The organism is Halolamina rubra, assembly GCF_000739555.1.
Classification (GTDB): domain Archaea; phylum Halobacteriota; class Halobacteria; order Halobacteriales; family Haloferacaceae; genus Halolamina; species Halolamina rubra.
The window spans coordinates 1-41,462 of the sequence record NZ_BBJN01000016.1 but is presented as its reverse complement, the minus strand read 5'-3'; the positions used below and the strand labels follow the sequence as shown (position 1 = coordinate 41,462).

Below are 41,462 nucleotides of genomic sequence, written 5' to 3'. Positions count from 1 at the left end.
TCGCGGGCGACGGGACCTCGCCCTTGAACCCCGCGCTGTACGCGATTCGCCGTGGAGCTTCTACACGACGCTGAACTTCGCGCTCTGGCCCGACCTCTCGACGCCCGAGACGGTCGGGACCCACTCGGCGATCGGCATCGGCGTCGCCGGCTGGCTCGCCACGTTCTCGAGCACCGCGCTCGCGCTGTACTTCCAGGCGGCCGAGCTCACGCTCCTCTCGCACCTGAACGTGGTTCAGGCGCTGTCGCTGCTGCTCCTGTTCGGGCTCGGGGTCGGCCTGTACGCCAGGCGGATGGTCGAACTCGCCCGCGAGAACGGGGGTGTGCGCGCGTGAGCCCGACGGAAGCGATCCCGCTGCTCGTCGTCGTCCTCCTGCTGGTCTCGATCGGCGGCGGCGACGTTGGCGAGATGTCGATCACGTTCGAGGGTGAGACCGAGGCCGACACGCTCGCGGACGTGCGCGTCGTCGCCGGCGGGACCACCACGGTCCCGAGCGACGCGACCGTCGAGGGCGACGTGTACGTGATCGGCGGCACCGCGGTCGTCGACGGCGCGGTCGACGGCGACGTGACGCTGCTGAACGGCAACCTCTCGGTCGGCGACGGCGCGACCGTCACCGGGACGGTCCAGACGTACTCTGGCGACGCCGCCGTCAGCCCCGAGGCCACGGTCGGGCGCGTGTCGGGGTTCGAGCCGCCGACCCCCTCGAGTTCGCCCGCCCAGCGGGTCGGCGGGTTGCTCCTCCAGTTCCTCGTGCTGGGTGCCTTCGGCTGGTGGCTCGTCGAGCGCCACCCCCGGGTCGTCGAGAACGTCGGCGCGGCCATCACCGAGCACGCACTCGTCAGCGGCGTCGTCGGGGGCCTGGGGGCGACGAGCCTGCTCGTCCTCTTCGTCTACATGGCGTTCACCCTGATCCTGCTTCCGCTGGCGATCGTCGGCCTGCTCGCCGAGTTCCTGGTGATCCTCTACGGGCAGACCGTGTTCGGGTATCTCCTGGGAACGCGGCTCCCCATCGAGCGCGACGGCGTCGCGACCGTCGCCGGGATCGCGGGGTTCCTGCTCGCGCTGGAACTCCTCGGCGCCGTCCCGTACCTCGGTGGCCTCGCCCAACTCGCCGTCGCCGTCGTCGGCTTCGGCGCGGTGCTGAACACCTACTTCGGGCTCCAGCGGTTCGAGCCCGTCACGATCCCGGGCGGCTCGTAGGCAGCTATTTGTCAACAGCGAACACGTTTCGGACGTATGGCCCCGCAACCCCGGACCGGACCGGTCGGTGGACTCTCGGCGCGAGTCGGGCGGTACGTCAACCACGAGGACGCGTTCGTCCGGTTCGGCGCCCTCTGGCTCGTCGTCGCGAGCGTGTTCACGGCGGCGTGGCTGCTCAGCTATCTGTTCCTCCCGCAGGGGCTGCTGCGCGGCGGGAACCCCATCGCGCCCGAAGCGTACGCGGGGAGTGTGTGGCGGGAGTTCCTGACGCTGTTCGGCTGGAACGTGGCCGTCTCGCTGATTGCCGTCGCCGCCAACACGTTCCGGTCGGTGAACACGCCGCTGGGGTACGTGGTGCAGGTCGTGCAGGCGCCGCGCTACGGCGCAGTCTGGGGGACGGGCTCACTCGCGATCGGGACGGGCGAGCGAATCGCGCCGTCGCTGGCGGTGCTCGTCGAACGCAGCGGGCCGACGGAGATCACCGCGATGGTCGCGATCGTGGTCGCGACGCGGGGGGTGATGCTCTGGCACCAGGCGTCCGGGCCGCGCTGGAAGGAGGAGTTCGAACGCGTCCGCTCACCGAGGGACTGGTCGCTGACGCGCCGGGAGTGGGCGCTGCTCGTCGGCGGCTACCTGCTGCTGGCGGTCGCCTGCTACCGCGAGGCGGTCGCGATCTCTGGCGTCGCCGGCTGAGGTGGCGGGAACCGGGCCGTCGACGCTACGACTCGTCGGCGAGCTGGATCCCCCGCGCGATGACGTAGATCAGCACGATCCCGGTGCCGAGGGCGAGAATGAACTGCGAGAGGATGGTGAACAGGCCAGCGAACACCGGGCTCCCGCCGACCAGCAGGCCGAGCAGGAACACGAGCACCGCGGCCGCCCCGAACAGCACGACGAGCGCGGCGAGCGGGAACAGCTCCGCCCGGATCTGGTCGAGGTCCAACTCGCCGGATTCGCGGTCGATGAACGGCGGTGACGACATACTCGTAGTTTGCTGACACGCCGTATATAGGCAGGGGGCGAAAAGGGAGCGCGGACGCGGGATCGCTAGCTCAGGTCGGCACGACTGAACCCGACATAGCCGACGGCGAGCGGCACCACGGCCCACGCGACGAGGATACCGAGGAACACCACGGGATCGAGGTAGGCCGGTTCGGGCCCGCCGAGGCGCGCTTCGACGGCCGTGCCGCCGCCGAGCAACAGCCGCTGGACGAGCGCGTTGTACGCCCCGGTCGGACTGAGCCCTTGGAGGAGCAGGAACCAGCCCGGTACGACCTGCCCGGGCATCTCGCCGGTAACCAGCAGGTGGACCGCGTTGGGTGCTAGGTCCCAGAGCAGCGTCAGTCCCAGGTAGGCGGTGATCGCGAGCGTCATCGCCGGGGCCCGCGTTCTCGTGACGGCGGAGATTCCGATGGCGATGCCGACGAACGAGACGCCGAGGAGGACGGTCAACAGGGTCGTCCCGACGAACGCGCCCACGGGGAGGCCGCCGTACAGCGCCGTCGTGACGACGCCGGAGACGACGAACCCCAGGGTGAGACCGATCGCGACCACGCCGCACCGGCCGAGAAACTTCCCGAGGAGCACTTCACCACGGGACGGCGGAAGCCCGAGAATCACCTTCAGGCTTCCCGACTCCCGCTCGCCGGCGATCGCGAGGTAGGCGGCGATCAGCGCCATGATCGGGACGAGCAGCCCCGCGAACTGCGAGGCGCCGCCGATCGCCATCTCGGCGCCGCCCTCGACGTCGGGGACCAGCAGCGAGATGCTCGCCGACAGCGAGGTCATCACGGCGATGACCGCGACGATTCCCCAGATCATACGCGACCGGAGGGCGTCGGCGAACTCCTTGCGGGCGATCGTCAGCCAGACTGCCGTCATCGGTCCCCCGCCGAAGCGTCAGCCCCTCGTGGCGCGTCGCCGGTGTAGGCGCTGAACAGGTCCTCGAGCGACGACTCCTCGATCGCCACGTCGAGCAGCGCTGCGCCGTCCTCCCGAACCTGGTCGATCACGTCGACTTTCGCCGACGCCTCGTCGACGCGGACCCGAACCGTTCGACCGTCGACGGCCACCTCCGAGACGCCCACGATATCCGCCAGCGTCAGCGACTCCGGGACCGCGTCGACGGTGAGCGTCACCGTCGATCCCGTGCCGAGCGCGTCGCGGAGCCCGTCGATCGTGTCGACGGCGACGAGTCGGCCGCGGTTGAGGATCGCGACGCGGTCACAGACCGCCTCGACCTGGCTGAGGATGTGGCTGGAGAAGAACACCGTCTTCCCCCGATCGGCGTGGTCGCGGGCGATCTCGCGGACGAGTCGAACTCCGTTCGGGTCGAGCCCGGAGGACGGCTCGTCGAGGATGAGGAGCTCCGGATCGCCGACGAGGGCGATCGCGAGCGCCAGTCGCTGGGTCATCCCCTTCGAGTAGCCGCCGACGACGCGTTCGGCGGCCGCCGTGTCGAGCCCGACTCGGTCGAGGAGCTCGTCCACGTCGTCGTCGGCCCGTTTCAACGAGATCGCGTACTCGAGATGTTTCCGCCCGGAGAGACGGTCGTAGAGACCGTACCCGTCCGGAAGGATCCCCACGCGCTCGTGGATGGCGCGGGTTTCGGTTTGGGCGTCGAACCCGAGCACCGTCGCGCTCCCGGCCGTGGGCCGGACGTAGTCCATGATCACGTCGATCGTCGTCGACTTGCCGGCGCCGTTGGGGCCGAGGAAGCCGAATATCTCGCCTTCGTACACCGTCAGGTCGAGGTCGTCGACGGCCAGTACGTCGTCGCCGTAGCGTTTCGTCAACCCCGTCGTCCGGATGGCCGCCGACTCGTCGTCGGCCGACACCCCGGCGTCGGATACTGCACGGGAACCCGTATCCATATTGTCCGTACGTGTAGATCCCCGAAAATACCACAGGATGAGTTCCACATGCTGAGAGGACTGAAACCATGAACAGCCCTGTGTAGGGGGACGCCGCGAACTTGCGTCCCCACCCGAGGGGAACTATCAAGGTACCGACCCGAGTGCTTCCGGGTATGCCGGTGTCGGGCGTGACCGTCGTGTTCCTGCTCATCCTCGTCGTGCTGGTGGCGTTCGTCACCGAGGTGGTGCCGAACGACGTCACCGCGATCAGCGTCGTCGCCGCGCTCGTCGTGCTCGAACCGTGGACCGGTGTCGGCACCCGGGCCGCGATCTCGGGGTTCGCCAACCCCGCGACGGTGACCCTCATCGCGATGTACATGCTCAGCGCGGGCGTCCAGAACACGGGGATCGTCGAGCGGATCGGCGTCCACCTCGCGGCGTTCACCGCCGGCCGGGAGTTCCGCGCACTCGTCGCGACCGTCTGCACGACCGGGCCCCTCGCCGGGTTCGTGAACAACACGCCCATCGTCGCCGTGTTCATCCCGATGGTCACCGACCTCGCCGAGAACGCGGGACTGAGCCCGTCGAAGCTGCTCATGCCGCTGTCCTACGCCGCCATCCTCGGCGGGACGCTCACCCTCGTCGGCACGGCGACGAACATCCTCGCCAGCGACTTCGCCCGCCTGCTCGTCGACGGCCGCGACGGCATCGGGATGTTCGAGTTCACCGGGCTCGGCGTCGTCCTGCTCGCGGTCGGACTCGCGTACCTGCTCACCGTGGGCTGGCGGCTCACGCCGGCTCGCGTCCCCGTCGACAGCGACCCCGTCACCGAGTTCGATCTCGACAACTACCTCACGTTCATGTCCGTCCGGTCGGAGTCCGCCGCCGTCGGCCAGACGGTCGAGGCGTTCGACGCCGCCCACCCGGAGATCCGGGTCCTGCAGGCCCGGCGCGACGGCGAGGCGTACGCCGGCCCGCACTCCGACCGCGTCCTTGAGGCGGGCGACGTGGTGGTCGTCCACGGCTCCGTCCAGGCGGTCAACCGGTTCCGGGAGGCCGCCGCGCTCGGCCATCGAGCCCGGGAGGCGGTGACCGAGGACACGTTCGACGCGGCGGCGACCGACGGCACGCTCGCGAAGGCGGTCGTCCCCGACCACTCGTCGTTCGTGGGGAAGACCGTCGCCCAGACCGGGCTCCACGACTACCACGAGACGAGCGTGCTCGCCCTCCGCCGCGGCGGCGAGCTGATCCGGACGGAGCTCGCCGACCGCACGCTCCAGACGGGGGACCTGCTCCTGGTCCGGACGACGCCGGCGTCGATCCGGTACTTCACGGACACCGGCGATCTCGTCGTCGCCGACGAGCGGGCGCTCGATCACCTGGTCGACGGGAGTGCCGACGAGATCGCCCCGCTCTCGCCGAAGATGCCGCTGGCCGTCGGGATCCTCGGCGGCGTCGTCGGCCTCGCGGCGCTGGACGTGCTGTCCATCGTGATCGCGGCGCTCGCGGGCGTCGTCGCGATGGTCGTCACGGGCTGTCTCACGACCGCCGACGCCTACGACGCCGTCTCGTGGAACGTCATCTTCCTGCTGGCGGGCGTCATCCCGCTGGGGATCGCGCTGGAGTCGACCGGCGGCGCGGCGCTGGTCGCGGCGTCGCTCGTCGCGGCCGGCGAGGTCCTCCCGCTGCTCGGCGTCATGTTCGTCCTGTACCTCGTGGCCAACCTGCTGGCGAGCGTCATCACGCCGGTCGCGACCGCGGTCCTGATGATCCCGGTCGGCGTCGACGCGGCCGCCCGGCTCGGCGCCAACGAGTTCGCGTTCCTGCTGGCGGTGATGTTCGCGTCGGCCACCTCGTTCATGACGCCGGTGGGCTACCAGACGAACCTCATGGTGTACGGCCCGGGCGGCTACGAGTTCACCGACTTCCTCCGGGTCGGCGGGCCGCTACAGCTCATCCTCGCCGTCGTCGCGACCGCCGGGATCGGCGTCATCTGGGGGGTCTGACACCCGCATCGACCGTACTGGGTCGTCACAGGTACTCGACGAACGCGTCCATGAGCTTGTTGACCGCGCGTCGGAGGTGCTCCTCCGTCGTTCGCCGACCGATCCCCAGGTCGTCGCCGATCGCCTCGAGCGTGACGCCGCGCGGGATCTCGAAGTAGCCGTTCCGGTGGGCCGCGAGCAGCACCTCCCGCTGGCGGGCGGTTAGCGTCGGGAGGGCGTCGACGAGCGAGACGAACGGCACCGACCCGCCAAGGCTGGTCAGCTCGCGTTTCGCCTCGACGGTAACGTCGTAGTCGGCCGCGAGGTCGACGTAGAGCTGCGTGAGGTTCGCCGGGTCGAGGGCGAGCACGCGACCGATCTTCAGCCCGTTCTCGTAGCGGATCGGCGAGAGGAGCAGGCTGTCGGTCTCGTCGAGGTAGCGTTCGATCGCGGGCTCGTCGATCGGCTGCAGGCACCGCTCGGTGATCACGACCAGCTCCTCCGGACCGCGGAGGGAGTCCCGAACGGGCACGCGGTCCCGGACCCGTTCGAGCATGGCGTCCGGATCGGCGCCGCGGACGACGAGGAGGTCGCTGTGGTCGGAGCAGTACAGCTCCAGGTAGGCGTCGGTGCCCTCGGTCACCGCCGCGAACGGCGCCGTGCTCTCGATCCGGAGGATCGCCTCGTACATACACCGCTCGCTCGGCCCAGTGTACTTAAAGACACCTCCGAACGGAGATAGTGGGCCCATTGTGCCGGCGACCCATACTGTTGGTAATCATGGACGACTCCGCCGACAGGGAGAGCCGAATCGGCGACCCGAGCGACCAGTGGCGGCAGTACCAGGGCGCCCCGACCGGCACCGACCTCGAGTGTCAGGGGTGGCGTCAGGAAGCGGCGTTCCGACTGCTGAACAACAACCTCGACCCCGAGGTCGCCGAGGACCCGGAGAACCTCGTCGTTTACGGCGGCACGGGTCGGGCAGCGCGATCCTGGGACGCGTACGACGCCATCCTCGACGAACTCCGCGATCTCGGCGACGAGGAGACGCTGCTCGTCCAGTCGGGCAAACCCGTCGGCCGGTTCGAGACCCACGAGCGCGCGCCGCGGGTCCTGATCGCGAACTCGAACTTGGTCGGGAAGTGGGACAACTGGGAGCACTTCCACGAGCTCGAAGCCGAGGGGAAGATCATGTACGGCCAGATGACCGCCGGCTCCTGGGCGTACATCGGGACCCAGGGGATCATCCAGGGGACCTACGAGACGCTGGCCGCCGCGGGACGGGAGCACTTCGACGGTTCGCTCGAGGGCTCCATCGTCGTCACGGGCGGTCTCGGGGGCATGGGCGGGGCCCAGCCGCTGGCCGTGACGATGAACCACGGCGTCTGTATCGCCGCCGAGGTCGACGAGGCCCGCATCGACCGCCGGCTCGAGACCGGCTACGTCCAGGAGAAGACCGACGACCTCGACGCGGCCATCGACGCCGCGGTCGACGCCGCCGAGCGCGGCGACGCGTACAGCGTCGGGGTCCACATGAACGCCGCAGACATGCTCGAGGGGATGCTCGACCGCGGGTTCGACCCCGACATCGTCACCGACCAGACCTCCGCCCACGACGAACTCGAGGGGTACTACCCGTCTGGCTACAGCGTCGACGAGGCCGACGACCTCCGCGCGAGCGACCCCGAGACGTACGTCGAGGAGAGCGTGGACACGATGGCTCGCCACGTCGCCGCCATCCTGGAACTCCAGGAGCGCGGCGCCGTCGCGTTCGAGTACGGCAACAACATCCGCGGGCAGGTCGCGGACCACCGCGGCTCGGTGACCACGTCGACGGGTACCGACCACGACCCGTTCGACTTCCCCGGATTCGTCCCGGAGTACATCCGCCCGCTGTTCTGCCGGGGGAAGGGGCCGTTCCGCTGGCTCGCGCTCTCGGGCGAGGAGGACGACATCTACCGCACGGACGAGGCGGTGAAGGAGCTGTTCCCGGAGAAGGATGCGCTCCACCGCTGGATCGACCTGGCACAGGAGCAGGTCCAGTTCCAGGGGCTCCCGAGCCGGGTCTGCTGGCTCGGCTACGAGACGGGCGAGACACCGGCGGCGTCTCGAGAGGGTGGCGGTGAAACCGCCGGCGACGACGGGCTGACCGAGCGGGCCCGGTTCGCGCTCCGCATCAACGAGCTGGTGCGCGAGGGCGAGATCGCGGGCCCGATCGTCGTGACCCGTGACCACCTCGACGCAGGCAGCGTCGCGAGCCCCAACCGGGAGACTGAGGCGATGCGGGACGGCACCGACGCCGTCGCCGACTGGCCGATCCTCAACGCCCTGCTGAACACGGCCGCGGGCGCCGACATCGTCAGCGTCCACGACGGCGGCGGCGTCGGCATCGGCAACGCGATCCACGCCAACAACCACGTCGTGCTGGACGGGACCGACCTCGCCGCCGAGACGGCCGAGCGCGTGTTCACGACGGATCCGGGGATGGGCGTCGTCCGCCACGCCGACGCCGGGTACGAGGAGGCGATCGACGAGGCCGAGCGCTCGAACGTCCACGTCCCCCTCGAGGACCATGAGTGAGTTCACCGCCCCCGACCCGTGGCAGGCTCCCTCGTCGGATCCGAACGACGAGCAGTTCGGCGACGTCGTTCGAGAGACGAGGTCGACGACGCCGGCGCGTACGACACAGTCCTCGTCGGCGAGCCGTACGACGGCGCCGTCATCGGCCGGAAGGGAGCTCGTGAGGGGCCGGCGGCGATCCGCGACGCCCTCGCCGAGACGAAGAGCCACCACTTCGCGGCCGGCCCCCTCGACGCGATCGGCGACGTAGGGGACGTCGACGCCGACTGGACCAGCTCCGTATCGGCGGTGCAAGACACGGTCGAGACGGCGGTCGAACCGCTGCACGACGCCGACGCGCTGCCGGTGTTCCTCGGCGGCGACAACTCGCTGACGGTGCCCAACGTCGCGCCGCTCCTCTCGGACGGCTCGGTCGGCGTCGTCAGTCTCGACGCCCACCTCGACTGCCGGGAGGTCCGCGACGGCCCGACGAGCGGGACGCCGTACCGGCAGCTGTTCGACCGCGGGCTCGACTCGCTGGTCGTGCTCGGCGCGCGCCACTTCGAGACGAGTACGCGCTACCACGAGTTCCTCGACGAGCAGGGTGGGGCGATCCACCCGGCAGCGTCGGTCGGCGACGATCCGGCGGGCGCGGCGGCGTCGGCGCTGGCGGAGCTCTCGGCGGTCGACACCGTCTACGTGAGCCTGGACGTGGACGTGCTGGACGCGGCGGCGGCCCCGGGCGTGAGCGCGCCGACGCCCGGCGGGCTCACCACCAGAGAGCTGTTCGACCTCCTCGGCCGACTCGCCGCCGACGACCGCGTCGCCGGCTTCGAGGTCGTGGAGTGTGCCCCGCCGCTGGATCGCGACGGGCGGACGGTGACCGCGGCCGCTCGCGCGATCGCCCACTTCCTCGCCGGCCGGGGTGAGCGCCGATGACGGTCGACCTGCTTGTCCACGACGCGGGCGAGGTGCTCGTCGGCCCCGACGACCAGCTGCTCGAGGGGGCCAGTGTCGTCGTCGACGACGGCGAGATCGTGGCGACGGGGCCAGCGAGCGAGATCGAGCGGGAGTACCCCCGCGAGGAGGCGAACCGGACGATCGACGCCGCGGGGCAGGCGGTGATCCCGGGGTTCGTCGACTCCCACACCCACGCGCTGTTCGCCGGCGATCGCTCCGACGAGTTCGCGGCCAAGCTCCGGGGGAAGACGTACCAGGAGATCCTGGCCGAGGGGGGCGGCATTCACCGCACCGTCGACGCCGTGCGCGGGGCCTCCCGGGAGACGCTGCTCGACAACCTGCTGGCCGAACTCGACGTGCTGCTCGCCCACGGCACCACGACGGTCGAGGTGAAGTCCGGCTACGGGCTCGACCTCGAGACCGAGCTGCTGATGCTCGACGTGATCGGCGAGGCCGACGACCGCCACCCCGTCGAGGTGGTCCCGACGTTCATGGGCGCCCACGCGGTGCCGCGGGACGCCGACGCCGACGCGTACGTCGACCGCGTCGTCGACGAGTTCCTGCCGGCGGTCGCCGAGCAGGGGGTCGCGACGTTCAACGACGTGTTCTGTGACGAGGGCGCGTTCACCGTCGAGCAGTCCCGTCGCGTGCTCGAAGCCGGGAAGGAGCACGGGCTGACGCCGAAGATCCACGCCGAGGAGCTGGCCCGGACCGGCGCCGCCCAGCTCGCCGCGGAGGTGGGAGCGGCGAGCGCGGACCACCTGCTGCTGGCGACCCGCGAGGACGCCGAGGCGCTGTTCGAAGCGGGCGTGACGCCAACCCTCCTCCCCGGGACGGCGTTCGGCCTGGACACCGAGTACGCCGACGTGGAGCTGTTCCGCGACGTCGCCGCCGAGATGGGCGTCGACGCCCCCGCGGTCGCGATCGCGTCGGACCTCAACCCGAACTGCTACGCTCAGAGCATGGGCTTCGCGAGTACGCTCGCCTGCGTCGGGATGAAGCTGCCGCCGACGGACGCGCTGCTCGCCGCGACCGCCGGCGGGGCCCGCGCGCTGAACCGGTCGGACGGGCTCGGGACGCTCCGGCCGGGCGCGCCCGCCGACCTCGCGGTCGTCGACGCGCCGACGGCGGTCCACGTCCCGTACAACTTCGGCGTGAACACCGTCGAGACGGTGGTCAAGGGCGGTCGCGTGGTGGCTAACGGGGGTCGAGTCGTCCATGAGTGACGTAATCCTCGACGGCGAGTCGCTGACGCCGGCGGCGGTGGAGGCGGTCGCTCGGGGCGGCGAGACGGTACGCGTCGCGGAGTCGGCCCGCGAGTGCCTCCGCGAGTCTCGGACTCGGGTGGAGGACGTGATGGCGACCGACGAGGCGGTGTACGGGCTGAACACCGGCTTCGGCTCGCTCGTCAACGAGCGCATCCCCGAGGCGGACATCCGGGCGCTGCAGACGAACCTCCTCCGGAGTCACGCCTCCGGCGCCGGCCGCTACCTGTCGGCCGAGGAGGTCCGCGCGATGATGGTGACGCGCGTGAACTCGCTGGTGAAGGGGTACTCCGGGGTCCGCGAGGTCGTCGTCGACAGCCTGGTGACGATGCTGAACGAGGGCGTCCACCCCGCCGTCCGCTCGCGGGGGAGCCTCGGCGCCAGCGGCGACCTCGCACCGCTCGCCCACATGTCGCTCGTCCTCCTCGGGGAGGGCGAGGTGCTCGAAGACGGCGACCGCGTCGACGCTGCGGCGGCGCTGGCAGCGGCCGGGATCGAACCGCTCGAACTCGAGCCGAAGGAGGGGCTGGCGCTCATCAACGGCACCCAGCTGACGACCGGGCTCGCGGCGCTGGTCGTCGTCGACGCCGAGCGCGCCCTCCAGGCGGCCGACGCCGCGGGCGCGCTGACGACGGAGGTGACGATGGGGACGACCGCGAGCTGCGACGCCGCGATCCAGGCGGTTCGGCCCCACGAGGGCCAGCAGGCGACGGCCGAGCGGATCAAGCGCCTGACGGCCAGCTCCGAGATCGTCGAGTCCCACCGCAACTGCGACCGCGTGCAGGACGCCTACTCCGTGCGGTGCATCCCGCAGGTCCACGGCGCCGTCCGCGACGCGCTCGACCATCTGCGCTCGGCCGTCGAGACGGAACTGAACAGCGCGACGGACAACCCACTCGTGTTCGACGCCGACCGCGTCGACAGCCGGTCGAGCGGCGGCGAATCGGCGGCGATCCTCTCGGGCGGCAACTTCCACGGCGAACCGCTCGCGCTGCGGCTCGACTACGCCGTGAACGCGCTCACGGAGTTGGCCGCCATCTCGGAGCGCCGGACGAACCGGATGCTCGACCCCAACCTGCAGGAGGAGCACCTGACGCCGTACCTGACGAACGACCCCGGCCAGGAGTCGGGGTTCATGATCGCCCAGTACACCGCCGCGGCGCTCGTCAACGAGCTCCGGGCGATGGGGACGCCGTCGACGGACAACACCCCCGTCAGCGGGGGGCAGGAGGACCACGTGAGCATGAGCGGGCAGAGCGCGCTCCTCGCGAGGACGGCGGTGGAGAACGTGGCCTCGGTCGTCGCGGTCGAACTGCTCGCCGGCAACCGGGCGAGCGCGTTCGTCGACGACTCGCTGGCCCACGGGGTCGGGACGGGCGTCGTCCGGGACCTGCTCAGTTCGGCAGTGCGGCCGTGGGAGGAGGACCGCCCGCTGGACGACGATATCGAGCTGGTCGCCGATCTGGTTCGCTTCGGCGACCTCGGCGAACGGCTGGCCCAGGCGGTCTCCGAACGGCAACGCGAGTAGTCTGAACCGGCGGGCGGTTCGTCGTCGGCAGCGACGCCCCGCGGACCCGTTGACGCCCCGATACGTTACTTAAGTACGCGACTCCATCGGCGCGTTCTTGGGGGTGCTGTCGGGACAAGCCTGTTGTCACCGTATGGAACTGGATTTCACCCCGAAAACGTACGACGAGATACCGGAAGACCGGCAGCCCTCACTGATCGAGGCGATCGTCCCCGTCGCCGGAATGTTGCTGTTCCTCGCGGTGGGGATCGTCTGGCTGGAGCTCGACCCGCAGATGCCGCTGCTGTGGGGCGTCGTCTTCTCCGGTCTGTTCGCCCGCTACCACCTCGGCTACTCGTGGGCCGACCTGTACGGCGGCGTCAGCCGGAGCATCCTCACCGGACTGCAGGCCATCCTCATCCTGTTCGTGATCTACATGGTGATCGCGTCGTGGATCGACGCCGGCACGATCCCGACGATCATGTACTACGGGTTGGAGTTCCTCTTCCCGGCGATATTCCTCCCGTTCACGCTGCTGCTCGCCGCCGTCGCCTCCTTCGCTATCGGCTCGTCTTGGACGACGGCCGGCACGCTGGGCGTCGCGATGGTCGGTATCGGCTCCGGGCTCGGGATTCCGGCACCGATGACCGCCGGCGCCGTGCTCTCCGGCGCCTACACCGGCGACAAGAACTCACCGCTGTCGGACACGACCAACCTCGCCGCGGCCGTGACGAACACGGAGCTGATGGACCACATCCGGGCGATGCGGCCCGGCACGCTCATCGCGTTCACGGTGTCGCTCGTGCTGTTCGTCGCGCTCGGGCTGAACGCCAGCGGCTCGATCCCGGTCGACCGCGTCGCGGAGATCCAGGCCGGGCTCTCGAGCGTCTACGTGATCTCGCCGATCACGCTGCTCCCCATCGTTATCACGTTCGCGCTGGCGATCTACGGCTACCCGGCGCTCCCCTCGCTCGGCGCCGGGATCTTCGCGGCCGTCGGCGTCAGCCTCACGCTGCAGGGGGTCGGCTTCGCGGCCGCGTGGTCGACGGTCCACTACGGCACCAGCCCTGAGACGGGCGTCGCGCTCACGAACGACCTGCTGGCGAGCGGCGGGCTCGCCGGGTCGATCTGGGTCATCTCCATCGTCGTCGCCGCGCTCTCGCTCGGCGGGATCCTGCAGGAGTCCGGCGTGCTCGCGGCCATCGCCTACTACACGGGGAAGGCAGTCAGCAGCGTCGCCGGCCTCACAGCCGGGACGGCGGTCGGCACGTTCATGATCAACGTGCTCGCCGCCGAGCAGTACATGGCGCTCGTCGTGCCGGGGATGACGTTCCGGAACCTCTACGACGACTACGACCTCGAGAGTCGGAACCTCTCGCGGGCCATCGAGGCGTCCGGGACGACGACCTCCGCGCTCGTCCCGTGGAACTCCGGCGGCGTGTACATGTCCGCCGCGCTCGGGGTGCCCGTGCTCTCCTACGCGCCGTACTACTTCTTCGGCTTCCTCTCGCCGCTCGTGCTGGTGGTGATGGGCGCGACCGGCTGGAAGATCTTCTACAAGGAGGACGCCGACGACGCCGTCGACGACCACGGACCCGAGACCCCCTCGCCGGCAGAGTGACGTAGTCCGAAGCGGTCTCGGGTGAATTTTTCACGCTGGTGGCCCACGGGCTTCGTGACGATGGTCCCCACGACACGACGCAGCCTCCTCTCCGGAGTCGCCGGCGTCGCCGCCGCCCTCGCCGGGTGTGGCGGCGACGGCGCCGCCGGATCGACGCGAACAGTACCGGCCGACGGCGACGGCCCCTCGGGCCCGATGTCGGGATCGACGACCGACCCGGAGACACATCTCGTCCGAATCGACACCGATCGCCCGCCGGTCTGGCTCACCGAACCGGACGACGACGATCGGCCCACAGCCAGCCGCCGTGATCGCTGGCGTGACTCCATCATCGTCGACGACGCCGACCGCGCCGACCGGATCCGCCTCGCCGACGGGGTCGACGCCGAGCCGGTCGAGTCGTTCCTCGACGCGACGGAGTTCGACGCCGAGAGCGTGTTCGTCGAGATGGGCGACGTGCGGGAGTGCTTCCGGCTCGAGCTCTGTCACGTCGCGTGGTCGGCGACGGAGATCTCGACGGACTACAGCCGCCGGAGCCGGCCGTACACCGCCCACTGCGAGGTCGACGAGTGGGTGGTCGAGGCCCGCTTCATCCGGATCCCCGACCCGATCGACGCCGACGAGGTGACGACATACTCCTCCTCGATCGGGACGGGCACCTGCGATCGCAGCGAGACAGCGTCGACACCGTCGACGCACACAGCGACGCCGAGCGACGACGGGGGTGAGCAGTGATGGACGGGGAGTCGTCAACCTCCTCGACTGGGAGTCGGCTGAGTCGCCGCGGGCTGCTGGCCGTCGCCGGGACGGCCGCGCTCGCCGGCTGTACCAGCCTCGGCGAGTTCGGCGGCGAGTCGGAGCCGACGATCAATGCGTACGACCTCCCGGACACCGGTCGCCGTGACGACTGGGACCGGGAGCCAGTGGTGCCCGAGTCCGTGCCCGTCGGGATCGCCCCCGAGTACTTCGCCGCGACCCGCGAGCGGATCACGTCGCTGCTCGACGAGCTCCCGACGCCGCTCGGGCCCGCGGAGATCCCGAACGGCTACGTGCGCCAGCAGCTCGTTGACGCCGCGACGGACGCGGCCGACGGGCTCAGCGAGGCGCAGGGCGCCCCGACGGAGTTCGTCGCGCTCACAGCGCTCCGAGATGCCCGCGCGGCGGCCCGGTACGCCGCCGCCGGCTGGGCAGTCGTCGAGGAGGACCGCTCGGTCGACCCCCTCAGGGAGGAGTATCGGGGAACCGTCGCCGACGCGGAGTCCGCCAGGGAGAGCCACGAGTACGTCGGCGACGACCCCGTGCGAGCGGCGCTCGTCCACGGCCGGATCGAGGAGCAGTTGGCTCGCGTGATCGAGAGCGACGGGCCGCGACGCGTCGACAATCGGCTCCTCGCCGTCGCCGAGTGGGGCGAGACTGCCGAGTCGGCTCGCGCCCGTCTCGACGACGCCCGCCACCTCGACGAGCAGTTCACCGCCGCGCTGCCCGCAGAGGCCGGTACGGTCGAGGGGACGTTGCGGGCGGCCGCCGAGACGCTGTTCGCGGACGCTCAGTCCCGCGCCTCGGACGTGCCGCCGGAGTCGACCGCCGAGGACTGGGGACTTCAGGAGCTCGTGATCCACGAGCTCCGGCAGGATGTCAAGTACGGACCGACGGCGGTCGCGGACGCGGCCGGGCCGGCGAACGCCGTCGTCGACGCGAACCGCCAGCTCACGCGGTTCGAGGCGCTGGAGCGGCTACAGGCACGGATCGACGACGGCGACCTCTCCCGGCCGGAGAGTGCGGACGCCGTCGGGGAGCTCCGGTCGAGCGCGTACGACGCCCTCGAGGCGGCACTCGCCGAGAGCTCCGCCCCGGAGCTGACGCGGACCGCGATCACGAGTGCGGGCTGGCGCGTCTCACAGGCCGACTGGGAGCTGACGCGGTACGACGGGGAGATCCCCGCGTCGCGACTCGACCGTACGGTCGCCGAGTACGTCGTCGCGACGGCCGTGGGGCAGGCTGCGCCGGGCGTCGCCGAGGAGACGGTCGAGACGCTCGAGAGCGCGTGATCGGTCGCTTTCGGGGGCTCGGCTACTCTCGATCGAGCAGCCGAACGGGGTGGGCAGGCCGGCGCGTGAGCAGCGCGTCGAGCTGTTCGAGACAGGACGTGCCGCTGGCGACGACAGTGCGGTCGGCGTTCCCGTCCGCTTCGAACTGCTCGGCGAGCGTCTCGCCCACGTCGACGCTGAGGTCGTAGTACTCGGACTTGTAGCCGAAGCTGCCGGCCATCCCGCAGCACTCCACCTCGGAGGTCGCCACGTCGAAGCCGCAGTCCTCGAGGACGGCCACCGTGTACGGCTCGAGGTCGAGCGTGCGCTGCTGGCAGTGGCTGTGGTAAGCGACGCGTTCGCCGTCGCCGTCGGGGAGCGCGTCGACGCCGGCGCCGTTCTCGAGCAAGCCGTAGACGTACTCCATGAGCTCGTAGCTGCGGTCCCGGAGGGCGGTGTAGTCGTCCTCGGGCAGGAGGCGTTCGTACTCGCGGTGGAACATCGCGAGGTCCGAGGGCTCGATGACGACCACGTCGTGGTCGGCGGCGAGCGTCGGCGCGAGGGCGTCGAACACCGACTCGGCGTTCGACCGGGCGGTCGCCACCATCCCCTGGGAGAGCGGCGCGCGGCCGCTCTCGCCGGCGGCCGGCACGTCGACGCGCACGTCGAGCGCTTCGAGCACCCGAACGGCGGCCTTCCCGCGCTCGGTGCGGACGTAGTTCGTGTACGCGTCAGGGTAGAGCGCGACCTCCCGGCTCGCCGCCTCGCGGCTCACCCGGGGGCCGCGGCGCTCGAACCACGCGACGAGGGACTCGCGCTCGAACTCCGGGAGGTCGCGCCGACTGTCGACGCCGAGCGTTCGCTCCAGCAGCGCGCGGGCGGTGTCGGTTCGGCCGACCCAGTTCGACACCGGCGCGAACGTCGAGCCGAGCTTCGCGAGCGTGTCGAAGTTGCCGAACAGGCGTTTCTGCGGGTCGATGCCGCCGGGCTCGTCGTCCGGCGTGAGGCCCTCGACGAGGAAGTCGAGGTCCCCGTCGTTCCCGCGGTTGATGCGGTCGCGGACGACCGTGTTGATCCACGGGATGTCGATGTTCACCGGGCACTGGTTCACGCAGCGGCTACAGCCCGTGCAGAGGTCGTTGAACTCGGCGGCGCTCTCCTGACCGTGGACGCCGGCCTCCCAGCCCGTCGCGATCCCCCCGGAGTACGTCTCGCCGCCGAAGGCGTGGCCGCCGACGTGCTGGAAGTTCGCACAGGAGTTGGCACACGCCGAGCAGCGGATGCAGTACAGCGTCTCCCGGAGCTGGTCGTCCTCGCGCATCGCCATCCGCCCGTTGTCGATCAGCACGAGGTGGAACTCGCGGTCGTCGCCGGGCTCGAGCCCGTCGTCGCCGAACGTCGGCGAGTCGACCGGCGGCGTCAACAGCGAGACGTAGGAGGTGATGTCCTGACCGGTGCCCGACCGGCCGATGAGTTCGACGAACGGCTGGAGGTCCTCGACGGTCGGCACGAGCTTCTCGACGCCCGCGACCGCGACGTGGGTGTCCGTCGCCTGCACGCACTTCCGGGCGTTGCCCTCGCTCGTGACGAGCGCGAGCGTGCCCGAGTCGGCCGTAACGAAGTTCGCCCCCGTCATCCCGACCTCGGCGTCGAGGATCTTCTCGCCGAGGTACTCGCGGGCGAAGCGCGTGAGCTCCTCAGCGGTCTCGAGGGGTTCCTCGGGTTCGAACACCTCGTTGAACAGGGTCGCGATCTCCTCGCGGGACTTGTGGATCGCCGGCGCGACGATGTGGGAGGGCGCCTCGTCGGCGACCTGCAGGACGAACTCCGCGAGGTCGGTCTCCCAGACCTCGGCGCCGCTTCCCTCCAGCGACTCGTTCACGTCGATCTCCTCGCTGGTCATCGACTTCGACTTCACCACGCTCCGGCCGTCGACGACCTTCCGGACGTACCGGTTCGCGTCTTCGGCGTCGTCGGCGAGGTAGACGGTGCCGCCGTTGGCTTCGACGGCCGCGGTCACGTCGTCGATCAGTTCGGGGAGGCGCTCGATGGCGTCCTCCTTGATCGTCCGGGCCTCGGCTTTGAGTTCCTCGTAGTCGTCGAGGTCGCCGGTGGACTCGTAGCGGCCCTCGTTGAACACCTGGGTGTTCTCGTGGACGGCGTCGCCCTCGGTGTCGAGCAGGTGGCGGATGCGTTCGGCCTTCCGCCGTCGGTCGGCGCTCATCTACGCGCCCTCCAGCAGCACGACGGTCACGTCCATCGGGCCGTGGGCGCCCTGCACGAGCGCGCCCATGTCCGCGGTGGCGCTCGGGCCCGTGGCGACGATGGACTGTCTGGTGCCGCTTCGCACGTCCGCGGCGAGCCGGTCGAACGCCGCGTCCATGTCCGGGAGCACGTCGCTCGCGGCGACGACGGCGACGTGCTCGTCGGCGTAGAGGCTCACCGGCTCCGCGCCCTCGGCGCCGCCCTGGACGACCACCGAGCCGTAGTCGGCGATGCCGTAGCCGGCGGCGGTGACGCCGGTCGCCGCCGCGTCGAGTTCCGCGACCGTCGGGTCGGTCTCGACGGTTTCGGGCAGGGAGACGCCCTCGAACGGGAGCGGGGCGCCGACCGCTGGCGCGTCAAGGAGCGGTTCGAGCGTCGACGCGAACTCGTCGGCCGTGGTCCGGACGAGGTCGACGCCGAGGTCGTCGAGCGAGGACTCGAAAGTCGCGATTGGCTCGGCCGACATTGGTTGCGTCTTTCGGGAACAGGCTCTTGGGTGTTTTCCTCCCTGCAGGCGCCGTTGGGGGCTTATTGGTGAGACGGATCAGTGTTGTTGTGCTACGTTCGCTGGCTTCCCAAACCGGCAATCGACTTCCGCTCTCGATTGGCACGGACGGCTCACGTCTGTCACGGAGAACGCGCCACTGCTCGCGCCTATTCGGCGGCGTCGGTGCCTTCGAGTCGGCGACCGAGGGCCGCCAAAAGGTCGTCCGGTCGACTGTCTACGGGAAGCGACTTCGTCTCCCCGTCGACGAGCTCCAGCCGGAGCGTTCCGTCCCCATCCGTGACGGATCTGACGTCGTCGTACGGGATCCGCTCCGTCTGGTCCCCCACCGTCCAGGTCCTGCTGAGCATGTCCATCGAACCGTCGTGGTGAACTGTGAGCGCGGCCTCACCGAGGGTGACGACGGTGAGGTCGTAGCGCTTCGAACGGTCGAAGCCGACCACGGAGTCTGAACCGACCGCAAGCGGGTGAATAGTGGACGTATCGTCCAGATCGAGTTCGTCCGCCACGGCGCGACGGACGCTCCTCATACCGTCGGCGAACGCATCCCCGCCGTGTCGGTTCACGGCCCGCACCCCGGCGACAACGATTCCCAGACCGGCGACCAGCACGCCGATTCCCAGTACAGTCCGGTCGGCCGCGAAGAGGAAATTGCCGCCCAACATTGCCGCGAGAATGACGGCCCAGGGCCACTGCCAGCCAACGGACCACACCCGTGTACGGGCCCCGACGTCGATCGTTCCCTCCTCAGACACGGGTTCTGTCATTGAACGAGTCCTGCTACGCGTTGGAGTGATAAAACACTATTGCATAAAATTCACAATACTCCCGTTAGTCACCCGTTCCCCAAGAAACGGACAGACGGTACTACGTCCCGGGTCGCCCCGGACAGCTCGGTTCGACAGCGGCTGACGCCGCTCGAACACGGCCGACGAGGAGCTCCAGAAGCTCGTCGAGCGACGACTCGAATGTCGTGATGGGGGGTCCGACAGTAGTTGGCCGCCGAGTCACGTCGCGGGCACTGGCGCCCGGTTGGGGAACCCCCGCGACTGGCGGGGGGTTCGACCCCCATCCCGTCTCACTCCGCTTTCGGGAGCGTCACCGTGAACACCGCACCCTCCGGCTCGTTGTCGTCGACCCGGATGTCGCCGCCGTACTGGTCGACGAGTGTCCGCGCGAGATACAGGCCGATCCCGGTGCCGCTGCTGTCGAGGCCCATCTCCCCCTTCCCGAAGATCGTCTCCCGCTGTTCGGCGGGGACGCCGGGGCCGTTGTCCGCGACACTGATGCACACGTCGTCCGGACGCTCCTCGACGGCGACCTCGACGATCGGCTGATCCTTGTCGTTGTGCTGCACGGCGTTGTTGAGGAGGTTCCGGAACACCGAGGGGAGCATCTCGTTGGCGCAGACGTCGACGTCCGGGATCGGCTCGTCGACGCGGATCTCCGCCCCCGGATGCGCCTCCCGGCGGAGCGTCACCTCGTGGGAGAGCTGCTCACGTAACCCGGTCGGATCCACGTCGACCGCCTCGTCGCTCGTCAGCGTCTCGACGTAGTCGCGGGCGATCTCGGTGAGTTCGACGATATGCTCGCCGCTGCGGAGGATCTTCTCGAGGTGGTCTGCGCCGTCGTCGTCGACGTGGTCTTCGAGCAGTTCGCCCCAGCCGAGCATGACCGCCATGTCGTTGCGGATGTCGTGACGGACGACGCGGTTCAACACCTCGAGCTCCTCGTTGACTCGTTCCAGCTCCTCCTCGTAGCGCTGGCGCTCGGTCACGTCGCGGACCGACGCGAGGTCGGCCGGCGCTCCCTCGTACTGGACGGCGGCACCACTGACTTCGGCGACGCGCTCGCCCCCGTTTTTGGTCTCGAACGTGAGCCGGTAGCGCGACGGCGGCGGGTCCGCATCGGGGTCGAGCCGTCGTTCGTACCGTTCCTGGACGAGTTGGCGGTCCTCGGGGGCGATCACGTCGGTGAAGGACCTCCCCCGGAGTTCGTCGATCTCGTAGCCAGTGATCTCCGCCAACCGGGCGTTGGCGAACACGAACTCGCCCCCCTGGATGATGCCGACGCCGTCGTGGCTCTGCTCGACGAGCGTCGCGTACTTCTCCCGCTCCTCGGCGAGCTCCTGTTCGCGGCGTTTCCGGTCGGTGATGTCGACGAACGACGACATCAGGGCGATCGGTTCCCCCTCGTCGTCGGTCACGTAGCTCGCCGAACAGTACGCCTCGAAGGTGGTTCCGTCCTCTCGAACGGCCGTGAGCTCGCCCTCCCAGCTCCCGCTCGCTTCTAACGCCTGTACGACGCGTTCGGCGGCCTCCGGATCGGCCCAGAACTCCGCGACGGAGCGGTCGAGAACGGCCTCCTTGTCGTCGTACCCCCACATGTCGCAGAAGGCCGTGTTCACCGACCGCAACTTCCCCTCGAAGCTCGCGATCGCGATGCCGCTCAGCGCGGACTGGCAGGCGTACTCGTAGATCTGGAGCTGTTTTTCGTGCTTCCGGCGCTCAGTCACGTCGCGGTTGACTGCAACGTACCCCTCGATGGCCCCGCGCTCGGACTCGATCGGGGCGATCGTCTGGTCGAGGATGACCGCTTCGCCGTCCTTGCGCTGGTCGATCATCTCGCGTTTCCACTGGCGGCCCGCTCGGATCGTGTCCCAGAGCTCGTCGTAGAACTCGTCGTCGTACTCGCCGGAGCTGAGGATCGACGGCGTCTCACCGATGGCCTCGTCCGCGCTGTAGCCAGTCACCGTCTCGAACGCGGGGTTGACGTACTCGATCGTGCCGTCGGTGTCGGCGATGTAGATCGCGTGGCCGGCGTGCTCCACGGCGGCTTTGAACTTCTTGAGGTCGCGCTCACGCCCCTTGCGCTGGGTGATGTCCTGGAACACCCCCCTGACGAGTTCCGTCTCTCCCTGGTCGTCCGTGCTGACCTCGCCCCGCGCACGAACGTCCCGGACCTCCCCGTCGGGACGCACGATCCGCAGCTCCATGTCGTACGACTCCCCCGCTTCGATCGCGCGGCTGACGGCGTCGCCGATCTCGTCGCGATCGTCGGGGTGGTAGAAGTCGAGTGCCGCCTCGAGAGTGGGCTCGTACTCGTCGTCGACGCCGTGGATACGGCGGATCCCGTCCGACCAGACGATATTCTCGGTCCGTGGGTCGTACTCCCAGACGCCGATGTCGGCGACGTCCTGCACTCGACTGAACAGGAACTCCTGTCGTTCGAGCTCCCGTTTCCGGCCTCGCTCGTCGGTGATGTCGCGGAACATCCACAGCCGGCCGTAGCTGCTGCCGTCGTCGCCCTCGACCGGCGCGGTGTAGCGATCGAACACGCGGCCGTCCGTGAGCCGGATCTCGTCGCGGCTCGTCTCCTCGGGGCGGTCGTAGTGCCGTTCGACGAACGCCTCGAACGCCTCGGGGTCGGCGACCTTTTCGTCGACGACCCAGTCCAACAGTGGTTCTTCGGAGTTCGTCTCGACGATCTCGTCCGGGAGCTCCCACATCTCGACGAAGCGGTCGTTGTGCGCCACCACGTTGCGGTCCTCGTCGACGACGAGCAGCCCGTCGATCGTCGCCTCCATCTGGGCCTCGAGCAGCGAGGACTGGTACTCGAGCTGGCGCTCCGTCCGCACCCGGTCGACCGCGTTCTCGATGCGGTTCGCCAGGATCGTGAACTGGTCGCCGTCGACGCTCTTCTGGAGGTACTCCGTGACGCCGGCCGATATCGCCTCGCTCGCGACGTCCTCGTTCCCCTCGCCGGTGAACAGCACGAACGGCAGGTCCGGATACCGCTCGCGGACGCTCGCCAGCAGCTCCAGCCCGTCCATGTCGGCCATCTGGTAGTCGCTGACCACGCAGTCGACACGCTCCTCGTCAAGTCGACGGAGCGCCTCGTCGCCGCTGGTCGCCGTCGACACGTCGAACGACGGTCGCTCCGCTTCGAGCGATTCGGCGGCCATCCTGAGGAAATCCGACTGGTCGTCGACGTGGAGAACAGAAACCGCCGATCCGCCGGTCCCCGGCGGGTGAGAACTGTCGCCGCTCTCGAAGGCAGCCATGGGAGCACGTTATCACGGAAACGGACTAAGCTTGCGGGGTAGGTGTAGTAAGACCATCATACCCGCGGACCACGCAGTCTCTGTGCACGGTGGTCGTGACTCCGGAACCGTGAACGCCGGCGAGTGACGCTCAGAACAGGCCGTGGTTCGACTCGTCCTCGTCGACCCACTGTTCCTGGACGAAACTTGTGCCCAACCCAAGAGCTATCACACGAACGTTGATTGGATAAGCCAGAGATGGAGCGACCACTCCTCGTCACTGACTTTCTCGACCGCGCACGCAAGTACTACGGCGACGAGACCGGCGTCGTCGCCGCCACGGGCGAGCGCTACACGTACGACGAGTTCGGCGACCGGGTCGACCGCTTCTCCGCACTCCTCCAGCAGCGCGGCGTCGAGAAGGGCGACCGCGTCGCCGTCCTCGACCCGAACACGCACTACCACCTCGAAGCCGCCTACGGCGCGATGCAGCTCGGCGCCATCCACACCCCGCTCAACTACCGGCTCACCCCCGAGACTTCGCGTACATCCTGAACGACGCCGGCGTCACCGCCATCTACGCGGATTACGCGTACGCCGAGAAGATCGAGGCGGTGCGGGACGAGGTTCCCGTCGAGACGTTCATCACGAACGACGCGGACGCCGTCGAGGGTGACTGGGACGACGTCGACGCCCAGCTCGCGGACACGGACCCGACGTACGACCGGCCGGCGATGGACGAGAGCGACGTGATCACGATCAACTACACGTCGGGGACGACGGGCGATCCGAAGGGCGTCTGCCGCACGCACCGGAACGAGACGCTGCACTCCTACCTCGTCGCCTACCACCAGAACATCCGGGACACCGACACGTACCTCTGGACACTCCCGATGTTCCACGTCAACGGCTGGGGGCACATCTTCTCCATCACCGGCGCCGGCGCCGTCCACGTCTGCACGCGCGGCGTCGACGCCGCCGACATCTTCGAGACCATCCGGGCCGAGGACGTCTCCTACCTCTGTGCGGCGCCGACGGTCCTGAACATGCTCCAGGACTACCACGCGGACAACGACGTCGAAACCACCGGGGACGCTCCCGTCCGCGCCGCGACCGCCGGCAGCGCCCCGCCCGAGGCCACGATCCGCACCGTCGAGGACGAGTTCGGCTGGGACCTTGTGCACGTTTACGGCGCCACCGAGACCGGCCCCCTCATCACCACGTCGGAGGCCGGCCGGCTGCTCGACGACGAGAACCGCTACTCGCTGAAGAAACGGCAGGGGATCGGCTTCCTCGGCACCGACGTCCGGGTCGTCGACGAGAACGGCGAGGAGGTCCCCTGGGACGACGAGACGATCGGCGAGATCGTCGTCAGCGGGAATCAGGTGATGGAGGGCTACTGGAACAAGCCCGAGGCCACGGAGGAAGCCTTCACCGAGCGACTCGAGGGGTACTACCACATGGGGGACTTCGCGGTCGTCGACGAGAACGGGTTCCTCTCCATCCAGGACCGGAAGAAGGACATCATCATCTCCGGGGGCGAGAACATCTCCAGCATCGAACTCGAGGACACGCTGTTCGACCACCCCGAGGTGAGCGACGTCGCCGTCATCCCGTCGCCACACGACGAGTGGGGTGAGACGCCGAAGGCGTTCGTCGTCCCCGAGTCCGGGGACCCCGACAACCCGGGCGTCACCGAGGACGATCTCGTCGCGTTCACCCGCGAGCACCTCGCCACGTACAAAGCGATTCGGCGCGTCGAGTTCGTCGAGAGCCTCCCGACGACGGCGACCGGGAAAGTCCAGAAGTACGAGCTCCGTGAGGAGGAGTGGGCGGACGAGGACTCGATGGTCGGGCAGGGATAGGCCGGCCAACTGATACAGTAGTTAAATCTGCCCACGGATTCAGCCCTGGGTGGAAGCCATATCCGGACTCATCGGAATCCACCTGTCCTGTGTCGGATCAGCCAGACTGGTCGGGGATAACTTCGGCGTGCGGAGCGTGGACCGGGAAAAGAAGCAGTAACACATTGCCTCTACGGTGCGTTCTCTCTCATTCAGTATCTTCCGCAACCCGGGGTTTTTCTCTATAGGAGCCACGAAAGTCGGCCCATGTCAGAACTTACCAGGGAGGACGTTCTCAATCTGGAGTATCCTAGTACTCCCGAGTGGAGTGCCGATGGGAGATACGTTGCCACAACTGTCCACACAGACGGCGACACCGAATTACACATCGCTCCAGTCGAGCAGCCTACCAACCCGTGGCGAGTCACGCCCGATGAGGGATCCGTGGGGACGATAGCGTGGGGTCCTGAACCGACGCCGAGTCGGCTCGCGGTGCTCTCGAGCGACGATGAGTTGTTGCTCGTCGACGCGGAGGACGAAACGGTCGAATTGCTGACTAGCCATGCGGACAGCGACGATCTCGCCTGGACTAGCAACGGTCAGTATCTCGCCGTCTACCGGGACGGACGGCCGACGGTTTTGGATCTGGAAGGGAATATCGATCACCGGTACGATGTTCCTAAGCGGGGGACTTTCCTCGGGGAGAGCGAGATGCTCTCTTGGGGCCCTACCGACCGGTATCTGGCCTTTCGGTTCGTCGACTTCGACACGAAGCAAGTCGGCGTCATCGACACCGATGCAGACGAACTCGTATGGCGAAGCCGCGAGCAGGCGTACTCGACAAGCACGCCGCAGTGGCTCGAGGAGGATCGACTGCTCGTTGATCGCTCGGGGGAACAGGGAACTGTTCGAGAGGTTGTCGCCATCGACGTTGATGATGGGTCCGAACAAGTGCTTTACCGTGAGGAGAACCGCGAGTACGGTACCCTCTCACGCGGTGCGCCGGCCATCTCCCCCGACGGCGACCGTATCGCGCTCGCACTCCCGGAGGACGGCTGGGAGCACATCCACGTCGTCGACGTCACGTCAGGCGAGAAATCCCAACTGACCGAGGGGGCGTTCGAGGACAAAGGCGTCGCCGATTCCCGTCCACGGTGGCTTTCCGACTCGGAACTCGTCTTCGCGTCGAACCGCGAGAACCTCGGTCGCCGCGGCATCTACGCAGTAGATCTCGACGGTGAAACACGAATGCTCGTCGCACCCGAGGGAACCAGCGTCCATCCCCGGCCTGCACCTGACGGCGACCGGCTCGCGTTTCTCTACTCCGGGAGGGCAAAGAGTCCCGAACTCCGACTCCTTAACCTCTCGGACGGGGACATGCACCGTATCACCCGTTCGAAAGTGAGCGAGTGGCCGGTCGAGCCCATCGAACCTGAACGAGTCAGCTTCGACTCCGTGGGCGGACTCGACGTCGAGGCGTACCTGCTCGACCCACGGAACTCCGACGCGATCGCCGACGACGCTAACGACCTCCCGGCAGTCGTCTGGGTCCACGGCGGACCGATGCGCCAGATGCGAGACGGGTGGCACCCCTCGCGGTCGTACGGGCTCGCGTATACCTTCCACCAGTACCTTGCCCACCAGGGGTACGTCGGGCTGTTCATCAACTACCGCGGCGGCATCGGTTACGGCACTGACTTCCGCAGAGCACTGATGGGGAACCGCGGCGACCACGAGATGGAAGACATCGTCGCCGGCGCCGATTACCTCCGCAACCTCGACTACGTGGGCGATGCAGTCGGTATGTGGGGGCTCTCTTACGGGGGCTACGCGGCGCTACAACTGCTCGGAACCCACCCATATGCGTTCGACGTGGCCGTCAATATCGCCGGTCTCGCTGACCTCGAACTGTACCGAGACTGGGCCGAGGCAACGAAGTACCCGAGTACGACTTCTTCGATGGCGGTTCGACTCGGTGGAGAGCCCTGGGAGGCCGAGGAGAATTGGGACGAAGCCAGCCCTGCGACGCACTTCGGGAACTACGAAAACCCCCTCTACAGCTTCCATGGGACTGGTGATCGATACGTCAACTTCGAGCAGTTAGATCTCGTCGTCGACGAGCTCCTCGAGACAGACGCCGATCACGAGTGGGAGTACTACCCAGATGAAAACCACGTCTTCTCGGACCGGGGTACCTGGAAACGGGCGTTCTCGAGGATCGAGACCGCGTTCGAGGACCACCTGCGCTGAGGATCGACCTTGTCGATTCAAATGTTTTCCGGCGTGATACCGTGGCCTGGTCCGGAAATCTCGTGGACTGGCCCCTCCGTCTGCGTCACGACATCCTCAGCCAGCAGGTGCGTACTGTCGAGGTCAACGTAGGAAAATGCCCCCATTCCGGCCACGACGTGGCTTGCCGTGTGAGTCCCGATCGAACTCTCGAGCATGCAGCCGATCATACACTCGAGGTTGGCTGCCTGGGCGATCGCTGCGATCTCCGCAACAGCCAACGGCCCAGACTTCCCGAGTTTGGCATTGATGACGTCGGCTGCCCCTTCCTCGACGACCCGAACCGCGTCTGCGGGCGTGAACACCGTCTCGTCGGCGGCTATCGGGATGTCAACGTGACGGCGTACATCGGCCAGCCCACACACGTCGTCGGCAGCAACCGGCTGTTCGATGAGTTTGAGATCTACCTCATGGGCTGTAACAGCGTCGGCGAAGGAGCGAGTCTCTTTCGGCGTCCACCCCTGGTTCGCGTCGACCTTGAGTGTCGTATTCGGGGCAACCTCCCGAACGGCTACAACGCGCTCGATGTCATCCTCCACGTCGGTCCCGGTCTTGATTTTGAGATTGTTGAACCCCGATTCAACGGCAGCCTCGGCACGGCGAACGGTCTCCTCCACGGATCCAATGGGAATCGTCATATCGGTCTCGACCGGCCGGGGAGTTCCGCCGAACAGCACCGAGAGTGGGATCTCGCGCTCGCGACAGCATGCGTCAAGGATCGCCGTTTCGACTGCGAGATTGGCCGACACCGCCCCGGGAAATGTGGAGCGGATGTCGTCGACGAGGCGACGGTAATCGCCTACCTGACGTCCCTCGACAACAGTCGCCGCGTCACGTGCAGTTGCGAGTGCGGCGGCCTGCGTCTCTCCGGTGACCGGCGCGAGCGGCGAGCCTTCACCGTAGCCGACGACGCCATCCGCGGTTTCGACCCGCACGAGGACGTTAGCTGCCTCGCGTTGGACGCCGAGGGAGATCTCGAAGGGTTCCGTCAACTCGAGATCCAGCGGCTCGGCAATGAGGTCGACAATCTCGCTCATCACTCCCTCCCCGCCGCGTTCTCTCCCGCTTCGAGATGCTTCCCAACGGTCCTCAGTAGTTCCTCGGGACCGTTTTCGTCATAAACATTGACTGCGGGGAGGCCGTGACGGTCAGATTCGGTAGACGGGTCACCCCAGGTCGACAGCGCGGCGACTGATGCCGCCGATAACTCCTCGATCAGCGCCTTTTCGGTCGCAACCCCTTCGACGGGGAACTGTTCGAAGTGAGTCCGACGGGTTCGGTCGGGGTCGTCAACGAGGACCACCGCGTCGGGCCAAGCGCCGTGGAGTACGCCGAGTGTGACCCCCGAGTAGCCCCGGTGGGTCAAAGACGCCTGTCCCTCGACTAGGACGAGGTCGTGCGCCTCAGCGACCGAGAGCACGAGATCTTCGACGACGCCGGCGACGAAGTCTGCGGGCACGCGGTCGACAACGACACCCGCCTGTGCACCGACCATGATTCCGGTCTGCCCCGTCGCGACCCAGCCGGCGTCCAGCCCCGATTGCTTCGCGGCACGGTAGAGTTCGAACGTTGTCGTGCGCTTCCCGACCGCACAGTCCGTTCCGAGCGTCAGCACTACGTCCGCGTCGACATCGTCGACAGCTCCGTCACCAACCCGTAGGTCGTCCTCACCTGGCGGCTTCCGCACGTCGAAGATGCGGACCTGGTGTTCGTCGGCCAATGAGGACCAGTGTTCGTCCTCGCTGAGGAACGTGTGGAGCCCGGAGACCACGTCGCAGCCAGCAGCCATCGCCGCCTCGATGTCGCTAACCCACGCGTCCGGGAGCTCTCCGCCCGCGGGTGCGACGCCGATAACCAGTGCTTCCGCTTCGGGCGCCGCCTCGAGCGCGTCGGCGACTGACGGCACGATGGGTACGTCCGGTGCGTCTGCCCGCTCGAGCACGTCCGCCGGGTGCTCGCCTGCCGATTCCGAGTCGACGACCGCGCGGGCATCGAACACCTCGCTGTGCAGCAAAACTCCGTGGGCGGTCTTCCCGCCGGGGTCACCGAACTCCTCTTCCGCGAGCACGATAGTCGGCACCGGCGTGTCGAAGCCGTCGTGAAGATTCATATCGACTCTTCGCCACTCCCCACAAAAATCCCACAACCTTCCATAGAAGGTCGGAACCTAGCGCAAGGATCACACGTCTATAAGCAGGTATATTACCCGACCGGTGTAACACATCAGACGAAACCCCCTGGCATAACCTGCTTTTCCAGTACCCCAGACCAACTTCCATCAAACAAATCAATGTCCGGATCGCCTAACGACGGGCGGAAACGGTCCCCCATCCCGGTCGACCGTGAGTCTGACAATAAAGAGCAGAGCGGAGCGTGGTTCTCCCGGTTGGTGCCGCAGCGACTGGGTCTTGCCGCACTCACCGTCGAGGTGCACGCTCCTGAGACCATCCAACTCGGTGAGCCAACAGCTTTCCACGTCGTTATTAGAAACCGAATTCCGTTCCCGGTAGTGGTTTCGACGGCGACAAGCCGACTCTGGGGATGGGGAGTCGATGGCATCGACGAGGCGGACAACCGCACCTTTACACCACCGGCCACGCAGCGACAAGTCAGATTCGGAGGGCGTGAGCGAAAGGTGTTCAGAGGAACGTGGGACGGCCGAATTTGTGAGGAACGGAACAACGAACCAGTGTGGGTCGACGCGCCGGGAGAACATACACTCACCGGCTATCTCGCAGTCGGCGACGCCGAGAAACACGGCCTTTCAGCAGCGACCGAGGTTCTCGTCGTCACCGAGTAGCGTGCGTTGACTGACGCGTTCGGCTTCCGAGATTGGTTCGAACTCCGTCACCACGTATAGGGCTCGCGCTCGGCATCCGGGAGGTGGCACGCTGACGTATGGCGTGAGGCGTCGGCGACCTGTTCCAGGTCGGGGACCGCCGTTTCACAGACGGACTGGTGCGTGTCGAGTTCCGCTTTTGCTGCGTCCCAGTCACCGTCCTCGGCGAGTGTGAATGCCTTTTCGACGGTGGACTGTGCGAGTCGCGGTAGTGAGACATCAAAGTACGTGGCGGGGTCGTCTGTCGGATCGACCGATCGCTCATCGAACTCCGTCTTGAACGTCACGTACTCGATATACTCCTCCCGGGAGAATCCGTCAGGTGGGATGATCTTCGGACACCGTGTGTGGAACTTGCAGCCCGACGGTGGATCACTGGGGCTTGGGACGTCGCCATGAAGTTCCGCACTCAGATCGCGGGAGGCGGGATCGGGGTTGGGTACAGCGTCCAGTAGTGCCCGCGAGTAGGGATGGTGGGGTTCAGCGAATAGTTTCGATGTCGGCGCTTTTTCCACGAAGTCACCGACGTACATGACGGCGATCCGGTCGGCGACCTGGCGAATCACCGAGAGGTCGTGAGTGATAAAGAGGTAGGTGAGCCCGTACTCGTCTTGGAGGTCATCCATCAGCGTAAGGATCTGCGCCTGGACACTCATGTCGAGCCCGCTTACGGGTTCGTCGGCGATGACCAAATCCGGGTTGATCGAAAGCGCTCGGGCGAGGTTGATACGTTGGCGTTGGCCGCCAGAGAACTCGTGCGGGTAGCGGTTGTAGAAGTCCTCTTCGAGCCCGACATCTTCGAGCAGTTCGAGCACGCGGTCACGCCGCTTGTCTTTGTCCCAGCCCGCCGCTTCGAGCGGATCAGCGATGATGCTCCCGATCTTCCGACGCGGGTTGAGGCTCGACTGCGGATCTTGGAAGACGATCTGGGCGTTCTTTCGGAACTGCTGGAGGGACGACGAGTCGAAATCCGAGATGTCCTCGCCTTCGAACACGATCGTCCCGTCGGTTGGCTGTTCGAGCCCCACGAGCGTCCGGGCGAGGGTTGATTTCCCACAACCGGATTCGCCGACGACGCCGAACGTCTCTCCACTATGGAGGTCGAAGTTGACGCCGTCTACTGCACGGACCTTCGTGTCATCCAGAGTGAGAGGAAATCCACCGCTACGGTTCAGTTTGACCGAAGAAATGAAACCCGTGTTGACGGGGAAATGTTTTTTGAGACCCCGTACCCTGAGGAGGGGTTGGTCCTGTTCAACAGGACTCTCTCCACGGGATTCCCGCTCCGTTCCTGTCGTCGCATCGTGAAGGCTACTCATCGTATGCACCTCGGGAGCCGCTCGTCGAATCGGTCTCCGCTGCCCCGGAATCGAGATGGAGCGCGGGCTCCTCTCTCTCGAACTGTTCATCATGGAGTAGACAGGCGCTATCGTGGTTCTCCCCGACCTGAATGCGGGGCGGTTCATACCGCCCGCATTCGTCGAATTCGCGAGGACACCGTGTTCGGAACCGGCATCCTGACGGAGGGTCAACGGCACTCGGCATCGTCCCCTGGATCGGTTCCAGTTCCGATACGTCTCTATCGGGCGTAACGACGGAGCGCATCAGCATCTGCGTGTAGGGGTGATGTGGATCCTGGTAGAGCTCGTCGTACGGCGCCGATTCGACGATCTTGCCGAGATACATTACGGCGACCCGATCACACACCTCCCGAACGACCCCGAGGTCGTGGGTGACGTAGACGATCGCAGTACCGTACTTCTCTTGAATCTCTTCGAACAGTTCGATGATCTGTGCCTGGATCGTGACGTCCAGTGCCGTCGTTGGTTCGTCGGCGATGATGAGCTTTGGGTCACACGACAGCGCCATCGCGATGAGGACGCGTTGACGCATCCCGCCGGAGAACTCGTGGGGATACTGGTCCGCACGTTGTTCAGCGTCCGGAATTCCAACGTCGTCCAATAGCGTAACAGCACGCTCCCATGCTTCCGCCTCCGTTCGGTCGGTGTGGTACTCGACGACCTCGGCGATCTGACTCCCGACCGTGTGCACGGGATTGAGCGCCGACATCGGGTCCTGGAAGACGAACGAGATATCGGACCCGCGAACGTTCTGTCGAAGCTCTTGCTCTGACATCTCGTGCAGCGCTTGACCGTCGAAGTAGATCTCCCCGTCGACGACCTTCCCCGGGACGTCGATGAGCCCGAGAAGGCTTTTGACGGTCACGCTCTTGCCGGCCCCGCTTTCTCCAACGAGACCCAGGGACTCGCCGGCCTCGACCTCGAAGTCGACGCCGTCGACGGCGCGGACGATCCCGGCCTCCGTGTAGAAGTACGTCCGGAGATCCGAGACTTCGAGGAGGCTCACTGGCGTTCACCCCCGTCAGTTGCGTCGTTCCGGGCATCCTTCCCGGACAATGCCGTGCCCGCGAGCCAGTCGTCAGATCCGACCGGGTCGGCCTTCGTCGGGTCTGCGACGCGGTCGGCGTACTCCTCAAGTGCCTCCATCTTCGGCGACCGAAGGCTCGTTCGCGGGTCCATCGCATCACGGAGGCCGTCGCCGAGCATATTGAATCCCATCACGGTAATGAAAATCATCAGGCCCGGGAAGATGGCGACCCAGGGGGCGATCAACAGCGCCGACTGGGCGGTGTTGAGCATCCGTCCCCACGATGCAGTCGGGGGTTGGACACCGAACCCCAGGAAGGACAGTGCCGCGGCGCCGATGATGACGCTCCCCATGGAGAGGGTTGCCTGGACCAGTACTGCTGAGAGCCCGTTCGGGATGATCTCTCGGAAGAGGATCTTGTAGTTCGATAGTCCGGCAGCCTTTGCTGCGTCGATGTACTCCTCCTCACGAATCGAGAGCACTTCCGACCGGATAACGCGGGCGTATGCGGGGATACCGATGATCCCGTAGGCGAAAAAGAGGTTGTAGATGCTCGGTCCCAGAATCGCCATCATCGTCATCGCCAGGACCAGCCCGGGAATCGAGTAGAGCGTCTCGAGTGCCCGCATGATGATGTCGTCGACGTAGCCACCCTTGTAGGCGGAAAACGCTCCGAGGGTGACGCCCCCGAAGAACCCGATGCCTACCGCGATGATTCCGATCGCAAGCGCAACCCGACTGCCGTAGATGATGCGAGCCAGGACGTCCCGGCCGTACTGGTCAGTGCCCATCGGATGCTCCATCGACGGCGGGGCATAGATCTGGAGCGTGTTCATCTCGTGTGGGTCCGCAAACAACGACTTGATGATCGCCTTGTCTAACAGGACGATATCGACCGTCGAGACGATTGCCATGACGAGCAACAGGCTGACGATCAGGAGCCCGCCCATTGCCGTCCCGCTGTGGCGTAGCTCCTTGATCGTCGCCAGAATGCCACTCTCCGTCTCGAACTCCTTGTTCTGAATGTTGGTGGATGTATCCGTACTCATATCAATCGTATCGGATCCGCGGATCGATGTACGCGTACGCCAAGTCAGTGATCAATACGCCGATCAGGAACAAAATCGCGAAGAAAATGTTTAACCCGATAATGACTCCGTAATCCTGCTGCAGGAGGCCGTTGTATCCGAGTCGTCCCATCCCGGGGATGGCGAAAATTTGCTCAATGACGACACTCCCGTCCAACAGGAACGACAGTTGAAGTCCAATGATCGTCACGAGCGGGAGCAATGCATTCCGGAAGGCGTGTTTCAGAAGGATTCTGCGTTCGGGGAGCCCGTATGCGCGGGCCGTCTGAACGTAATCCTTCGAAAGCTCTTCGACCATGCTCGATCGGGTCATCCGCATGAGTGTCGCGGTCTGTGCGGTCGCGAGCGTGATTACGGGTAGAATGAGATGTTTGATTGAGGCAACCGGATCCTGTGTGAAAGGGACATACCCTGATGCCGGGAGGACGTCGAACTGATACGCCATGATGAAGATGAGCATCAGTCCGAGCCAGAAATTCGGCGTGGAGAGCCCTGCCAACCCGAAGAACCGGGAGACGTGATCCCCCAGTTCGTTGTGCGTCGCTGCCGCGTACACACCGAGGAGTAACGCGCTGGGTAGCGCGATGGCATACGAGAGCCCCATAAGCGTCACTGTCGGCCCCAGTCGCGCCAGCATCAGTTCCGATACCGGTTCCTTTCGCACGAACGACTCGCCGATGTTTCCGTGGAGCAGTCGCCACAGGTAATCCAGGTACTGCTTCCAGAGTGGTTGATTGAAGCCATACTCCGCTAACAACTCCTGCTCAAGGGATTGACTCGGATTCAACCCTAGGTAGATGCGTACCGGATTTCCTGGAAGCGCATGAACCATGACGAACGTCAGTGAGAACACTCCCAGGAGGACCGGAATGATCTGCAGGATCCGTCGTGCCGAATATCTGTATATACTCATTGGGGGCTCGTTGTCTGGTTGAACGTGGAGTGGAGGGCTGTCTTACCCGTCAGAGAGGTACGCGTTGTTCCACTGGTTGATAAGTGGTTGTTCCAGGAAGGCAGTCGGTTCGTAGTTTTCAACGCTATTTCTCCACGCGAGCATCGACTGCTCCGAGTACACCGGGATGTGCGGGTACTGGCCCTGCCAGAATTCGGCGAGATCAATGTATAGTTCTCGGCGCTCCTCCCGGTCTTGGATCCGCCTCGCCCGTCGGATCTTCTCGTCGACCTCCTGCATTCGGGAGTCACTGACCTCGTCGTTCTGATAGAGGAACGAGGCGGAGGCATTGCCTGCAATCCCTTCCGAGAGGCCTCCCTCGTCATTCCGGAGGTCACGGAACAGGTAGTAGAAGAATCCGTCCGGGTCCTGTCCGCCAGCCCAACCGTAGATCGTGACGTCGAACTCGCCCGTATCGAGGTCGTTGAGCCACTGGCCGATCGTCACCTCCTGCACTTCGGAGTCGATGCCGATGTTGTTGAGTTCGTTCTGTAACATCACCGCCATATTCTTGAACTGTGCCGACGCCAGCGAGGACATGTGGATGGTCTTGTCGAACCCGTCACCGTAGCCAGCTTCTTCAAGAAGCTCCTGGGCTCGCTCAGGGTCCCGTTCGGGGTAGTATTGGTCGTCCCACTCCTCCCAAGGGAGATCCCATCCCTCGTTGACCGATTTGGGCATGAAGCCGTAGGACCGGCTCCCGAGTTCGCCCTTCGTCGTTTGGAGCATATCGTCGTAGTCGACGAGGTACTGCATCGCCTCCCGGACCTTCCGGTTGTTGAAGGGCTCCCGCATCGCGTTGAACATGAGCCCGTTGTAGTCAAGCTGTGAGATGGTCTTCGTGGTGATATTGGACTCGTCCCGTGCCTTCTGAATCAAGTTCTTGGGGACGCTTGCCTCGTGAAGCTCCCCTGTCGCCAGCTCGACGAACTGCACTTGGGGTTCCGGGACGATCCGCATTCGGTACTCCTCGATGTTTGGCGCTTCGAGGAAGTAGTCCGTATACCGCTCCAACAGAACGTGAGACGCCGACTCGTGCTCGGCGAATTGGAAGGGCCCTGTCCCAATGGGGTTATTGCCGAACTCTTCGGGCCCCATTTCCTCGGCCGCCCCTTGCGGGACGATTGCCGCGTTCATTCCGGCGAGCGTGAGCTTGAACAACGCGTACGGATACTTCAGGTTGAACCGGACCGTGTAGGTGTCCGTCGCCTCCACGGAGTCAATGAACGACACGGCGGCCCGGTTTGGCGAGGCATTGTCAGGGTTCAGGACCCAATTGAACGAGTACGCAACGTCCTCCGCGGTCAGCTCCGTACCGTTATGGAACATGACGCCCTCTCGGAGCTTGAAGTCGAACGTCGTCTCGTCAACTTCCGTGGGTTCGGATTCTGCCAGGTGTGGGACGATCTCACCCCCATCGGGGCTGACAGTCATCAGCGTGTCGAACACGTAGTGAAGGAACGAGTTGGCCCAGGCCAGCTCGTTCATCCGTGGGTCGAGCGTTGGTGCGTCCTCGCTAGTTGCCCCAACGAAGGTCCCGCCCACCCGGGAGTTTGGACTCTCTGTTGAGTCAGTGCCGTCACCGGTGCCTGGGTTTGGTGACGGTTCGGGGGTTCCATCGTCCGCCGTGTTCTGCCCTCCGCAACCTGCCAGGAATGCGATACCACCTGTCGCCCCAGTCATACTGAGGAATTTCCGTCGGTTGAAGTTATCGTCGGTCATTGTGGGTAATCACATGGGGGAACCATGCGGTACTGTCCCAATGGTTCCTAACAGAATCAATGAAGGTAGTGGCTAGCATACTAGGGAGCGTCAACCGACGACTGATTGCACTTACTCATACTAGGATCGCCATTTACAACGACTCCAACTATTCACAGCCTGTGACGACTACCCATTCGCTCACCCAGCGGGCAACTATGATCGCGTACCGATTTTGGCCAGTCGCTCGATACACCGAGTTGAGGCGGAGGAATGCAGCATGACGGACGTCCCCTCCGCAGTCAGCGATCTGCAACTCCCCGGAGCGTCACTATCTGTCCTCGCAGTCGAACGGTCATCCGGTGACCGGCTCGTTCAGAACACGCCGGATCGTGCCCTCGCACCCGCTTCGAACACGAAACTCGTCACAGCCGGGCTAGCCTTAGAGTACCTCGGCCCAGACTGGCAGTTTGAGACACAGGTGCTCGGACCGGAACCCGAGAACGGTGACGTCGATGGCGATATCGTGCTCGTCGGAGACGGTGCCCCCGATCTGGATCAGTCGGTGCTTTCGAACCTCGCTGCGGACGTTACTCGGCAGATATCCCGAGTTACAGGAGACATCGTCATTGACGGAACCATGTTCCCGGACGGGGAGGTCGGACCAGGGTGGACGTGGGGTGATACTCGGTACTACTACGGCGCTCGAAGCAGTGCAGTCGCACTCAATCGGAACCAAGTCACCGTTACTGTAACCTCGAACGCGGGTGATCCATCGATTTCTGTCCAGCCGGAAACACCGACGATCGAGATAGCTGCCACCGTGACAGTCGATGGAACAGCTGTCGAGGACGATCTACAGATATTCACTGATTCGGATACAGGAACGATAACCGTCAAAGGAGCAGTTCCACCTGAAGCCACACCGATCGAAGAATCTGTTCCCGTTCCTTCCCCGGAACGACACACCGGGCTAGCCTTTCAAGAAGCACTTGACGAAGCCGGCGTCGAAATCGAGGGGAAAGTCCGGGTACGCGATAGGGCTGACGATAGGCAAGCAGCTAGCGATCCATCCGTTTTCGCACGGGTGGATTCCTCTCCATTGCGAGAACTCGTCAGGGAGATGAACGTCCCTTCTGACAACTTCATCGCTGAGCAGATTGCCCGAAGGGTGGCTCACGAAGCGACTGGTGACGGTACTTGGAGTGGATGGGAGTCACTGGTAGAGAAACATTTCGACTCGCTTGGGACTGAGACGGTCCGTATCCGTGACGGCTCGGGATTATCCAGATACAACCTCGTCCCTGCAAAGGCTATCGTCGCCCATCTCAGGTGGGTTGACGACCAACCTTGGCGGTCCGCCTTCTTCGACTCGCTACCTACACCGGGTACCGGAACGTTGGATTCGCGTCTCGAAGGGGTTCCCGTCGCAGCAAAAACTGGTACAATCACGGGAACGAGTGCGCTCTCAGGGGTCGTTCGCCGGGAGACGGAACCGGACGTAATCTTCAGCGTACTACACGGCGGACTTACTCAGGGGGGGAGTGATAAAGCAAGGACGGTACAGAACGCCTTTGTTCGGTGGCTCGCGGACTACGCTGACTGAGGCTGTCTCTTCAGAGACGTTTCTGTCGGATCTGAATCTCATCAAGCACCCTGTGGATGATCTTTTGCTCTCCCTGTCGAAGGTGTTCGAGGAACGTGGGACCACTGACGCCAGCGTTCTCGGCGATATCGTTTGCCGAGACGTCACGAGGCCAGTTGTAGTATCCCTCGTCGCGTGCGTTGAAGAGGACTTCCCGCTGTCTGGGTGAGAGGTTCTCCGAAATACTGTTAACCACATCCGCAAACATCAATCCCTCAGTCGGGTCGACCTGTTCGATAGCGTCCACTTCGACGTCGTACTCCGACCGCAACGACTCCAGCACATCACTGAGAGCGTCCACCTGGACCATTACGCGCCAGTGCTCTTTTCCTTCAGTAATATGGACAGGCGCGATTGGCATGAACTCGGACCGGACGATCTCTGGCACGATACTACTCTCACTGGCGTAATTGACGACGACCCGCGCCCGTTCATCTGACTGCTTCAGTACAGCAACGTTGTTGACGACAGCCGACTCGTCGATCGCGGCGATGAACTCGTCCATCGACGTATCGCCCTTGGTGATTAGGATAAAATCACCCTTGATGATATCGTTTGCTGGGTACAGTGATTTTTCGATGATGTGCGTCTTTGGATGGGCGTCCGTCGTTTGGAGGGTCCAGCACCCGGAGTGCCACAGGCTCATTTTGACCTGTTGATAATCCCTCCCGGAGCTGGGTTCCTCGTTAACATGCGTGATGCTCATGTGACGACATAATGCAGTACATGGATTAACAATTTTGAATGGTTATTGTCACGAATCGGCGGTAGCCGAAATGAGCGGACCCAGCATGCAAGGGGCAATGCCTTTGCCCGGTCTGGGAAACCACAGTTCCATGACCGACAAGGGTCGAAACAGGTCCATCGCGAGGCCAGAAGTGGGTTCGAGTCAGGGTGCTTGGCTCGAAGGGCAGGGAGAGGGCTTGCTTACAGAGTACGGATCCCCGCTGTTCGTGCTCGACGAAACTGAACTCCGGCAGAACTACCGTGATCTGCGAAACGCACTCGACGAACACTATCCAGATACGACCGTCCACTTCGCTGCCAAGGCGAACTACAACCTCGCCGTTCTTTCGGTCCTCCGCGACGCGGGCTGTTCGGCCGAAGCCTACGCACGATGTGAGTTCGACGCCTGTACCCGCGCTGGATTCGCTCCGGCCGATATTCTCCTCACCGGCATGAATCGACGACCAGATGATATCGAACGTGCGCTCGAGGCGGGAGTCGAGTATCTACTCGTGGATAACGCGGCGGAACTGGAACGGGTTATCGAGGCCGCCGGGGAAACGAATACCCACCCGCGTGTACTCGTCCGGACCAATCCGTCGATGGATGTCCCGACGCACCCCGACATCGCGACAGCGACTCACGAAAGCAAGTTCGGGTTAGACGTCGCATCCGGGCGAGCAATGGACGTTGCCAGATCGGCGGCCGCATGTGATCGGATTGAACTGGCCGGGATCCAGTTACACATCGGGAGTCAACTCCGGAGTACAGAGCCGTACGTCGTCGCCGCTCGCGAAATGCTGGCGTTCGCTGCCGATATCCGTGCGGAGACGGGTACAACGATCGACGTACTGGACTTAGGTGGCGGCTTCCCCGTTGCCTACGACGAGGCCGTCCCGGAAACCGCCGACGTACTGGCGGCGCTCGGCCGAGCCATCCGCGACGCGGCCGCCACCCACGACCTCCCCGAACCTCACCTGTTCCTTGAACCCGGGCGTCGGCTCGTTGCCAGTGCAGCAAGCCTCGTAACGACAGTAGGATCGGTAAAGGAGACGCCGTATGCAACGTTCGCAGTCCTCGACGCCGGGACGAACCTCGTCTCGAGTCACTGGCCCCATCCCGTACAGGCACTGACAGCGGAAGGCCCGGAACGAGAGTACGATATCGTCGGCCCGCTGTGTTACACCGGGGACGTACATCGAGAGGGTGTCACCCTCCCTGAGCTCAGCGCGGGCGACGTGGTGTCGCTGAATCGGGTCGGCGCATACTCGATCGGTGACGCTTCACACACGAACGCCGACCCCAAGCCGGCAGTAGTCATGCGACGTGTCGATGGCGGTATCGACCTCATCAGAGAACGCGAGACTTGTGCCGACATCCTCGGTCTGGACCGGATCCCTACCGACTTGACGGAAGTCGAGAACGCGACCACGAACTGATCCCCGTCCAAGCATGCGGGTGTGTACACTTATTTTGAGGAGGATCCCATCACTGTACCGATGAAGGTGTTCATCTCGGCGGACATGGAGGGAATCACCGGCGTCGCCGCGGCCGAAGACGTCGTGAAGGGCGAACCAGAGTACGAGCGCGGCGTCGATCTGCTCCACGGCGATGTCAACGCCGCAGTCGAGGGTGCAGTCGATGCCGGCGCCGACGACGTACTGGTCAACGACTCCCACTCGTCGATGCGGAATCTCGACCGCGAGCGGCTCGACGATCGGGCCGATCTGATCCGCGGCAACACGAAGCCACGATCGATGATGGAGGGGCTCACTGACGAGTTCGGCGTCGCACTGTTCGTCGGCTACCACGCGAAGGCCGGCACCCCCGAAGCCGTCCTCAATCATACCTTCTTTGGGCACGCTCTGCAGTCGCTCTGGGTCGACGACACCGAAGTCGGTGAACTCGGGTGGAACGCACGGCTTGCGGGGTCGCTTGGCGTCCCGGTCGGTCTCGTTACTGGTGACGACGCGACAGTTACCGAGGCGCACGACGAACTCACATCCCCCGAGACGGTGCAAGTGAAAGAGGGGATTGACCGTTTCAGTGCCCGGTGTCGCCCGGCCGCGGCCACGCAGCCAGCGATCACTGCGGCCAGTTGTCGAGCCGTGGAACGGGCTGCGGACGGAGCCCTCTCGCCGGCCCAAGCTGAAGGGCCGGTGACGATCACGGCTTCGTGGGCGACGACGAACCAAGCGGGAAGCGCCGCGGGCGTACCGGGTGTCGACCGCCTAGACGGCCGTCGGACAGCCGTGACTGCTGAGGCCTATTCCGATGCGTACGATGCAACGGTCGGAATGCTCCGTGCCGGTGGCTCAGGGACGGACGAACACTACGGATAGCCAGACAGCGTGCGGCGTCGTCTCGACGTACTGCCGACGAGGGGCGTCTGTCGCTGTGGCTTGCTTAGACCCGGACTGTTTTGCGGGCAGTCCCCCATCAGCCCCCATGGAGATCGACGAGGCCGACTTGGAAGCGTTCGTGTCGGCGCGGGGGGCGCCGAGTAACGAGTACGATGTCGCCGACGCGTTCGTTGAGCGAATCGAGGACTACGTCGACACAATCGACCGCGACGCGCAGGGCAACGTCGTCGCGACCAGTGAGGGAGCAACCGACGACGCCCTCGAAGTGATGCTCGCGGCCCACACGGACGAACTGGCCCTGCTCGTGGACGACGTCACCGACGATGGCTTCTTGGAGTACACGAAACTCGCTGGCCACTACAAGGGTAACTTCCCTGGCCAGCGAGTCGTGGTCGGCCCGGACGACGTCCTCGGCGTCATCGGGCCGAAGTCTCGCCACTACATGAGTGAGGAGGAGAAGGAGACCGTCGACGAGCAGTCACTCGCGATCGACGTTGGCGCAGACTCCCGAGAGGCGGTCGCAGCGTTGAACGTCGAACCCGGCGACTTCGCGACGTGGGACCGTGAGTACGAACACCTGTCGAACGGCCGGATAACGGGGCGTGCGCTTGACGACCGGATCGCCCTGGCGATCCTCGTCGCCGTGGCTCGAGCAACCGAGACGGACGCAACGGTTCACTACGCCGCCACCGTCCAGGAGGAGATGGGTCTCCGAGGAGCCCGGATGGTCGGCCACGCCGTCGATCCGGACGTCGGGATCGCCCTCGAAATATTCCCCGCAGACGACTACCCTGCAGCCGACGAACCCGCCCCGTCAGCCAAACTCGGCAAGG

At 65.8% G+C, this 41,462-nt stretch carries 31 protein-coding genes and 3 pseudogenes; 18 read left to right on the top strand and 16 right to left on the bottom strand.

Annotated elements, in window-relative coordinates:
- The 3 genes and pseudogenes from ACP95_RS15860 to ACP95_RS04820 form a co-directional block, all read left to right on the top strand.
- Window positions 1-334: pseudogene (locus ACP95_RS15860) on the top strand (MFS transporter); the annotation flags it as partial.
- The gene (locus ACP95_RS04825; protein ID WP_049980119.1) at window positions 331-1,203 is read left to right on the top strand and encodes a polymer-forming cytoskeletal protein; all 873 of its coding nucleotides are present in this window, start codon (window positions 331-333) and stop codon (window positions 1,201-1,203) included. The pseudogene ACP95_RS15860 and the gene ACP95_RS04825, both read left to right, overlap by 4 nt.
- A gap of 36 nt (window positions 1,204-1,239) precedes the next feature.
- Window positions 1,240-1,896: a hypothetical protein gene (locus ACP95_RS04820; RefSeq protein ID WP_049980118.1), complete on the top strand. Its 657-nt coding sequence runs from the start codon at window positions 1,240-1,242 to the stop codon at window positions 1,894-1,896.
- Window positions 1,897-1,921: 25 nt separating this feature from the next.
- Here the strand turns inward: ACP95_RS04820 and ACP95_RS04815 are convergent, their stop codons facing one another.
- From ACP95_RS04815 to ACP95_RS04805, 3 genes are all read right to left on the bottom strand, one after another.
- Complete coding sequence (locus ACP95_RS04815) at window positions 1,922-2,185, bottom strand: hypothetical protein (RefSeq protein ID WP_049980117.1); 264 nt, start codon at window positions 2,183-2,185, stop codon at window positions 1,922-1,924.
- A gap of 65 nt (window positions 2,186-2,250) precedes the next feature.
- The gene (locus ACP95_RS04810; protein ID WP_049980116.1) at window positions 2,251-3,084 is read right to left on the bottom strand and encodes an ABC transporter permease subunit; all 834 of its coding nucleotides are present in this window, start codon (window positions 3,082-3,084) and stop codon (window positions 2,251-2,253) included.
- Window positions 3,081-4,076: an ABC transporter ATP-binding protein gene (locus ACP95_RS04805; protein ID WP_049980115.1), complete on the bottom strand. Its 996-nt coding sequence runs from the start codon at window positions 4,074-4,076 to the stop codon at window positions 3,081-3,083. Before ACP95_RS04805 ends, ACP95_RS04810 begins: the two co-directional genes overlap by 4 nt.
- Before the next feature lie 155 nt (window positions 4,077-4,231).
- Here ACP95_RS04805 and ACP95_RS04800 point away from each other — a divergent pair, with 155 nt between their 5' ends.
- Window positions 4,232-6,064, top strand: a complete 1,833-nt coding sequence (locus ACP95_RS04800; RefSeq protein ID WP_049980114.1) for an SLC13 family permease — start codon at window positions 4,232-4,234, stop codon at window positions 6,062-6,064.
- Window positions 6,065-6,089: 25 nt separating this feature from the next.
- Here the strand turns inward: ACP95_RS04800 and ACP95_RS04795 are convergent, their stop codons facing one another.
- Window positions 6,090-6,734 carry a helix-turn-helix domain-containing protein gene (locus ACP95_RS04795; RefSeq protein ID WP_049980113.1) on the bottom strand — a complete coding sequence of 215 codons (645 nt, stop codon included), beginning with the start codon at window positions 6,732-6,734 and terminating at the stop codon, window positions 6,090-6,092.
- Between the two features lie 89 nt (window positions 6,735-6,823).
- On the opposite strand from ACP95_RS04795, the gene hutU reads away from it, so the two are divergent.
- The 7 genes and pseudogenes from hutU to ACP95_RS04760 all read left to right on the top strand — a co-directional run bounded on the left by hutU (window position 6,824) and on the right by ACP95_RS04760 (window position 16,003).
- Window positions 6,824-8,623: a urocanate hydratase gene (gene hutU / locus ACP95_RS04790; RefSeq protein WP_049980112.1), complete on the top strand. Its 1,800-nt coding sequence runs from the start codon at window positions 6,824-6,826 to the stop codon at window positions 8,621-8,623.
- Window positions 8,616-9,541, top strand: a pseudogene (gene hutG, locus ACP95_RS04785) (formimidoylglutamase). Before hutU ends, hutG begins: the two are co-directional and overlap by 8 nt.
- Entirely contained in the window at window positions 9,538-10,788 is a 1,251-nt protein-coding gene (gene hutI / locus ACP95_RS04780; protein WP_049980111.1) for an imidazolonepropionase, read from the top strand. The pseudogene hutG and the gene hutI overlap by 4 nt, the downstream one beginning before the upstream one ends.
- The gene (gene hutH, locus ACP95_RS04775; protein WP_049980110.1) at window positions 10,781-12,355 is read left to right on the top strand and encodes a histidine ammonia-lyase; all 1,575 of its coding nucleotides are present in this window, start codon (window positions 10,781-10,783) and stop codon (window positions 12,353-12,355) included. The genes hutI and hutH overlap by 8 nt, the downstream gene beginning before the upstream one ends.
- A gap of 133 nt (window positions 12,356-12,488) precedes the next feature.
- Window positions 12,489-13,955: an arginine/ornithine antiporter ArcD gene (gene arcD, locus ACP95_RS04770; protein WP_049980109.1), complete on the top strand. Its 1,467-nt coding sequence runs from the start codon at window positions 12,489-12,491 to the stop codon at window positions 13,953-13,955.
- Window positions 13,956-14,015: 60 nt separating this feature from the next.
- A complete protein-coding gene (locus tag ACP95_RS04765; protein ID WP_154018439.1) occupies window positions 14,016-14,690 on the top strand; it encodes a hypothetical protein in 675 nt (224 codons plus the stop codon).
- Window positions 14,690-16,003, top strand: coding sequence for a hypothetical protein (locus ACP95_RS04760; protein ID WP_202593778.1), 1,314 nt, complete (start codon window positions 14,690-14,692; stop codon window positions 16,001-16,003). The genes ACP95_RS04765 and ACP95_RS04760 overlap by 1 nt, the downstream gene beginning before the upstream one ends.
- 22 nt (window positions 16,004-16,025) lie before the next feature.
- Here the strand turns inward: ACP95_RS04760 and ACP95_RS04755 are convergent, their stop codons facing one another.
- From ACP95_RS04755 to ACP95_RS04740, 4 genes are all read right to left on the bottom strand, one after another.
- Window positions 16,026-18,206 (bottom strand): LUD domain-containing protein, encoded by a 2,181-nt coding sequence (locus ACP95_RS04755; RefSeq protein ID WP_049980107.1) that lies wholly within the window; start codon window positions 18,204-18,206, stop codon window positions 16,026-16,028.
- On the bottom strand, window positions 18,207-18,713 hold the full coding sequence (locus tag ACP95_RS04750; protein ID WP_049980106.1) for a LutC/YkgG family protein: 507 nt from the start codon (window positions 18,711-18,713) through the stop codon (window positions 18,207-18,209).
- Between the two features lie 188 nt (window positions 18,714-18,901).
- Complete coding sequence (locus ACP95_RS04745; protein WP_154018438.1) at window positions 18,902-19,507, bottom strand: hypothetical protein; 606 nt, start codon at window positions 19,505-19,507, stop codon at window positions 18,902-18,904.
- Window positions 19,508-19,830: 323 nt separating this feature from the next.
- Window positions 19,831-22,815: a PAS domain S-box protein gene (locus tag ACP95_RS04740; RefSeq protein WP_049980104.1), complete on the bottom strand. Its 2,985-nt coding sequence runs from the start codon at window positions 22,813-22,815 to the stop codon at window positions 19,831-19,833.
- A gap of 237 nt (window positions 22,816-23,052) precedes the next feature.
- Between ACP95_RS04740 and ACP95_RS04735 the strand changes: the two are divergent.
- Both ACP95_RS04735 and ACP95_RS04730 read left to right on the top strand, forming a co-directional pair.
- Window positions 23,053-24,659, top strand: a pseudogene (locus ACP95_RS04735) (long-chain-fatty-acid--CoA ligase).
- Window positions 24,660-24,905: 246 nt separating this feature from the next.
- The gene (locus ACP95_RS04730) at window positions 24,906-26,888 is read left to right on the top strand and encodes a S9 family peptidase (protein ID WP_049980103.1); all 1,983 of its coding nucleotides are present in this window, start codon (window positions 24,906-24,908) and stop codon (window positions 26,886-26,888) included.
- 17 nt (window positions 26,889-26,905) lie between these two features.
- On the opposite strand, the gene ACP95_RS04725 is transcribed toward ACP95_RS04730, so the two are convergent.
- Both ACP95_RS04725 and ACP95_RS04720 read right to left on the bottom strand, forming a co-directional pair.
- Window positions 26,906-27,964 (bottom strand): dipeptide epimerase, encoded by a 1,059-nt coding sequence (locus ACP95_RS04725; RefSeq protein ID WP_049980102.1) that lies wholly within the window; start codon window positions 27,962-27,964, stop codon window positions 26,906-26,908.
- Entirely contained in the window at window positions 27,964-29,037 is a 1,074-nt protein-coding gene (locus ACP95_RS04720; RefSeq protein ID WP_049980101.1) for a DUF1611 domain-containing protein, read from the bottom strand. The genes ACP95_RS04725 and ACP95_RS04720 overlap by 1 nt, the downstream gene beginning before the upstream one ends.
- A 399-nt stretch (window positions 29,038-29,436) precedes the next feature.
- On the opposite strand from ACP95_RS04720, the gene ACP95_RS15560 reads away from it, so the two are divergent.
- Window positions 29,437-29,727, top strand: coding sequence for a hypothetical protein (locus tag ACP95_RS15560; protein ID WP_154018437.1), 291 nt, complete (start codon window positions 29,437-29,439; stop codon window positions 29,725-29,727).
- Between the two features lie 47 nt (window positions 29,728-29,774).
- Here the strand turns inward: ACP95_RS15560 and ACP95_RS04715 are convergent, their stop codons facing one another.
- Genes ACP95_RS04715 through ACP95_RS04695 form a run of 5 tightly spaced genes read right to left on the bottom strand, consistent with a single transcriptional unit; the run spans window position 29,775 to window position 35,916 of the window.
- Complete coding sequence (locus ACP95_RS04715; RefSeq protein ID WP_049980100.1) at window positions 29,775-31,085, bottom strand: ABC transporter ATP-binding protein; 1,311 nt, start codon at window positions 31,083-31,085, stop codon at window positions 29,775-29,777.
- Window positions 31,078-32,133 carry an ABC transporter ATP-binding protein gene (locus ACP95_RS04710; RefSeq protein ID WP_049980099.1) on the bottom strand — a complete coding sequence of 352 codons (1,056 nt, stop codon included), beginning with the start codon at window positions 32,131-32,133 and terminating at the stop codon, window positions 31,078-31,080. The genes ACP95_RS04715 and ACP95_RS04710 overlap by 8 nt, the downstream gene beginning before the upstream one ends.
- Window positions 32,130-33,203, bottom strand: a complete 1,074-nt coding sequence (locus ACP95_RS04705; protein ID WP_082224561.1) for an ABC transporter permease — start codon at window positions 33,201-33,203, stop codon at window positions 32,130-32,132. Before ACP95_RS04705 ends, ACP95_RS04710 begins: the two co-directional genes overlap by 4 nt.
- 1 nt (window position 33,204) lies before the next feature.
- Entirely contained in the window at window positions 33,205-34,155 is a 951-nt protein-coding gene (locus ACP95_RS04700; RefSeq protein ID WP_049980098.1) for an ABC transporter permease, read from the bottom strand.
- A 42-nt stretch (window positions 34,156-34,197) separates the two neighbouring features.
- A complete protein-coding gene (locus tag ACP95_RS04695; protein ID WP_049980097.1) occupies window positions 34,198-35,916 on the bottom strand; it encodes an ABC transporter substrate-binding protein in 1,719 nt (572 codons plus the stop codon).
- A gap of 259 nt (window positions 35,917-36,175) precedes the next feature.
- On the opposite strand from ACP95_RS04695, the gene dacB reads away from it, so the two are divergent.
- Window positions 36,176-37,501 carry a D-alanyl-D-alanine carboxypeptidase/D-alanyl-D-alanine endopeptidase gene (gene dacB, locus ACP95_RS15160; protein WP_082224560.1) on the top strand — a complete coding sequence of 442 codons (1,326 nt, stop codon included), beginning with the start codon at window positions 36,176-36,178 and terminating at the stop codon, window positions 37,499-37,501.
- Between the two features lie 10 nt (window positions 37,502-37,511).
- On the opposite strand, the gene ACP95_RS04690 is transcribed toward dacB, so the two are convergent.
- Complete coding sequence (locus ACP95_RS04690; RefSeq protein WP_049980096.1) at window positions 37,512-38,246, bottom strand: helix-turn-helix domain-containing protein; 735 nt, start codon at window positions 38,244-38,246, stop codon at window positions 37,512-37,514.
- Window positions 38,247-38,376: 130 nt separating this feature from the next.
- Between ACP95_RS04690 and lysA the strand changes: the two genes are divergently transcribed.
- The 3 genes from lysA to ACP95_RS04675 form a co-directional block, all read left to right on the top strand.
- Window positions 38,377-39,705, top strand: a complete 1,329-nt coding sequence (gene lysA, locus ACP95_RS04685) for a diaminopimelate decarboxylase (protein WP_082224559.1) — start codon at window positions 38,377-38,379, stop codon at window positions 39,703-39,705.
- A gap of 60 nt (window positions 39,706-39,765) precedes the next feature.
- Complete coding sequence (locus ACP95_RS04680; protein ID WP_049980095.1) at window positions 39,766-40,608, top strand: M55 family metallopeptidase; 843 nt, start codon at window positions 39,766-39,768, stop codon at window positions 40,606-40,608.
- A gap of 106 nt (window positions 40,609-40,714) precedes the next feature.
- Window positions 40,715-41,462, top strand: a 748-nt coding sequence (locus ACP95_RS04675; protein ID WP_049980094.1) for a peptidase M42, incomplete at its 3' end; no start/stop codon positions are given.

Bases quoted from the DNA above. Each gene is read 5' to 3' on its own strand.
- ACP95_RS04820 (WP_049980118.1), top strand. From the start codon at position 1,240: ATGGCCCCGCAACCCCGGACCGGACCGGTCGGTGGACTCTCGGCGCGA.
- ACP95_RS04815 (WP_049980117.1), bottom strand. From the start codon at position 2,185: ATGTCGTCACCGCCGTTCATCGACCGCGAATCCGGCGAGTTGGACCTC.
- ACP95_RS04810 (WP_049980116.1), bottom strand. From the start codon at position 3,084: ATGACGGCAGTCTGGCTGACGATCGCCCGCAAGGAGTTCGCCGACGCC.
- ACP95_RS04805 (WP_049980115.1), bottom strand. From the start codon at position 4,076: ATGGATACGGGTTCCCGTGCAGTATCCGACGCCGGGGTGTCGGCCGAC.
- ACP95_RS04800 (WP_049980114.1), top strand. From the start codon at position 4,232: ATGCCGGTGTCGGGCGTGACCGTCGTGTTCCTGCTCATCCTCGTCGTG.
- ACP95_RS04795 (WP_049980113.1), bottom strand. From the start codon at position 6,734: ATGTACGAGGCGATCCTCCGGATCGAGAGCACGGCGCCGTTCGCGGCG.
- hutU (WP_049980112.1), top strand. From the start codon at position 6,824: ATGGACGACTCCGCCGACAGGGAGAGCCGAATCGGCGACCCGAGCGAC.
- hutI (WP_049980111.1), top strand. From the start codon at position 9,538: ATGACGGTCGACCTGCTTGTCCACGACGCGGGCGAGGTGCTCGTCGGC.
- hutH (WP_049980110.1), top strand. From the start codon at position 10,781: ATGAGTGACGTAATCCTCGACGGCGAGTCGCTGACGCCGGCGGCGGTG.
- arcD (WP_049980109.1), top strand. From the start codon at position 12,489: ATGGAACTGGATTTCACCCCGAAAACGTACGACGAGATACCGGAAGAC.
- ACP95_RS04765 (WP_154018439.1), top strand. From the start codon at position 14,016: ATGGTCCCCACGACACGACGCAGCCTCCTCTCCGGAGTCGCCGGCGTC.
- ACP95_RS04760 (WP_202593778.1), top strand. From the start codon at position 14,690: ATGGACGGGGAGTCGTCAACCTCCTCGACTGGGAGTCGGCTGAGTCGC.
- ACP95_RS04755 (WP_049980107.1), bottom strand. From the start codon at position 18,206: ATGAGCGCCGACCGACGGCGGAAGGCCGAACGCATCCGCCACCTGCTC.
- ACP95_RS04750 (WP_049980106.1), bottom strand. From the start codon at position 18,713: ATGTCGGCCGAGCCAATCGCGACTTTCGAGTCCTCGCTCGACGACCTC.
- ACP95_RS04740 (WP_049980104.1), bottom strand. From the start codon at position 22,815: ATGGCTGCCTTCGAGAGCGGCGACAGTTCTCACCCGCCGGGGACCGGC.
- ACP95_RS04730 (WP_049980103.1), top strand. From the start codon at position 24,906: ATGTCAGAACTTACCAGGGAGGACGTTCTCAATCTGGAGTATCCTAGT.
- ACP95_RS04725 (WP_049980102.1), bottom strand. From the start codon at position 27,964: ATGAGCGAGATTGTCGACCTCATTGCCGAGCCGCTGGATCTCGAGTTG.
- ACP95_RS04720 (WP_049980101.1), bottom strand. From the start codon at position 29,037: ATGAATCTTCACGACGGCTTCGACACGCCGGTGCCGACTATCGTGCTC.
- ACP95_RS04715 (WP_049980100.1), bottom strand. From the start codon at position 31,085: ATGAGTAGCCTTCACGATGCGACGACAGGAACGGAGCGGGAATCCCGT.
- ACP95_RS04705 (WP_082224561.1), bottom strand. From the start codon at position 33,203: ATGAGTACGGATACATCCACCAACATTCAGAACAAGGAGTTCGAGACG.
- ACP95_RS04700 (WP_049980098.1), bottom strand. From the start codon at position 34,155: ATGAGTATATACAGATATTCGGCACGACGGATCCTGCAGATCATTCCG.
- ACP95_RS04695 (WP_049980097.1), bottom strand. From the start codon at position 35,916: ATGACCGACGATAACTTCAACCGACGGAAATTCCTCAGTATGACTGGG.
- dacB (WP_082224560.1), top strand. From the start codon at position 36,176: ATGACGGACGTCCCCTCCGCAGTCAGCGATCTGCAACTCCCCGGAGCG.
- ACP95_RS04690 (WP_049980096.1), bottom strand. From the start codon at position 38,246: ATGAGCATCACGCATGTTAACGAGGAACCCAGCTCCGGGAGGGATTAT.
- lysA (WP_082224559.1), top strand. From the start codon at position 38,377: ATGACCGACAAGGGTCGAAACAGGTCCATCGCGAGGCCAGAAGTGGGT.
- ACP95_RS04680 (WP_049980095.1), top strand. From the start codon at position 39,766: ATGAAGGTGTTCATCTCGGCGGACATGGAGGGAATCACCGGCGTCGCC.